Raw genomic sequence first — 55072 nt, 5'->3', positions numbered from 1 at the left:
CCGCCGCGCACACGAGCAGCCCTGAGCCCGAGGCGTAGTTGACCATGGTTTCCACCGGCACCGGCGGCCGCACCGCGCCGCGCACATCGGCCGCGTAACCGAAGAACAGCGGCAGCGGGCCCGGCTCCGGGAACCGGGTGCGGACGGCGGCCAAGGCCGCGCCGCTGACCACACTGTTCACCGAAACCCCCTGCTCGCGAGCCACTGCCACGAGGTGGGCGGTCGCCTCGGCGGTCAGCTCGATGCGCTGCATGGCGAATCGGCCCAGCGGGTCGGCGCCCGTGCCGTCGCCGTCGCGGGGCAGCATGCGCGGGGCGTCGCCGGGCCCCATCGTCGTCGCGCCCGCCCGCAGGTCGTCCAGCCACGCCTCCGCGTCGGCCGCCGTCACCACCTCGGCCAATCGGGTGTCCATCGCGGCGGGCAGACGCTGGTCCGGGTCCGCCTGCGGCACAACACCTCCGGTCACATGCGCGGTGTAGTGGCGCCACAGCCGATCCAGCAGCGCGAATCCCGATCTGCCGTCGGAGATGCCGTGATGGACGACGAGCACGATCTGCTGCCGCACCCCGGCTCGCAGCAGATACGCGCGGAACAGCCCGTCGCGCCAGTCCTGCGGCGTGTTGAGCAGTGCGAGGTACTCGGGCTCGTCGCCATCGAGCACATCGAAGCGGGGACGGAAACCGTCGTCACGAACGAGCCGGCCGTCCGCCACCCGGCTGCGCAACAGCGGGTGCGCGGCGGCGAGTTCGTCGAGAACACGGCGCAGGACCGCGAGGTCCAGCGTGCCGTAGACGGTGGTGCCGAGGAACAGCGGCATGCCCGCGGTGGGCACGGTGCCGAGCGTGGTGCCGGTGCCGAAGTAGGTGGATTCGAGGAAGGAAATCGGGCGCTGATCGGTCATAACGCCAACATACAATCGTTTCAAACACTTGTCACTGACGTTTGTTTGAAACTGATGTCACAAACAGGCGTATGCCCACCTTGCTATCGTGCCCGGGTGGGAACCCGAGAAGATCTGCTCGACGCGGCCAAGCGCTGCCTCGCCGAACGCGGCTACGCCCGCACCACCGTGCGCGATATCGTCGCCGCCTCCGGCACCAACCTGGCGGCCATCAACTACCACTTCGGCACCCGCGACAAGCTGCTGCAACAGGCGATGCTGGAGTCCAGCGCCGCCGCGGTGCAGCACATCCTGGACTCACTGCCCGCCGACGACCCGGCCGACCCCACCGCCCGGCTCGAGGACTTCTGGCAGCGCCTGATCACCTCGTTCGGCGAAGACCGCGCACTCTGGCAGGCCAACGCCGAATGCCTCAACCAGGCCCTGCACTCCCCCGAACTGCGCGCCGAGCTCGCCACCGCCCAGGAACTCGCCCGCACCGGCCTGTCCCAGTCCTTCGGCGCCGACAGCGATATCGGCGCGGTCCTGCAGACGATGATCGGCGGCCTGCTCCTGCAATGGCTGATCGACCCCGACCACGCCCCCACCCCCACCCAGCTCACCGCAGGCGTCCAGGCCCTGCTCCCCCGGACATGACGATGGGCGCACCGGATTCCGGTGCGCCCATCGTCTGGGGTTCTACTCCGCGGGTGCGACCTCCGCGGCCTCCGCGGCCAGGGTGCGGCGGCGCACGCGGCGGGCGGCGGCGACCATGTTGCGCAGCGAGGGCTCGAGCTGCCAGTAGTGGCGGGTCTTCAGGCCGCCGTCGGGGTTGGCCCAGAGCCGTTGCGGGGTCACCGCTTCGGCGGCCTGGGTGAGCAGTTCGTCGAGCTCGTCGATGTCGGGGATGCGGGCCGAACGGCTCTCGTAGACGCCGGGGCCGACGCCGTGGCTGAGGCCGTGGCCGGTCGCGGCGTCCTCGGTGAGGGCCTGCATCACCCATTCGATCGAGCGGGTGGCCACGATCGCGGTGACGTCGGCGTCGAGCTGCTCGATCGCGTCGACCACCTCGGTGCGGCCGGAGTAGCCGATGTGGGTGTGGATCTGGGTGTCGGCGCGCACGCCGGAGGTGGCCAGCTTGAAGGCGGCGACCGCCCAGCGCAGGTACTCCTCGCGGCCCTGCGGACGCGGCGGCAGCAGCTCGCGGATGGCGGGCTCGTCGACCTGGATGATCGCGATGCCCGCCTTCTCCAGGTCCACCACCTCGTCGCGGATGGCCAGGGCCACCTGGTCGGCCGTCTCGTAGAGCGGCTGATCCTGGCGCACGAACGAGCGGGCCAGCATCGTCACCGGGCCGGTGACCATGCCCTTGACCGGCTTGTCGGTCAGCGACTGGGCGTAGGTGGTCCAGTCGACCGACATCGGCGCCGGCCGCGACACGTCGCCGTAGACGATCGGCGGGCGCACGCAGCGCGAGCCGTACACCTGCACCCAGCCGAAGCGGGTGGTGGCGAAGCCGTCGAGCTGCTCGGCGAAGAACTGGATCATGTCGTTGCGCTCGTGCTCACCGTGCACGAACACGTCGAGGCCGATGTCCTCCTGGAGCCGGATCGTCGCCTCGATCTCGGCCTCGACCTGCTTGCGGTAGTCCTGCTCGGACAGCCTGCCCTGGGCCACCTCGTGGCGGGCCTGGCGCAGCTTGCCGCTCTGCGGGAACGAGCCGAGCGTGGTCGCGGGCACCACCGGCAGGTTCAGCCGTTCCTGCTGGGCGGCGCGGCGCTCGATGTAGGGCTCACGCTCACGCATCTCCGGGGTCACCGCGTACACGCGCTGGCGCACGGCGTGCTTCTGCTTGAAGTGCACCTCGGTCGGGCGCTTGCGCCAGTTGTCCGACGGGCCCTCGGTGAGCGCCTTGGCCAGCGAGACCACCTCACCCACCTTCTGCTTGGCGAAGGCGAGCCGGTCGGCGACATTGCCGTCGATGTCGTACTCGGCGAGCACGTCGTAGGGCACGTGCAGCAGCGTGGTTCCGGTCGACACGACCAGGTCGGGGCAGACCTCGGCGATCGAGTTCAGGTAGTTCAACGTGACGAAACGATCGGCACGCCAGACATTGGTGCCGCCGATGACACCGGCGTACAGCCGCTTGCGCTTGATCCCCGGGATCGCGGCCAGCTCCTCCGGCGTCATCCGGTAGGACGCCAGGTCGACGCCGATCGCCTCGACATTGCTCGCCGCCAGGATGCGCAGCGCCTCACCGAAATCGCCGTACTGGCCGGTGACCAGGATGCGCGGGCGCAGCGGGGCCTTGGCCAACCGCTGGTAGGCCTTGTCGAAGGCGGCCAGCTCGGCGGCCGAACGCTCGCCGGTGAAGCAGGGTTCGTCGAGCTGCACGCAGGTCGAGCCGCGCTTGGCGAGGATCTCGAACAGTTCCTCGTAGAACGGCAGCAGCTTGTCGAGCAGGCTCAGCGAGTCGAACTCGGTCTCGCCCGGCACGTGACCGGCCTTCGACAGCAGCAGCAGCGACACCGGGCCGAGCACGACCGGGCGCAGCTCGATCCCGCGCGCGATCGCCCGGTCCCACTCGTCGAGCAGGGCCTCGGGGTGCAGCGAGAACGTGGTGTCCGCGTCGAGTTCGGGCTGGCGGTAGTGGTAGTTGGTGCCGAAGAAACGCACCAGCTCCAGCGGCGGCAGGTCCGGGTTGCCGCGGGCCATCAGGAAGTAGAAGTCCAGGGGGTGCATGCCCTCCTGGTGCTCCTTGAACCGCGACGGCACGGCGCCGAACAGCAGCGCGTTGTCCAGGATGTGGTCGTAGAAGGAGAAGGTGTTGCCGGGGACCTGGGTCAGCCCGGTCGCGGCCAGCTCGTTGAACTGGCGCTCCTGGATGTCACGGCCTACCGCGAGCAGTTCCTCGCGCTCCAGCGATCCGCGCCAGTACGCCTCGAGCGCACGCTTGAGCTCGCGGTGCGGACCGATCCTCGGGTATCCGAGAACGCTCGACCCGAATCCATCGGTGACGTTGACCATGACCGGGATACTCCCTTTCGATCACCTGCGCGGTCACCCGGACGCTCGCCGGTCCCCGCGCATTGCTGCGCTCGACATATCGCCGGGCCGCGCTGGCGCGTCCGGCTACAGCAGCTTAGGCCGCGAGCGCGACCCTTCGCTGTTCCCCCTGCAAACACCCCCGAAATGGCCGAAGGCCACCGTCATCGGGTCGTTGGTGATGACGGTGGCCTCCGGGGAGCAAACCCCTACTTGCCGTACTGGTAGAAGCCGGCGCCGGTCTTCTTGCCCAGCAGGCCCGCCTCGACCATCCGCATCAGCAGCGGCGGAGCCGAGTACAGCGGCTCCTTGAACTCGGCGTACATCGAGTCCGCGATCGACTTCACGGTGTCCAGGCCGACCAGGTCGGTCAGCGCCAGCGGGCCCATCGGGTGGGCACAGCCGAGCACCATGGCCTTGTCGACGTCTTCCTTGGTGGCGAAGCCCGACTCGACCATCCGGATGGCCGAGAGCAGGTACGGCACCAGCAGCGCGTTGACGACGAAGCCGGAGCGGTCGGCCGAGCGGACGACCTGCTTGCCCAGGATGTCTGCGGCGAACTGCTCGGCGCGCTTGGCGACCGGCTCGCTGGTCTTGAGGGTGGTGACCAGCTCGACCAGCGGCAGCACCGGCACCGGGTTGAAGAAGTGCAGGCCGACCACGCGCTCGGGGTTCGCCGTGGCGACCGCGATCTTCATGATCGGGATGGAGGAGGTGTTGGAGGCGAGCACGGCGTCGGGGTCGGTGACGACCTTGTCCAGCTCGCTGAAGATGGCCGTCTTGACCTCTTCGTTCTCGACAACGGCTTCCACGACCAGCTGACGGTCGGCGAAGTCGCCGAGATCGGAGGTGAAGCGCAGCCGCCAGGCCGCCTGCTCCCGCTCGCGCTCGGTAATCTTGCCGCTGCTCACGCCACGGTCCAGCGAGCGCAGGATCCGAGCGCGGCCCGCAGCGGCGAGTTCGCGACTGGTCTCGTAGACGAGGACGTCGACGTGCGCGCGTGCGCACACTTCCGCGATGCCCGCGCCCATTTGTCCGGCGCCGATGATGCCGACGCGCTGAATCTTCTCGCTGCTCACGTCCCGCTCCTGCTGTGTGTCTGGCTCTGGGGTGGCTGGGGTGGTCATGACGACCAAGTTATAGGGATGCCCTCCCACGCCGGGGCTGTTCGGCGTGGGAGGGCGTACACCCCTACCGAGGTAGAGGAATGGTGTTGCTAGTCAAAGCAACCCCGGCGGATCAGTGGAACTGACCCTCTTCGGTGGAGCCCTTCAGGGCAGCCGTCGAGGTGTTCGGGTCCACGGTGGTGGCGATGGTGTCGAAGTAGCCGGCACCGACCTCACGCTGGTGCTTCACGGCGGTGAAGCCACGCTCGGCGGCAGCCTTGAACTCGCGCTCCTGCAGGTCGACGAACGAGGTCATGCCGTCGCGGGCGTAGCCGTACGCCAGGTCGAACATGCCGTAGTTCAGCGAGTGGAAGCCGGCCAGGGTGATGAACTGGAACTTGAAGCCCATCGCGCCGAGCTCACGCTGGAACTTCGCGATGGTCGCGTCGTCCAGGTGCGCCTTCCAGTTGAACGAAGGCGAGCAGTTGTAGGCCAGCAGCTGGTCCGGGAACTCGCTGCGGACGGCCTCGGCGAACTTGCGCGCGACCTCGAGGTCCGGCACGCCGGTCTCCATCCAGATGAGGTCGGAGTACGGGGCGTAGGCCTTGGCACGCGCGATGCAGGGCTCGATGCCGTTCTTCACACCGAAGAAGCCCTCGGCGGTACGGGTGCCGTCCAGGAACTCACGGTCGCGCTCGTCCACGTCGGTGGTGAGCAGGGTGGCGGCCTCGGCGTCGGTGCGGGCGATGATCACCGACGGCACGCCGGCGACGTCGGCGGCCAGGCGCGCGGAGGTCAGGGTGCGGATGTGCTGCTGGGTGGGGATCAGCACCTTGCCACCGAGGTGGCCGCACTTCTTCTCCGACGCCAGCTGGTCCTCCCAGTGGACACCGGCGGCACCAGCGGCGATCATCGCCTTCTGCAGCTCGTAGGCGTTCAGCGCGCCACCGAAGCCGGCCTCGGCGTCGGCCACGATCGGGGCCAGCCAGTTGGCGACCGAGTTGTCACCCTCGACCTTGGAGATCTCGTCGGCGCGCAGCAGCGCGTTGTTGATGCGACGGACCACCGACGGGACCGAGTTCGCCGGGTACAGCGACTGGTCGGGGTAGGTGTGGCCGGACAGGTTCGCGTCACCGGCGACCTGCCAACCCGACAGGTAGATGGCCTTCAGGCCGGCGCGGACCTGCTGCACGGCCTGGTTGCCGGTGAGGGCACCGAGGGAGTTGATGTAGTCCTCGTTGTTGACGAGGTCCCACAGGATCTCGGCACCACGACGGGCGAGGGTGTGCTCCTCGACGACGTTGCCCTGCAGGGCGACGACCTGCTCGGCGGTGTAGTTGCGGGTGATGCCCTTCCAACGGGGGTTGGTGTCCCAGTCGTTCTGGATCTCCGCAGCGGTCTTCGGGGTGCCGACAGTCGACATCTCTGACTCCACTTCCTCGGTGTGGTCGGTGCTCCTACGGTCCAGCCGTGAAACAACCGGCGGCTTAACGCTTTCGGTTGCGCGGCTCGTACTGCTGAAGCAATTTGCAGGCTTGCTAGGGCTAGCTAGGGCCTGAGGGGTGTACTTCCACACGATGGCACACCAGGAAATAGCCGTCTACCTGTTGCTTATGTGAATCTCAGCTAGGTTTGCCGCCGCGTTTGCTAACTTTGCGAAATTTGCGGGCTAATTGCAAGCACCCATCCTACCGACCGGTAGCGCTGACCAGGAGTTTTAGCATAACGCCCGTACTGTTAGCGCTGCCCGCCCGGGCACTGCCCGACACGCCCAACTCTCGCACCCTGTGACCTGTTTCACACACCACGCCGGGCAGGAATGGTGTGCGTGTCGTCACTGAATATCGCCCCACCCCGGAAGTAGGGGCAGCCGACGGCGTCCTGGACACTCGTCCGCGAAGACGAGAGGGTGACCCCATGAGGATTTCGAGGATCGCGGCGACGTCGAAGGTCGCGCTGGCGGTGGTCGCGGCGACGGCCGCGGTGAGTCTGGTGCCGACGGCGGCGAGCGCGCAGCCAGGACAGCGGGCCGGGAGTGTCGTCGGCGTCGAGACGCTGTCCGCCGCGGCGACGCTGCCCGGCGCGGCGCGGGCCGAGCGGCTGATCTACCGGTCGACGACGGCGGGCGACCAGCCGACCACCACCAGCGCGGCCGTGTACCTCCCGGCGGGCGCGGCGCCTGCGGGTGGGTGGCCGGTGATCGCGTGGGCGCACGGCACCGTCGGCCTCGGGGACGACTGCGCGTACAGCGTGGCCGGGCCCGCCGCGGTCGAGCGCGACCGGGCCTACCTCGGCACCTGGCTGAACCAGGGGTACGCGGTCGTGGCGGCCGATTACGCGGGCCTGGGTGGTCCGGGGGCGCATCCGTACCTGAACGGCGTGGTGGAGGCGCACAACGTGGTCGACGCGGTGCACGCGGCCACCGCGCAGTACCCGGCGCTGTCGAACAAGTGGGCCGTGGTCGGCCAGTCCCAGGGCGGCGGCGCCGCGGTGTTCACCGCCCGCTACGCCACCGAGTTCGGCGGTCCCGCCCTCGACTATCGCGGCGCGGTCGGCACCGGCGTGCCCGCCTACATCGAGGACGTCATCCAGCTGCTCGGCCCCGGCATGCCGCCGATGGCGCTCAGCGCGCACCTGTCGGCGTACGTGCTCTACATCCTCAACGGCCTGCGCACCACGTTCCCCGAGCTCGGCATCGACGGCCTGCTCACCGAGTCCGGCCGCGACTGGGTCGCGCGCGCCGAGACCGCCTGCATCGGCCCGCTCGGCGACGAGCTCGCCGCCGCGAAGCCCAGCCTCGGCAGCCTGTTCGCCCGTCCGATGTCGTCGATCCCCGACGTGCACGGCCTGCTCTCGCGCTACATGGGCCTGCCCGAATCCGGCTACGACCGACCCGTGTTCCTCGGCCAGGGCCTGCGCGACACCGACGTCGTCACCCCCGAGACCCTGCGCTTCGCCGCGGTCCTCACCGCGAACCGGCAGCCGGTCACCGTCCGCACCTACCCCACCGACCACGACGGCACGGTCAACGCCTCCCTCGTCGACTCCCTCCCGTTCGTCCGCGCCCTCTTCGCCTGAGCACGAGACCCGGCCCCGCCGTTCAGGGCCGGGCCTCGCCCAGCACCGCGCGCACGGCCGCGGCGTACGCGGCCGGGTGCGTGAGGTTGCCGTTGTGGCCGCCGGGGAATTCGACCAGCGGCGTGGCGCGCAGGTCGGCCAGTTCCCGTGCGCATTTGTGGTCGAACACGTGGTGTGCGGTGAGATGGCGCGGATCACTGCGCGAAGCATCGACATCGGCGACGATCGACGACTGTTGCGCCGTCAGACCGACTGTGTGACAACTTGCCGATGACGAGGTCAGTTTCGAGCTCCCGCAACTGCGCGCACCCCGTGGGAAGCCCGTATCAACACCAGGGGATCAGCAACAACCCGCGCTACGAGCACGCCCTCGATGAGATTTGGCAATCGCGCTGTGGCCGTGCCGAATACAGACGCTCAGTCGCCAGACTTGGATCGCCAGTGGATGTATCGCTTCAAGATCGGTGCACTTGCTCGTCACCAGATCGACACCACGCTACGCCCAGATAGGGTCGGGCTGCATGAGCCAGGGGGATAGCCATGTACAGCGGAAACATCGATAAAGACCTCAATTCGAGCGATCCAGACGTTCGGGTCGAAGCCCTAATAGAGTTGATCAAGCGCGATGATCGAACCTATGCGAGAACTGTAATCGACCTTTTCTCCGAACCGGACGAAGCCGTGCGGAGCGAAGCAGTGCGTGCCGCAGGGTATCTCGGACGGGACACCCCGGATACCGTTGGTCCATATTTGGTTACCATGCTGTCCGATTCAGATGAGATGGTTCGCAGCCAGGCGGCGGACGCCCTGGGCCTTGTAGTCTTTCCTCCTGCCGCCGCGCCACTCAGTGAACGTCTGAAATCCGACCCATCCTGGATCGTGCGGGCAGCAGCCGCGGAATCTCTCGGAAACTATGGCGGCGGGGGTTTGATCGAGTTGATGAACCGGGCCCTCGACGACACGGAATATCTCGCCGTTCAGCGATACGCGATCGAATCTTTGGGAAAATCGAACGGGTATCTCCCCCGCGCCGAGATGGAACGCCTGGTCACGGAGCTCGGCAACGATCCAGAACTCGGCGTTCAAGTGCGCGTAGCCGCGTACCGATTCGGCATCGAAGAACAGCTCGAGTCCTTGAAACTTTTGGCCCCCGTGATCGACGAGCCCCAAACAGATTTCCTCATGAATGACTTCTGGGATATGCTCGGCTCTCCGCGCCCACCAAGCCTATTCAACGATACTAAAACTATCAGTCAGATTCTCGATATCGTGGTCGTGCGCTGGCCGGTCTGGACGTCTAGGGCCGAGGAGATTCGCCGCGTGGTGCGGAGAAGTTCACCGCCTAACGGTGATTGAAGTTCGCAAACCTCTTCGCGTGACCACGAGCCCCAGCCCCAACCTTCAAGAATGGGAACGGGCCTCGGCCAGCACCGCACGCACAACGGCGGCATACGCGGCCGGGTGGGTGAGGTTCCCGTTGTGGCCACCGGGGAATTCGACCAGCGGCGTGGCGCGTAGGTCGGCCAGTTCGCGTGCGCATTTGTGGTCGAACACGTGGTGCGCGGTGGTGCGCCCGGTCGCGGGGACGATGCGCGCCGGCGAGTCGCGGAGCGCGGCGACGTCGATGTGGTCGGCCCGGGCGGCGGTGAAGTCGTGGTCGAGGAAGTACTCGAAGTTGCGCGCGCGGTCGGCGTCGATCGGTGCCAACCGCACGCCCGGTTCGATCTCCTGGTTCGCCGGATCGATGCCGAGCGTGCGCACCATCGGCGCCAGTGCCGCTCGCCAGCCCTGCTCGCGGAAGACCTCCTGACATTCGGCCAGCTCCGCGAGGTGATGCGCGCGCTCGGTCGCGGCGAGCAGCCACGGACTCACCGGCTCGTGGGCGATCAGTGTGCTCAGCTGTCCCGGATGACTGACCGCCAGGTGCAGGCCGATCGACGCGCCCATGCTGCACCCGAGCATCGCCACCGGCGCGTCGGTGAGCGCGGCCAGCAGCCGGTGCGCGTCGTCGGCGTGGGTGGCGATCGATGCGCCTGGCGTGCCGTGGATCCGGCTGCGTGAGAGCCCGCGCCGGTCGTAGGTGATGACGGTGAAGTCCGCTTCCAGCTCCCGCACCAGCGCTTCGCTGCGCCGCGCGTCCCCCTCACCGCTTTGCGAGATCAGCAGCGCCGGTCCGCGACCGCGCACCTCGTAGTACAGCTCGGCGCCGGGAACCGGCAGCGTGTCGGCGTGAATCATGCTCATGCCGTCCACCGTAATTCATCAAATTTGATTCATCAATGGTGATTCATCAACTGTGATGTACCTTGGCGGCATGGATGGAGTCGAACTGTTCCTGCTCGGGCGGACGCTGATGAAGATCGGCGAGGAGGCCCTACCCACCGAGGGACTCGGCGGCGGGCACCGGCCGGTACTCGTCGTCACCAGCGACATCGTCGCCCATCCGGACAGCACCGTCGGCGAGATCGCGCGCCGCACCGGACTCCCGCAGAGCGCGGTGTCCACGGCCGTGGCCCGGCTCGAGGAAGCCGGCTCGATCACCACCGACACCGATCCGCGCGACCGCCGCCGCACCGTCATCCGCCCGGCCGACCGGATCTCCGCCCGGGTCGCCCAGATCCGCGCCTCCACCATCGACGCCGCCGTCACCGCGGCGCTCCCCACCGACGACCCGGCCGCGACCGCCGAGGTGCTGAACGCCCTCGACATCCTTGCCCGGCACCTGCGCCCGAGAGCCACCACAGCGCAATAGAAACGGCACGCCCCGAGTTCGCTACTGCGGCGAAATGGAACCGGCATGCCCCCGAGTTCGCTACTGCGGCGCGACAAAGAACGGCCGCGCCCCCGAATTCGAGAGCGCGGCCGGACTTCTCACACCATCGGCGGATGAACCTTGCGCCAGTGCTCGGCGATATCGATCCGCCGGGCGACCCAGACCCCGTCGTGCGCCTGCACGTGATCGAGGAACCGTTCCAGCGCCGCGGTCCGGGCCGGGCGGCCCGCGAGGCGGCAGTGCAATCCGATCGACAGCATCTTCGGACTGCCCTCGGCCCCTTCGCGATACAGCACATCGAACGCGTCGCGCAGGTGCGCGAAGAACTCGTCGCCATTGGCGAAGCCGGCCGGGGAGGCGTAGCGCATGTCGTTGGTGTCGAGGGTGTACGGGACGACCAGGTGGTTCTGGCCGCGCACCTCGGTCCAGTACGGCAGATCGTCGGCGTAGGAGTCGGAGTCGTAGACGAAACCGCCGTGCTCGACCACCAGTTCCCTGGTGCTCGGCGAATCGCGCCCGGTGTACCAGCCCAGCGGTGCCGCGCCGGTCAGCTCGGTGAGCACGCGCACCGCCTCGGCCATGTCGGCACGCTCGATATCGCGATCGATGAGCTGGTAGGACTTCCATTGCAGCCCGTGACAGGCGATCTCGTGGCCGAGCTCCCGGAAGGCCGCCACCGCTTCGGGATTGCGCTGCATGGCCCGCGCCACGGCGAAGACGGTCAGCGGCAGCCCGCGCCGCTCGAAGGCGCGCAGCACCCGCCACAGCCCGGCGCGGGAACCGTACTCGTAGAGCGATTCCATGCTCATGTGCCGGTTCGGGAACGCCTCGGCCGGGGTCATCTCGGAGAGGAACGTCTCCGAGTGCGGTGACCCGTCGAGGACGTTGTTCTCCCCGCCCTCTTCGTAATTCAGCACGAACTGCACGGCCACCCGCGCGCCGTCCGGCCACTGCGGGTCCGGCGGATTCGGCCCGTAGCCGACGAAATCCCGGATATCACTCATGCGCCCAGCTCCCCGAAGAGCCGCAGCCGCGCGAGCCCGCCGTCGGGATAGATGTCGAGGCGAACCTCTTCCACCGAGGCGGCGGCCGGGGCGAGCGCGAAGCGGTGCCTGGTATCGGGCAGCAGGTCGGTGCGCGGCAGCAGTTCGACCTGGGTGCCGTCGTTGGTGAAGCCGGTGAGCGCGGCGGCACCGGGGCTGTTGCCGAGGAAGCAGGAGGTATCGATCTCGGCGAGCCGGATAGCGCCGGGGCCCGCCAATCTGATGCGCACCCAGTCGTTTCCGTCGTCGCGGCGCCGTGCGGTTTCCCAGCCGTCGCCCATGACCCTGGCCAGGCCGGGGTAGAGCAGCTGGTTCGGTGAGCTGTAGAAGCGGTTGGAGCAGTCCAGGACCAGCGCGCCGTTCTCCAGCGCGGCCAGGTCGAGCGGACCGAGACCGAGCAGCGCCGGATCCGGCCTGCCCTCGCCGTGCACGCGCAGCCGGGCGACGCCGCCGTCCGGGTGCATGGTGAGTTTCACGTGGGTCCAGCGATTCTCGTCGACGACGGCGAAGGGGTTGCGGCTGTCGCCACCGACCTTGACCCGGTCGAGCAGGGTGACCCAGTCGGTGCGGGCGGCGATCTCCTCGGCGGGCGGATAGCCCTCGATCGCCAGCGCCGACAGCGAGACCTCGGGCGGGTAATTGCCCTTGAACCAGGCGGTGTCCACCACGACACCGCGGATCACGCCCGGCACGCCGAGCCGCACGATGGCGCTGTCGTCGCCGGGCCTGCCCCGGTGCCGCCGGGTCTCCCAGCCGTCGTAGACCTGCCCCTTGTGCCCGAACGTGGCGGGCTGGTACTCCGACGGACCCGGGTTGACCAGGTTCTCCTTCTCCGCGAAGAACTCGTCGTTCGCCCAGATCACCGAACCACCGAGCGATCGAACCGCCAGGTCGGGGAGCAGCGTGAAATCGTCGCCGCCGAGGTGTGTGGTCACCGTTGCCTCCTATGCCTCAGGTGCTGCGGGCTCACGCCCGCCATGGGGGTACTGCCTGTGCGTATCGCCGCGCTCGAATCAGCGTCGCGCCGCGGCCATCCGGTCGCGACATCGACCGAGCCGCATGGCGTTGGCCTGCCGATGCCCAGGCACTCCCCGGTGTGTCATCGCGGGTCCGGTGCCGAGTAGGTGCGCGCGGCCAGCGCCTCAAGCACCGGGACGGTGAGTTCGGTGGCCCGCGTGGCGAGTTCGTCGGCGGTGACCGCGCCGCAGCGCAGGCCGCGCAGCACGGTGGTGGCGAGCGCTTCGGCGGTGGCCGGCTCGTCGAGCACCCCGCCGGAGCGCCGGTCCAGGTAGGCCTGCAAGCGGGGGACGGCGACGTCGGTGGCAGTGCGGAAGAAGTCGTAGGTGGCCAGCCAACGCGTGATCAGGTGTCCGGGATGCATGTCCCAGCCCTGGTAGTAGCCGCGCCGCAGGGCCCGCTCGACCAGGCGGTGGTGATTGCGGAAGGCGCCTTCGGGGTCGGCGTCCGGCACGATCTGGGTGGACCCGTCGCAGATCCATACCCCGGTCTGGGCGGCCGCGACCTGCATCACGGCCTTGGCGTGGTCGGCCGCCGGATGGTCGAGAGCCTGATCGGTGGCGGCGATGCCGCAGGCGGCGGTGTAGTCGTAGGTGCCGAAATGCAGTGCGCTGCATCGTCCGTCGGCGAGGGTGATCATCCGGGAGATCGGCGCGCTGCCGTCGGGCGCGATGATCGCCTGGGGGCTCTCGATCTGGAGTTCGAAGCGCAACGTCCGCTCGGGCAGCCCGTGCACCGCCTCGATCCCGGCGCACAGGTCGACGATCGCCGAGACCTGTTCGGCCGCCCTGATCTTCGGAACGGTGAACACGAACCCGGGCGCCACCCCACCTGCCGCGTCGAGCACGAGTTCGAGGGTGCGCAGGGCCCGCCTGCGTTCGCCTGCGGCCAGGCCCTTGGTCCGGACGCCGAACGAGGTGGGAGCGCCGGGCCGACCGGCCCAGCTCGCCAGCGCCTTGCCCGCGGCGGTGGCGGCCGCGTCCTCCTCCGCGTCGGCGCGGAAGCCGTAGCCGTCCTCGAAGTCGATCCGCAGGTCCTGCACCGGCTGCTCGGTCAGCCTGCGACGCACCGCCGACAACGCGTCGGTGACATCGAGGCCGACGAGGAAATCGGCGTGCCGGTGCAGCAGTTCGAGCGCGGCAGCGCCCCACTCGGCCGGGGTGTCGGCGGTGGCGCGGTCGGCGCCCACGTAGGCGGTGTGCACCGGCTGGATCCGGTCGCCCGCGCCCGGGTAGCGCGTCCGCAGACCTGCGTCGACGGCGTCGAGGGTGGCGTCGATGCGGGCGCGGATATGTTCGGGTAGCTGGGAGTTCACCCGGCGGCTCCTTCCTTGATGATCCGCCACACTCGGTCGGCGGTCATCGGTAGTCGGTCCGGTCGGGCGCCGACGGCGTCGCGGATCGCGTTCGCCAGTGCGGGCGCGACCGGGTTGTAGGGGGACTCACTCATCGATTTGGCACCCAGCGGGCCCAACTCGTCACTGGTTTCGGCGAAATACACCTCGGTGCGGGGCAGATCGGCGAACTGCGGAATGTGATAGTGCCGCAGTGTCCGGGTGGTCACCACGCCCGCGTCGGTACGCATGTCCTCGTAGAGCGCGGTGCCCAGCGCCTGGGCGACGCCACCCTCCACCTGGCCGCGCAACTGCACCGGGTTGACCACCGTGCCCGCGTCCGCCACCTGGATCGATTGCAGAATCCGCACCTCACCGGTGCTCGGCCGGACCGCCACCCGGAACGCGTGCACATTGAAACTCACCGAGCGTGGCGTCCCCGCGTGCGTGCCGTGCGCGACCAGCTCGCCGTCGGGGAGCAGTTGTTCGGCGGTCATGAGGTCGGTGCCGCACCGCACTCCGCCCGCCTCCAGCACACAGTCGCGTTCCGGGTGCCCGCTGACCTTCGCGGCCCTGGCCAGCAGCATCGCGCGCAGCTCCAGGGCGGCCGCGTAGGCGGCCTTGCCCGCGACCATCGTGCCGGTGGACCCGAACGCGCCGGTGTCGTGCCCGACGACATCGGTGTCGGACTGCCGGATCCGGATCCGGTCGGCGGTGGTGGCCAGCGCGGTCGCGGCCAGCTGCGCGTGCACCGTGGTGGTGCCGTTGCCGAATTCGGCGGTGCCGACGCCGATCTCGTAGGTCCCGTCGGCCAGCAGGCGCGCGGTGGCGTCGGCGTGGTGGCCGCGCGGTGGCACGGTGGCGATCATCGCCACCGCCATGCCCTCGCCGATCCGCCACTCCGGCGCAGGCGCGGCGACGCCGTTGCCCCGGCGCAGGGCCCGCTGGGCGGTGTCGAGGCATTGGTCGAGGCCGTAGCTGCCGAAGGTCAGGTCGCCCTCGTCGACCTCGGCGCCGGTGAACCGGTCACCGGGCACGACCACATTGCGGCGGCGGAATTCGAAGGGGTCGATGCCGAGTTCGCGGGCGAGTTCGTCGATGGCCGACTCCACGCCGAAGATCACCTGGCCGAGCCCGTAGCCGCGGAACGCGCCGGAGGGAATGTTGTTGGTGTACACCGCCTGTGCGTCGACCCGCTTGTTCGGGCAGCGGTACACCGCCACGGATTCGCCGACGGCGTGGAACATCACGCCCGCGCTGTGATTGCCGTAGGCGCCCGCGTCGGTGAGCACGTCGACCGCGAGCGCGGTCAGCAGGCCCGCCGCGTCGGCGGCAGCGGTGACCGCGACCCGCATCGGATGACGGCAGGTGGCGGAGGTGAATTCGTCGGTTCTGGTGAACTCGTACTGCACGGGATGCCCGGTCCGCAGCACCGCCAGCGCGATCAGGTCCTCGGCCAGCATCTCCTGCTTGGCCCCGAAGCCGCCGCCGACCCTGGCCGCGAACACCCGCACCTTGTCCCGGTCCAGCCCGAACACATGGCACAGTTCATCGCGCACCAGGAACGGGACCTGGGTGCTCGTCCGGATGACCAGCCTGCCCGCGTCGTCCAGCCAGCCGATCCCGCCGTGCGTCTCCAGATGCACGTGCTGCACGCGCGGCGAATGCCACACCCCGCTGACCACTTTCGCGGCCCGCTCGATCCCCGCCTCGAAATCTCCGACCCCACCGTGGATCTCGGCCACCAGGTTGCGTTCCGGGTCGGCGATGCGCGCCGACTCCGGTTTGTCGGCGTGGAGCTTCGGCGCGTCCGCGGCGAGTGCGGCCGCTGGCTCGAAAACAGCGGGGAGCACCTCGTAGTCGACCCGCAGTGCCCGTACTCCGGCGCGCGCGGCGTCGAGCGTCTCCCCCACCACCGCGGCCACCCGCTGGCCCGCGAACCGCACCGTGCGATCGAGAACGAAGGTGTCGCCGGGATCGTCCTCCCGCAGTTCGTGCCGGGCCGTCGAGAAGGCCGTGGTCGGCGCGTCCGCGTGTGTCAGCACCAGCCGGACACCCGGAACAGCCTGCGCCGCAGCGGTATCGATGGCCACGATGCGCGCGTGCGGATGCGGACTGGCCAGCACCGCCAGGTGCCACGGCGCGACGGGCGGCATCCGCTCACCCGCCCCTGGCACCACATCCAGTGTGAACGCCTCCGCGCCACGCACGATCCGCGCACCCGCCGGTGCCCGCACGCCGTCGCCCATCTGCCCCGGACCGTGCCTACCCCGCATTGCCGCCTCGACCGCCTCCACCGCGGAACCGCTGAACTCCGGGCCCTCCGCCGCCGACACGGCGGTGACCTCGGCCTCCCCCAGCCCCGACCGCCCGGCGGACGCCGCGAGCGCGGAGCCGACACCCTGATCGCCAGGAGCCGGAGCGTCCACCGCCGACCTGCGGGGTTCGGGGGTGGACGTAGTTGTGCACAATGCTGCACAGGATCCCGTCAGCGCGTCGCCGATGGCGCGGTATCCCGTGCAGCGGCACAGGTTTCCCTTGAGCAACTCGGCCCGTTCGGCATCGATGACGGCGGAGTGATCGGCCGGTGCCGCGGAGTCGCCATCGCCGGTCCGACCGGCCGCCAGACCCGTCGCCGTCACCACCATTCCCGCAGTGCAGAAACCACACTGGAACCCGGCGTGCTCGACGAAGTTGCGCTGCACCGCGTTCGGTCCGTCGTCGGCCAACCCGGCGGCGGTGGTGACGCTGCGACCGTCGACACGGTGGGCCGGGATCAGGCAGGAATGCACGGCCGTGCCGTCGAGCAGGACCGAGCAGGCGCCGCAATCGCCGGAGTCGCATCCCTTCTTGACCGCGAGTTCGCCCTGGTCGCGCAGCAGGGTGCGCAGGCATTGCCCGGGCCGCGCGGTCGCCTCGACCGCGCGTCCGTCGATCTCCAGTCTCATGAACCACCTCCTGGTGCCGTGGTCAGCACGAGCCGGCCGCGCAGGCCGCCCTCGGCGAGCCGGGTGTGGGCGCGCGCCGCGTGTTCCAGCGGCAGCGTGTCGGCCACGCGCAAGGTGAGGTCGTAGGCGGCGAGGGTGGCCAGGGCGGCACCGTCGGCGCTGATCCAGGTGTGGTGAACGCGGATGCCGCGCAACGGGATCGGGTCGGCGCCACCGACGACGGTGACGAAGGAGCCACGATTGCGCACGGCGGCCAGCGCCCTGGTGCTCAGGCCCGCGGTGTCCAGCACGGCGTCGACCAGGGCTCCCGTCCTGGTCACCGCGTCCACGGGATTCACCGCCGCCGCTGCTACCCGGATCCGGACCTGCCCCGGTCCCGGCACAGGGACGGGAACGTCGACGAGTTCGAGTGCTTCCGGTCCGCCGAAACTGTGGACGACCACTGCGCGCATGATGCTGTCTCTCTCTTCCGTAGGTACTTGTCGAACCTAGGGAGAGCTACTCTCTATCGGGAAGTACGCACCGCGAAGTGCGTACCGCACGCGAGGGAGAGCGATGACCACACGCACCGCCGCCGAGCGCCGCGCCGAGGCGGGCGCGGCCTACAACGCCTACGTGGCCGCGTGCCCGGCCCGGCAGCTGCTGGACCGGATCGGCGACAAGTGGGTCAGCCTGGCGATCAACGCGCTGGCCGACGGTCCACTGCGCTACAGCGAGGTCAACCAGCGACTGGCCGGGGTGAGCCAGAAGATGCTCACCCAGACCCTGCGCAATCTCGAACGCGACGGTCTGCTCACCCGCACCGTGCTGCCCGAGGTGCCGGTCCGGGTGGACTACCGGCTGACCCCGCTCGGCCTGGAACTGCTGCCGGTCATGCGGACCATCAAGGGCTGGGCCGAGCAGCACATGGATCAGGTGCTGGTCGCCCGCGCCGCCTACGACGCGCGGTCCTGAGGTCACGCCGTCCCCCTGAGTTCGGCGGCCACCTCGGCGGCCAGCAGCCCGGTGACGTGCGCGCGCCAGTCCGGCGCGCCGTGTGGGTCGTCGAACCACACCTCCGGTTCCAGCTCGGTCAGCGCGACCGCGAGATCGAATTCGGTGGGGACCGTGTCGAAGTCGAGCACCACCGGCCGCACCGTCGACGCGGTGACAGTGATCGCGCACCGACCGTCGGCCTCGCGCCTGCCCATCACCACCGCGCCCGAGCGCCCGAGCGGGGCCAGCGCGATCTTGCGAAAGCTGGTGCGCGCCAGCAGACTCGCGGTCGGCACCAGGAAGGACCGCACGACCGCTCCGGCGGCCAGGATGTTCTCCCCCGGCCCGGTCACGAAGTCGCGCAGCGGAATCCGCCGTTCACCACCGCCGCGCGGCCAGATGACGGCGGTCGCGTCGAGTGCCACCAGCGCGCCGAGGACCGCACCGGCGGGCAGCGACAGGCAGACGTTCCCGCCGACGGTCGCGGTGCGCCAGATCTTGTGCGAGGCGAGCAGCGCCCGGCAGGACTGCGCGAACAGCGCCGTCCCCGGCCACCCCGGTCGCAGCACGTCCGACCCCAGTTCCCGGCCGGGATGCGCGCCGGCGAATTCGGCCAGCGTGCAGGTCGCGGCGATCTCGAGCCCGTCGCAGCGCTCCAGCAGCGGCGCCCAGCCGAGCGTGGTGATGTCGACGAGCCGATCGAGCCGATCGTGCGGTTCGGAGAACAGGAAGGTGCCGCCCGCCAGCACCGCACTACCGGCGCCGACCTGTGCCAGGTCGGCGCGGTCACGGGCGAGAACCACCTCTCGAACAGTGTCCAGATCCACGTTCACCTCGCTTACCTCACCGGCCACAGTAGGGGCCGGGAGTTGCCACGATGTTGCGCGAAACCCGCGCCGGATTGCGGCGCGGTTAACCCGGTGTACGTCATCCAGTGTGCGCCGAACTCGGCGTAATCGCAGTTCAGCGCACCGACCGGGGGAACGGCCAGATCTTCGGCCCGCCCGTTCGCGCTCACGCACCGGCCAGCAGCGTCGCCTGCGCCTGGGCGACATCGGCACCGACCGCCGCCTCGTCCACCGTGGTGACGACACCGTTGCGCACCACTTCACGCCCGTTCACCAGCAGCGCCGCCAGCGGCGGCGCCGACCCGAGGACCAGCGCGACGACCGGATCCTCGATCCCCGCGTGCGCGGGCGTGTCCAGCCGCCACAGCGCCAGATCGGCCAGCTTGCCCGGCTCGATCGACCCGATCTCCGCGGCCCGGCCGAGCACCCGCGCACCGCCCATGGTCGCCAGCTCCAGCGCGGCCCGCACGGTCATCGCGCGCGGCCCGCCGACGGCCCGCGCGTACAGCAGCGCGTTGCGCGGTTCCTCGATCATCGAGCTCGACTCGTTGCTGGCCGCGCCATCCACACCGAGACCGACCGGCACGCCGGCGGCCACCAGATCCGCGGTCCGCGCGATGCCCGCGCCGAGCCTGCCGTTGGAGGTCGGGCAGTGCGCGACGCCGGTCCCGGTGCGCGCCATCGCGGCGATCGCCGGATCGTCGAGGTGCACGGCGTGGGCGTACCAGACGTCGTCACCGAGCCAGCCGAGCTGTTCCATGTACTGCGCCGGGGTGCACCCGAATGTCGACTGGCAGAAGTCCTGCTCGTCGATGGTCTCGGCCAGGTGGGTGTGCAGCCGTACCCCCGCCGACCTGGCCAGCGCCGCGGATTCCCGCATCAGATCGGCGGTCACCGAGAACGGCGAGCACGGCGCGAGCGCGATCCGCACCATCGCGTCGGCGGACGGGTCGTGCCACCGCTCGATTGCCGCGCTGCTCGTCGCGAGGATGTCGTCGATCGACTCGACCACGTCGTCGGGCGGCAGCCCGCCCTTGCTCTGGCCCAGATCCATCGACCCGCGCGCCGGATGGAACCGCAGCCCGACCGTCGCGGCCGCGCCGATCTCGGCGGCGAGCAGGTCACCGCCGCCGCGCGGGAAGACATAGTGATGATCCGACGACGTGGTGCAGCCGCTGCGCGCCAGCGACACCAGCGCGCCGGTGGCGGCCACCCGCACCGACTTCTCGTCGATCCGCGACCACACCGGATACAGCGTGGTCAGCCATTCGAACAGGGTGTTGTCGGCGGCCAGCCCCCGGGTGATCCACTGGTACAGGTGGTGGTGGGTGTTGACCAGCCCCGGCGTGAGGACACACCCGCGTCCGTCGATCCGCGCCACCTCGGGCCCGAGCTCCGGCGGCGCACCCGCGCCGACCGCGTCGATCCGGTTGCCCCGCACCGTGACCCAGCCGTCGCGGTATTCGGTGCCCGCCGCGTCGACGGTCACCACCGCGCACCCGGCGATCAGCAGATCGGGCGCGCTCACGGCTGCCATGCGATCCCCTCCTCCGGTGCGTCCGCGCGCCGCAAGGTCGCGTGGATGGAGCCGTAGGGGCGGTCCGCCGCCCAGAACACCTCGCCGTTGTTCTCGACCCCGAAGCGGGCGAGGTCGTAGTCGAAGTGGTGCTTGTTCGGCGCCGACAACCGGATCTCGGCGAGCATCGGGAATCGTTCCAGCGCCGCGGTTCCCATCGCGTGCAGGGTCTGCTGGAGCGCCTTGGAATAGGTCGACGCGAACAGTTCGAGCAGCGTGGCCCGGATGCCGTCGTAGGTCTGGTCCCAGTCGAATCCGCTGGCCTCGGCGAAGCGCCACTGCACGATCAGCGAGGTGGCCAGCACCCGGTCGTGGGTGGGGGCCAGGGTCGTGTACTCGTCGGTGAGGAAGTCCGCGAACTCCGACCCGGTGGACTTGAGCACCACCAGGTCCTTGATCCCGCCGATCACCCAGGTTCGCTGGTCGGCGCCCTTGCCCGCCACCGTCACCGCGGCGGTGCGCACCTCCGGCCCCTGCCGCACCCAGGTGTGGTCGTGTTCCTTCCCGTCGATCGATACCCGCTGCCACGCATAGGACTCCACATCGATCCGCGCGCTCGACACGGGCTCCACGGTGTCGGTGAAATGCTTCGCCAGCGCGATCGCGTAGTCCTCGACGGTGTCGAGTCCCGGCCGCTTCGCGAAGACGAAGGCCATGTTCTTCTGGGTGTCGGTGGGCAGGACGTGACGCTGGTCACCGTCGGTGTAGGCCGCCGCGAAATCACCACGGAGGGTGGTCGAGACGTTCACATCGCGGATCTCGTGGCGCGCGTTCTCCTTGTAGAAGCGCACCACCCGGTTTTCGGCCTTGCCGTAGCGGTTGTCGACCAGCTCGATCGGACCACTCAGTGCCATCTGGTTGCTCAGCTCCCTCGGTAGGTGGAATAGGCGAACGGCGACAACAGCAGCGGCACATGCAGATGCGGCTGCTCACCCACCGTGAAAGCGACGCAGACCTCGGGATAGAAGGTCTCGACTCCCTGCGCCGCGAAATAGCTGCCGGTATCGAAGAACAGGCGGTAATCGCCCGGATTCAACCCGGCGGCAAGCTCTTTCACCCGGCCGTCGGCATCGGTCAGCGCCTCGGTGAGCCGCTGATCGCCGCGGGTCAGCCAGACGGCGACCCCCGCCGCGGGCACCCCGCGCACGGCGTCGAGCACGTGCGTGCTCAGCCCGGTCACGACGACGCCACCAGTCGGGCGAGCCGAAGCCGATTGATCTTTCCCAGTTCGGTGCGCATGACCTGCCTCTCGGTCGACGGATCGTTGTCCAGCCGCGCCCGCAGGACAGCGAGCAACTCCTCGCCGTCGCGCCCTGCCGCGCAGACCAGATAGATATGGCCGAACTTGGCCTCGTAGTCGCGGTTGCCCGCGGCCAGCGCGGCCTTGACGTCGGCACCGGCGACCCCGGCCTGCTCGCGGGCCGAGGCCGCCGAGGTCGGGCGATCCCCGATCCGCGGGTGACCGGCCAGCGCCGCGTCGAGCGCGGCGTCGTCGAGCGCGGCCGAGGCGGCATCGGCCGCCGTGAGCAGCGCGTCCGTGCTGGCATAGGGCCGCGCGGCGGCGATCGCCCGCGCCCAGCCCGGTGCGGAGCAACAGGCGAGCAAGGCCGCTTCGGCGGCCGCGGCGGAGAGCGCGTTGAACTCCGCCAGGCCGATCGATTCGCTCGTCATCGATCCAGCATCTCCCCATCACCGACCGCGGGCCACCGATGTGCGGTCGGTCACGTCGGCGTGTCGTCGTCCTTGCGCTCCCCTGCTGTAATCGAGCGGCAACATTGCGCAATTACCTTCACCGTCATGCCCCCGATCGACCCTCCCGTGCCGTCGGCGTGCACGGGTGTCGTCCTCGCGGCGGGCGCCGGCACCCGCTACGGCAAACCCAAGGCACTCGCCGAAGACGGCGCCTGGCTGCGCGCGGCGATCACCGCCCTGCGCGACGGCGGCTGCGCTCCGGTGATCGTTCTGCTCGGTGCCACCGGCCCCGATCCGGCCGCCGTGCACCTGCCGCCGGAGACCGAGTGGCGGTGGGTCGCGGACTGGGCCACCGGCCTCTCCGCGACCGTGCGCGCGGGTCTGCGCGCGGCCGCCGAGGCGGGCACCCGGTATGTGGCGTTCCTTCCCGTCGACACCCCCGATATCGGAGCCGATGTGGTCGCCCGGGTACTCGCCGCGGCCCGCGCGAGCGAGAGCGGACTGGCTCGTGGTGTGTTCTCCGACACACCTGGCCATCCCGCTGTGATCGAGAACAAGCACTGGGACGCCATTTCGGCGGAAGCCGTAGGTGATGCGGGAGCTGGTTCCTATTTGGGCGCCAGTCAGGATATGGTGTGCGTCACGTGCGACGACTTGGCGACAGGGAACGATCGCGATTTCCCGGTAGTCGGCGCACGGTGATCGGAGTTTTGAGATATGCGCGATATCGTCGATGACCTTCTGCGAGTGTGGCATTCGGGCCGTACCGGCGGCCTCGCCACCGTGGTCCGTACCATCGGCACGAACGCGCTGCCGATCGGGTCGGGAATGCTCGTCACCCCCAATGGCGGAGTCTTCGGATCCATTGCTTCCGGGCGCCTGGAGGAGACGGTCTACGAGGCGGCACTGGAAGCCGCGCAGACCGGCATCCGGCAACTACGCCGCTACAGCCTGATCACCGGAATGGAATCGGGATCCGACGACGGCGAACTGGTCGATATCTTCATCGAGCCGTTCTCCTGCCGCGATTTCCCGGAATTCCCCGCTATCGCCGCCGATATCCAGGCCCATCGCCGGGTCACCGTGTTCACCGTGGTGTGGAACCAGGATCCCGATGTCATCGGTCAGCATCTGGTCACCGATCGCAAGCACGCCACCGAGCTCGTCGCCCTGCCCGAGTCGGACCTGTTCGTCGCCTCCTACTGCCCGCCGCCGCGCCTGATCATCTTCGGCGCCAACGCCTACGCCGCCACCCTGGCCGCCCAGGCCAGGATGATCGGCTACCGGGTCAGCATCTGCGACTCGCGGCCCGAGTTCGCCGACCCGGCCTCGTTCCCCGGCGCCGAGGTCGTCGTGGACTGGCCACACCGCTACCTGAACACCCTCTCGGCCGCGGGCGAGATCGACAGCAGCACCGGCATCGTGGTGCTGGCCAACGAGCCCCGCTTCGAGATCCCGCTGCTCACCGTCGCCTTACGACTACCCGAGCTGGGCTACCTCGCCGCGCTCGGCTCGCCCGCCGACCAGGCCCGTCGCCTCGACGACCTGCGCGCGGGCGGCTTCGACGAGCCCACCCTGGCCCGCCTGCACGTGCCCGCCGGCCTCGAATCGGGCCCGCGCACGCCGGCCGAGACCGCCGTGTTCGTCACCGCCGACTTCCTCGCCTCGCGCGCGGGCCTGCGCCTGGCGGCCCGCCGCGACTACGGGTCGGCGGCGGTCGGCCTGGCGATCTAGGACTACTTCAACCCGGGGTTCTCCGCGTAGACCTCGCGCAGGATCGACAGGTCGAACAGCTGCTCGGCCTTGATGTCGATCTTCGCCGTGCGCAGCGCGGCGATGTTCTGCTCGATCAGCGCGTCGGTCATCGACAGCAGACCGTCGGTCTTGGTCGAGGCCGAGACGACCAGGTCGTTCTGCGCGATGGCCTCCTTGGTCTGCTCGCCCAGCTCGAGCTTCTGGTCCTTGCCGTACACCTCGACGGCCAGCCGGGCCGACTCGGCGGGATCGGCGACCGCGTCGCGCCAGCCCTTGATCTCGGCGATCAGGAACGCCTTCAGCTTGTCGCGCTCGTTGTCGATGGTGTCCTGGGTGACCGTCAGCGTCTCGGCGACCAGTGGCAGGCCGAAATCGGCGAACAGGAAGTGGTCGTTGGCGAAGCCCTTGGCGGCCAGGGTGATCGGCTCGTTGGTCACGTAGCTGACCCAGCCGTCGACCTCGCCGTTGGCCAGCGGGGTCGGGTCGAACTGCGCGGGCACCACCGTCACCTCGCCCGGCTTGATGCCGTTGGCGGCCAGCAGGGCGCTGAAGATCAGCTGGTTGGTGTCCTGCACGCCGATCTTGCGGCCCTTCATGTCCGCGGGCGACTTGATCGGCTTGCCCGCCGAACTGACGATCGCGAACGGATTCTTCTGATAGGTCGCGCCGACGATCTTGGCGGGCAGTCCCTCCAGGATCGCGGGCGCGGTGGTCTGCGGCGCGGACAGCCCGATCCATACCTTCCCGGTGTCGAGTCCGGCCTCCACCGAGGTACTCGCCGCGCCACCCGCGATGAGGTCTACCGCACCGAATCCCGCATCCTTGAAATATCCCTTCGAATCGGCGAAATACTCACCCGCGAATTCGATGTTCTTCAGCCACGACAACTGCACCGCGACCTTGCCGTATTTCGAGCCGTCGGCGCTCGAACCGTTCGACGAACTCCCCGAACTGCTTCCGCACGCGGCCAGCAGTCCGGCCCCGCCGAGCGCGGCCCCGGTCAGCGCGGAATAGCGGAGAAAGGAACGACGGTCGATACTGTTCATGCGCCGAATGTAGTTTCGGTGCGTTTCGTTCTCTTTGCGTCTGCGTTCCGCCGCTATTCTTTCCCGATCAGGCCCGCCCGGCGCTCGGGCCGAACCGCGCGAGCACCAGATTCTCGACGACGCCGACGATCGCGTAGAGCAGCACCGACACCACCGTCACCACCACGATCGAGGCCCACAGCCGGTTGTACTGGAACATCGGAATGGCGCGCACCAGACTGGCGCCCAAACCCGTTCCGCTGCCGAGCCATTCACCGAGCAATGCGCCGATCAGCGCGCCCGGCACCGAGACCCGGGCCGCGGCGAACACCGAGGGCAGCGCGGCGGGAACGGCGACCATCCGCAGCCGGGTCCACCGCGAGCCGCCGTAGGCGGTCACCAATTCCATGGCCTGCCTCGGCGCTTGGCTCAGCCCGGTCATGATCATCACCAGCGCCGGGAAGAACACCACGATCGCGGCCAGTACCGCGACACCCACCGTGCCGCGACCGAAGACCAGCACCACGATCGGGCTCAGCGCCACCAGCGGCACCGAGCGCAGCAGCATCGCCACCGGCATGAACGTCTGCCGCACAGCCGAATACAGCACGAACAGCGCGGCCACCCCCAGGGCGCCGAGCATGCCGACGGTGAAGCCGATCGCGGCGTCGCGCAGGGTGATCGCGAGGTCGTCGAGAATCGCCTGGCGGGCCGTTTCGGCACCCGGCGCGGTCACCAGGTAGCGCCAGATGTCCGACGGCGTCTTGCCGACCCGCGGCCCGATCTGCGGGAACGCCCGCAGGAACAGCGACCAGATGACCAGCAGCAGGATCAGCGAGGTCGCCAGCGGCAGCAGGAATCGCCCGATCCGGCGCAGCACGGTGGTCGTCATCGCCGCTCCTCCGTACTCGCCGTCCACGGCGTGATCAGTCGCGCGGCCACCGCGACGAGCAGATAGCCCAGCCCGGCCAGCGCGGCGGCGGCCAGCGCCATGCCCCAGGTGCGCGGCACGTTGTAGGCGGTCTGGGCGGCCGTCAGCGCGACGCCGATCCCGCTGTCGACACCGCCCAGGTATTCGCCGATGATCGCGCCGAGCACCGCTGACGGCGCGGCGATCTTCAAGGCGGCGAACGTATTCGGCAGCGCCGCGATCGCCCGCACCCGGTACAGCCGCTGCCAGCGACCGCCGCCGTAGGCGCGCACCAGATCCAGGCTCGCCGGGTCGGCCGAGCGCAGGCCGGTGACCGCGCCGACCATGGTGGTGAAGAAGCAGTACATGGCGGCCAGGAACACCGTCGGGGTGCGGCCGCCGAAGACCACCAGGATGATCGGGCCCAGCGCCACCAGTGGCGTGCAGTAGCTCAGGATGGCCAGCTGGGTGGCCAGCGGCTCGATCCGGGGGATCAGCATGATCAGGGCGGCGAGCCCGATCGCGAGCGCGTTGCCCCACAGGAAGCCCTGGAGCGCGCCCGCAGCCGTCACCCGGAAGTTCGGGCCGTACAGGCCCCAGCCGTCCGACCACATGGTCGACAGCACCCGCCAGGGCGTCGGCACCGTGCCACCGGCCACGCCAGCGGCCGCCAGCACCCACCACAGCGCGATCAGGGCGGCGACGCCCAACGCGCCCGCCATCCGGTGACCACGGAATCCCCCTCCGAGCCGCGCGCGAATCGCGCGCACCGGCGGCTGCCCGCCCGTTGCCGCCACCGGCGGCCCCGACCCCGCGAGTGCCTCACTCATGCCACACCACCGCGGCCGAACAGCAGCTCGGACAGGTAATCGCAGAGCTTGTGGAATTCCGGGGTCCGCATCATCTCGGGCGTCCGGGGGCGCGGCAGGTCGATCTCGACCAATTCGAGCACCCGGCCGGGACGCGGGCTCATCACCGCGACCACATCGGAGAGGAATACCGCTTCCCCGATGCCGTGGGTGACCATCAGCGTGGTCGCGGGCTTCTCGGTCCAGATGCGCAGCAGTTCCAGGTTCAGCCGCTGCCTGGTCATGTCGTCGAGGGCGCCGAACGGTTCGTCGAGCAGCAGCACCGACGGCTGCACCACCAGTGCCCGCGCGATCGAAACCCGTTGGCGCATACCACCGGACAACTGCGCGGGCTTGGCCTTCTCGAAACCCTCCAGGCCGACCAGCGCGATCAGCTCGGCGATCCGCTCCGGTTCGGCGGGCAGCCCGGCGACCTGCAGCGGCAACCGGATGTTCGACTCGACGCTGCGCCAGGGCAGCAGCGCGGAATCCTGGAACGCGATCCCGAGCTGATGGCCGCCGCGCAGCCGCTCGGGCGTCAGCCCGTTGATCGTGGCGGTGCCCGCGGTGGGTTCGTCGAGACCGGCCAGAATTCGCAAAACGGTCGATTTGCCGCATCCGGACGGGCCGAGCAAGGAGAGGAATGCGCCGTTCGCGGTCCGCAGATCGACCGAGTCCAGCGCGCGCACGGTATCGCGACCCACCCGGAACGACTTGCTCAACCCGCTGATCTCGATCCCGGCCGACGCGCCGCCGGGGATTTCCTTACCCATGGCCGTCACCATAAGAGCGGCTGGTTGCGGCGGTATTTCCGATTCGCGGGCAGTATTGCGCGGTCGTTAACCGTGCTCGAGGTCACGGCGAATTGTGAACCAGTAACGATTCTGTCCCGCCGGAGGACATAGAGTGTCGGAGGATCTGACAGCCCCGCAGCCGTCGAGCGCGCATCGTTCGGCCAAGGGGGGAAGCACTGCGATGACGGAGCCGACACGGCCCGTGGACTGGAACCGACTGTTCGATGAAGCTCTCTGCTGTACGTACCGTGGCCGCCTTGCGCACCACCGCCGTAGCTCTGACCGCCGCGCTGTCGGTGGCCGTGATCGCGGGCGGCGGCGCCGCCTCGGCCGAACCCGAGAAGCCCTCTGCCGTGTCGTCGATCGTCAAGGACGGGCGCACCTGGCACCTGAAGGTGTACTCGGCGGCCATGAAGAAGGACATCACCGTCGACGTGCAGCGGCCGGTCGACGAGTCCAAGCCCGCCCCCAACCTCTACCTCCTCAACGGCCTCGACGCCGGTGAGGGCACCGCCAGCTGGGCCGCGCAGACCAACGCGCTCGGCTTCCTGGCCGACAAGCAGGTCAATGTCATCCAGCCGGTCGGCGGCCGCGGCAGCTACTACGCCGACTGGCAGAAGGAAGACGCCCGCCTCGGCCTGAACAAGTGGAACACCTTCTTCACCCAGGAGCTGCCGCCGCTGCTCGACAGCACCCTCAACTCGACCGGCCTCAACTCGCTGGCCGGCCTGTCCACCTCCGGCACCTCGGTGCTGCAGCTGGCCGAGGCCAAGCCGGGCCTGTTCAAGTCCGTCGCCGCCTACTCCGGCTGCGCGCAGATCGCCGACCCGATGGGCAGGCAGTTCGTCAAGTTCTCCGTGGAGACCTGGGCCGGTGGCGACACCGAGAACATGTACGGCCCGGACAACGACCCGGCCTGGGTCGCCAACGACCCGGTCCTCAACGCGGAGAAGCTGCGCGGCACCAACCTCTACATCTCCAGCGGTAGCGGCCTGCCGGTGATGGAGGACGTGCGCTACTACACCGAGGGCAACGGCCCGATGGGCGTGGTCAACCTCGGCCTCGGCGTCGCGATCGAAGCCGCGACCAACGCGTGCACGCAGAACCTGAAGACCAAGCTGGACTCGCTGGGCATCCCGGCCACCTACATGTTCAACCCGGTCGGCACCCACTACTGGCCGTACTGGGAGCAGGCGCTGCACGAGTCGTGGCCGATGCTGGCCCAGGGCATGGGTATCTGATTCTCCCGTAGAACCGAAAAGGGAGGCGTCCGATCGGGCGCCTCCCTTTTTCGTCTGCTCAGGTCGTTCGGATGCTCAGGTCGGCAGTGCCGAAGGCCGGACCGAGAGCCCGGACCGGATGAAATAGGCGATCTCGTCGCAGATCTCGTCGACCGAGATCGCGTCACCGGGAACGGTGGCGTGCACCATCTCCTGCGCCAGCGAATTCACCGCGCCGATCAACGCGAGCGTGAACAGGTGCACACTGCGCGATTCCGCTTCCCCGCGCGCGGCGGCCCGCTGGGCCTCCCTGGTGAGCAGGCCGGAGACCGATCGCCGCTGCGCGCGCCGCCACTCCTCCACCGCCGGGCTCACCCCGACCACCTCGACGTAGAAGACCCTGGCCGCGCGCCGATCCCGGCAGGTCACGGCGAGAAAAGCCCGGAAGCTCTCCACCACGCGCACCACCAGCGGCTGCTCGCTGGTGTGCTCCAGCGCCTCGTCGACCCGGTGCAGCGCGGCGGTGTTGAGCCGGTCGACCAGGGCGATCAGCAGCGCCTCGCGGCTGCCGATGTCCTCGTAGAAACTGCGGGTCGACACATTCGCCGTCGCGCACAGGCGCTCGATCGAGGTCGACGAATAACCCTGGGTACCGAATAGTTCCAGTGCTGCATCGGTCAACCGGTTTCGCCGCATGGCTACTCGCTGCTGGCGCGACAATCCACCGTAACTACGACCACTATCGGTTTCATCCACACGCCGAACCACCCGTGCATGCTAGCGCGCACCCGGCGGGCATCCGGGCGAATCGGAAATTGGTGCTGCCACGAATTCCGCTGGCACAGCGGAATTGTCGCGCCGGTAACTCAGTCCTGTTCCGGCGCCGGTTCACCCTCGTCCAGCGGTTCGGCCAACGGCCAGCCACCGGCGGCCAGATGCGAGGCCACGCGCGAGACGTCGTCCGGCGCGGGCTGCTGCTTGGCGAAATCGGCGATCGCCGCCGCGATCTCGGCCTCGCTGATCGATTCCCGGTTCGGATTGGCCTCGATCAGCTTCTCGCCGATGACGACCACCTCGTAGTCGGTGAGGTGCCGGTGCAGAACCGCGAACAGTGCGACATAGTCCGATTGCGGGATGCCCTGCGGATATCCGGCGCGCAGCCAGCCGAGCACCCGCGAGAGCAGGTTGCGCCGAACGGCGGGCGTGGGAGTCGGATCTGTCATCGCGTCCTCGCTCATGCTGTTTCCTTTCCGCATGCTCGGGCGCCCTGCGTGGTTACGCGGGCTGCCTCCTCCGGGCGCTGACCGCTCATGCGGCCCCGAACAGATGGATGCCGAACTGATGGGCGATGAAGGCCTTGGCGGTGAACAGGATTCCGGTGATCACCACCATGACGATGACGACCACGCAGATCAGCGCACCGGCCAGCGCCGGGTAGTTGCGGCGGACGCGACCGTCGGCGTCGACCGTCTCCGCCTGGGCCCACCACCGCACGGCGAAGGCGAAGACCGCGGGCACGCCGGCGCCGAAGACCAGCGCGGCCAGCACCACTTCCCACAGTGAACTCAGATTCGTGATCACGGATTGCACGATCGCTCCTTTACCCGGCGTGGTGCTGTTCGACCGACGACGGCGTCGCCGCGGGCGGCACACCCTCGGGCCACTCGTTGACATTGTGGGTGCCGACCGGGTCGCGGCGCGACCGCAGATAGATGCCGAGCGCACCGCCGATCAGGATCGCGAACACCACCAGCACGCCGGGCAGGCCACCGATGAGGTGCGCGATGGCCCAGCAGATCGCGCCGACGATGCCCGCCATCGGCAGCGTCAGCAGCCAGGCGACGGCCATCCGGCCCATCACCCGCCAGCGCACCTCGGCGCCCTTGCCGATGCCGGTGCCGAGGATCGAGCCGGTCGCGGTCTGCGTCGTCGACAGCGGCAGGCCGAAATGCGCCGAGGTGAGGATGATCGCCGCCGAGGTGGACTCGGCGGCCATTCCCTGCGGCGACTCGATCTCGACCAGGCCCTTGCCCAGGGTCCGGATGATCCGCCAGCCGCCGAGGTAGGTGCCGAGGGCGATCGCCACCGCGCAGGCCGCCATCACCCACAGCGGCATGTGGTCGTCCTTGTCGAGCGTGCCGTAGGCCACCAGCGCCAGGAAGATGATGCCCATCGTCTTCTGCGCGTCGTTGGTGCCGTGGGCCAGCGAGACCAGCGACGCCGACCCGATCTGGCCCCAGCGGAAGCCCTCGTTCGCCTTGTCCTCGTCGACGCCACGGGTGATCCGGTACACCAGGAAGGTGGCGATGGCCGCGACCAGCGCGGCGATCACCGGGGCCAGGATCGCGGGCAGCACGATCTTGATCAGCACGCCCTCCGAGCCCGACGCCCAGATCACGCCGTTCCAGCCGAGCGCGGCGATCGTGGAGCCGATCAGGCCGCCGAACAGCGCGTGCGAGGAACTCGACGGCAGCCCGAGCAGCCAGGTCAGCAGGTTCCACAGAATGCCGCCGACCAAGCCGGCGAAGACGATGACGAGCAGGTCCTGCCCGCCCACGTCGTTCAGCTGCACGATGCCCTTGGCCACAGTCGCCGCCACCGATACCGACAGGAAGGCGCCGATCAGATTCAGCACGCCGGAGAGCGCCACCGCCACGCGCGGCTTCAGCGCCCCGGTGGCGATCGAGGTCGCCATGGCATTGGCCGTGTCGTGGAATCCGTTGGTGAAGTCGAATGCGAGAGCTGTGACGATGACGATCAACAGGACCATTAGTTCGGCGCTCACCCGAACAGTGTGTCGTATGCCGATACCGGATTGCCAAACTGTTGCAGGTAAGTCCCCGACGGGTCAGCTCACGACCCCCAGCGCGCGCACCGCGTCGATGGTGTCGGCCTGCTCGGGCTCCTTGTCCGGCCGGTAGCGCAGCACCCTGGCGAAGCGCAGGGCGACACCGCCCGGGTACCTGGTACTGGCCTGGACACCGTCGAGCGCGATCTCGACGACGAGCCGCGGGCGCAGGAACACGGCGTGCCCGTCGGTGTGGGTCTGGTGCCGGGGGAACTCCGCGGTCTGCCAGCGCAGCAGCTCGTCGGTGAGGCCCTTGAACGTCTTGCCGACCATCACCGGCTCGCCCGTCTCCGGGTCGCGCGCGGCCAGGTGCAGATTCGACAGGAACCCGGTGCGCCTGCCGTAGCCCCACTCCGCGCCGATCACCAGCAGGTCGAGGGTGTGCGCCGGTTTGATCTTCTGCCAGGCCTTGCCGCGCCTGCCCGCCGCGTACGGCGCGTCCAGCGCCTTGACCATCACGCCCTCGTTGCCGACGGCCAGCGCGTCGTCGTAGTACTCGGCGGCCGCCTCGGCGTCGGGGGCGACCAGCGCCGGGATGACGTGCTCGCCCGCCACCCCGGCCAGCGCGGCGCGGCGGGCCCGCAGCGGTTCGTCGATCAGGTCGACGCCGTCGAGGTGCAGGCAGTCGAAGAAGTAGGGGTGCAGCAGCAGGTCCCTGGCGTCCTCGCCGACGGTCGCGAACCGGCTCATCGTCTCCTGGAACGGGCGCGGCCTGCCCGCGTCGGTCAGCGCGAGGGTCTCCCCGTCCAGGACCACGCTCGCGCAGTCGAGGCCGGCCACCAGCTCGACCAGCTCGGGCACGCTCGCGGTGATGTCGCGCAGCGTGCGGGTGAAGACCCACACGCGCTCGCCGTCGCGGTGCACCTGGATCCGGGCGCCGTCGAGCTTGTGCTCGACGCTCACCTGCGGGCCGAGTTCGGCCAGCGCCTCGTCCAGCGAGCCGCCCGGTGACGCGAGCATCGGCGCGACCGGCCTGCCGACCTCGAGCCGGAACGCGGTGAGCGCCGCCTCGCCGCCGGTGACCGCGGCGACGGCGGTCGCGGGCAGCTGACCGGACAGCATGTGCGCGCGCCGCACCACCTCGACCGGGATGCCGGTGGCCAGCGCGAGCGCATCGACGACGACCGCGGTGAGCGCGCCCTGGCGCAGTTCCCCGGTGAGCAGCCGGATCAGGAAGGACTGTTCGTCCTCGGTCGCGGCGGTGAACAGGGCCGTGAGCAGTTCCCGCCTGCGCAGCGTCGAGCCGGTGCCGCTGAGCCCGGTGAGTTCGGTGAAGACGCCGTCGACCTCGCCGACGGTCAGCCGCGGCTCGCCACTCGGCGGTGTCTCCAGGCCCGCCACCGTGCGCCACCCCGCGCCGATCCGGCCCTGCACCAGGTCACCGGAGAGCCAGGCGACGACGGTCCCGATCTCCGCCGGGCCCGCGGCGGCGAAGAGCTCGGCCAGCGCGGCGATCTTCGCCTTGCGCGACCTGGTTGCCCGCACGGCCGCCGAGGCCGCGACGACATCGCTGACAAGCACCCGACGACGGTAGCGCGACGGTGTGACACATCGCTCAGCCCACGCTGTTAAGAATCCATTGGCAAGGTTGCGAAACCGCCCATAAACTGGACATATGGCCAAGACCTATGTCGGTGCGCGGCTGCGCCAGCTGCGGACCGAGCGCGGGCTGAGCCAGGTCTCGCTGGCCCAGAAGCTGGAGATCTCGGCCAGCTATCTCAACCAGATCGAGCACGACGTGCGGCCGCTGACGGTGCCCGTGCTCAAGCGGATCAACGAGGTCTTCGGCGTCGATCCGGCCTTCTTTTCCGCCCACGACGACACCCGGCTCATCGCCGAGTTGCAGGAAGTCGTGATGGACGCCGAACTCGGCATCGAGGCCGACACCCAGGAGATCGCCGACATGGTCTCGGCGCATCCGAGCATGGCGCGCGCCCTGGTCGCCATGCACAACCGGTACCGCAACACCAGCGCCCAGCTGGCCGCCGCCACCGAGGACCGGTTCTCCGACGGTTCCGGCAGCGCCGCGATCAGCAAGCCGCACGAGGAAGTGCGCGACTACTTCTACCAGCGCCAGAACTACATCGACGAACTCGACACCGCGGCCGAGGACCTCACCGCGCGCATCCGGTTCCACGGCGGCGAGGTGAGCACCGAGATCGTCCGGCTGCTGCGCGCGCACGGCGTGCGGATCGTCGAGCGGATCGACCTCGGCGAGGGCGTGCTGCACCACTACGACCCCGAGACCAAGCAGCTCGAGATCTCCCCGCACCTGTCCGGCGGGCAGCGCACCTTCAAGCTCGCCGCCGAACTGGCCTATCTCGAGTGCGGGCCGCTGCTCGACAAGCTGGTCGAGGAGGGCAATTTCGCCTCCGAGGCCTCGCGCAAGCTGGCCATGCTCGGCCTGGCCAACTACTTCGCCGCGGCGACGGTGTTGCCCTACACCCACTTCCACGAGGTGGCCGAGGACTTCCGCTACGACATCGAGCGCCTGTCGGCCTTCTTCTCGCAGAGTTACGAGACCATCTGCCACCGGCTCTCGACGCTCCAGCGGCCGAGCCTGCGCGGCGTTCCGTTCTCGTTCGTCCGCGTCGACCGCGCGGGCAATATGTCGAAACGCCAGTCCGCCACCGGTTTCCACTTCTCCGCCAGCGGCGGCACCTGCCCGCTCTGGAACGTCTACGAGACCTTCGCCTACCCCGGCAAGATCATGACCCAGATCGCCCAGATGCCCGACGGCCGCAAATACCTCTGGGTCGCCCGCACCGTCGAACGCCGCGCCACCCGCTACGGCCAGCCGAGCAAGACCTTCGCCATCGGCCTCGGCTGCGAACTCCGCCACGCGGGCCGCGTCGTCTACGCCGACGGCATCGACCTCGGCGAAGCCACCGCCACCCCGATCGGCGCCGGCTGCCGCGTCTGCGTCCGCTCCAACTGCCCCCAGCGCGCCTTCCCCCCACTAGGCAAGGCCCTCGACATCAGCGAACACCGCAGCTCGGTCTCCCCCTACCTGATCAAGTAGGTCAGAAGGCTTCCTCCGGGATGGACATGATGTCGTTGTCGAGGGTGGCGAGGATGTTCTTGGTGGCGGTGAGTTCGGGGAGGACGTTCTTGGCGAAGAAGCTCGCCGCGGCCACTTTGCCCTGGTAGAAGGGGCGGTCTTTGGGAGCGGCGTCGGCGGCGAGGGCCGCGGCGGCGATGTCGGCCTGGACGAGCAGGCGCCAGGCGATGAGCAGGTCGCCGACCGACATCAGGAAGCGGACCGAGCCGAGGCCGACCTTGTAGAGCTCGGTGGGGTCGGTCTGGCCCGCCATGGCGTAGCCGGTGAGGGTGGACGCCATCGCGCCGATGTCGGCCTGGGCGGTGCGCAACAGGGCGCGCTCGGTGGCGAAGCGGCCGGTGTCGCTGTCCAGGTAGGCGGTGATCTGCGCGTTCAGGTGCGCCAGCGCGGCGCCGCGATCGCGAATGATCTTGCGGAAGAAGAAGTCCTGGGCCTGGATCGCGGTGGTGCCCTCGTAGAGCGAGTCGATCTTGGCGTCGCGGATGTACTGCTCGATCGGGTAGTCCTGCAGATAGCCGGAGCCACCGAAGGTCTGCAGCGACTCGGTGAGCAACTGGTACGCCCGCTCCGAGCCGACGCCCTTGACGATCGGCAGCAGCAGATCGTCCACCCGGTGCGCCAGCTCCGCGTCTGCGCCGGAGACGAGCTGTGCCACGTCCTCGTTCTGATGCGCGGCGGTATACAGATACACCGCGCGCAACCCTTCGGCGTACGCCTTCTGCATGGCCAGCGACCGCCGCACATCGGGGTGATGGGTGATGGTGACGCGCGGCGCCGCCTTGTCCGCCATCTGCGTCAGATCCGCGCCCTGCACCCGCGTCTTGGCGTACTCCAGCGCGTTCAGGTACCCCGTCGACAACGTCCCGGACGACTTCACGCCCACCGTCATCCGCGCGTTCTCGATCACCTTGAACATCTGCGCGATGCCGTTGTGCACGTCGCCGACGAGCCAGCCCTTGGCAGGCACCGCGGTGCCACCGAAGGTGACCTCACAGGTCGGCGAGGACTTGATCCCCATCTTGTGCTCGACCCCGGTCACGTACACGCCGTTGCGGTCACCGAGCTCGAATGTCTCAGGATCGAAGAGGAACTTCGGCACGTAGAACAGCGACAACCCCTTGGTGCCGGGACCGGCGCCCTCCGGCCGGGCGAGCACCAGGTGGAAGACGTTCTCCGCGATCTCACCCACGTCACCACCGGAGATGAACCGCTTCACGCCCTCGATGTGCCACGATCCGTCGGGCTGCGGCACGGCCTTGGTCCGGCCCGCGCCGACGTCGGACCCGGCATCGGGCTCGGTGAGCACCATGGTGCCCTGCCACCCGCGCTCGAATCCGCCACGCGCCCAGCGCTTCTGCTCCTCGGTGCCGACCTCGTAGAGCACCGAGCCCATCAGCGGGCCCATATTGAAGAAGCTGGCCGCCGGATTGGCGCAGATGACGAGCTCGTTGATCGCCCACATCAGCACGTTCGGGGCGGCGGTGCCGTCCATGCCCTCCGGCATGCCGAGGCGGAACCACCCCGCCTCCTGCACCGCGGCCACCGTCTTGCGTAACGGTTCGGGCACGGAGATGTCGAAGGTGTCCGGATGGAAGACCACGGGGTGCCGGTCGGCGTCGGCGAACGAGTCCGCGATCGGCCCCTCGGCCAGCCGTTCGACCTCGGCGAGAATCTGGCGCACCGTCTCGGAATCCAGGTCGCCGTAGGCGCCGGTATCCAGGAGCTTGTCGAGGTTGAGCACCTCGAACAGATTGAACTCGATGTCCCGCACGTTCGCCTTGTAGTGCCCCACGTGGCGCCTCCTCGACTGACCACACACGGCCCGAGTGCCGCGTGCTCCGGCTGTTCGACGTCGTACGAATTCGAAGCGTGCCGCACCGTGGCGTCCCTACGCAACCGTAGGCGCGCAGCCGCCCGCATCCGCCGCCGAGCAATTGTTCACATGGATGAAACAGACGAAACGGACACGTGACCGAGAGATATTCCGGTGCAACAAGTTCCCTCTACTGTTCCGCTCACGAATACAGCCGCTGTATACAACTCGGTGTACATCCAGTCACCGGGGCAGACCGCGGTGGTGTTCGTTGTGGCGCGTGTGGCGCCGCCGTTACACCTGATGAGGAGAACCGCCCCATGTATCGATCCCGTTTGGCCAAGGCACTCGCGGTGCCCGCCGCGGTGGCCGTCACCGGCCTGTTGCTCACCGGTTGCGGTGCCCGTGACGACGCGTCGTCCGGCTCGACCGCCGCCTCGTGCGTCGACACCACCAAGGACACCATCAAGGTCGGCTCGCTGCACTCGCTGTCCGGCACCATGGCCATTTCCGAAGTCACCGTTGCCAATTCGACCAAGCTGGCGATCGACCAGATCAACGCCGCGGGCGGTGTGCTCGGCAAGAAGATCGAGATCGTCCTCGAAGACGGCGCCTCCGATCCGAAGACCTTCGCCGAGAAGGCGGAGAAGCTGATCAGCTCCGACTGTGTCGCCGCGGTGTTCGGCGGCTGGACCTCGTCGAGCCGCAAGGCCATGAAGCCCAAGTTCGAGAGCCTGAACTCGCTGCTCTACTACCCCGTGCAGTACGAGGGCCTGGAAGACAGCAAGAACATCTTCTACACCGGCGCCACCACCAACCAGCAGATCATCCCCGCGCTGGACTACCTGAAGCAGAAGGGCATCAAGTCCCTCTACCTGGTCGGCTCGGACTACGTCTTCCCGCAGACCGCCAACCGCGAGATCAAGGCCTACGCCGCGGCCAACGGCATCGAGATCAAGGGCGAGGACTACACCCCGCTCGGCTCGACCGACTTCTCCACCATCGTCAACAAGGTCCGTAATGCCAAGGCGGGCGCGGTCTTCAACACCCTCAACGGTGACTCCAACGTCGCCTTCTTCCGCGAGTACACCAACGCGGGCCTGAAGGCCGCCGAGATGCCGGTGGTCTCGGTGTCGATCGCCGAGGAAGAGGTCGCCGGCATCGGCGCGCAGAACATCGCGGGCCAGCTGACCGCCTGGAACTACTACCAGACCGTCGACACCCCGGTGAATAAGAAGTTCGTCGCCGACTACAAGGCCGCCTTCGGCGCCGACAAGCCCACCTCGGACCCGATGGAAGCCGCCTACGCCTCGGTCTTCCTGTGGAAGAACACCGTCGAGAAGGCCAAGTCCTTCGCCGTGGCCGACGTGCAGGCCGCCGCCGACGGCGTCAGCTTCGAAGCCCCCGAGGGCACCGTCACCATCGACGGCTCCAACCACCACATCACCAAGACCGCCCGGATCGGCGAGATCCGCCCGGACGGCCTGATCTACACGGTGTGGGACTCCGGCAAGGCGATCACCCCGGACCCGTACCTGAAGTCCTACGACTGGGCCAAGGGCCTCAAGTAAGTAGCCCGACAGGTGTGGGACGCGCCGTCCGCGGCGCGTCCCACACCGCCCCATTTCCAAGGAGTCCGCTGCAATGGACGTGCTGATCGGCCAGCTCTTCACGGGGTTGAGCCTGGGATCGATTCTTCTGCTCGCCGCCCTCGGTCTGTCGCTGACCTTCGGTCAGATGGGCGTCATCAACATGGCGCACGGCGAATTCATCATGGCCGGCTGTTACACCACCTACGTTGTGCAGCAGGTCTTCTCGTCGGCGGGCGTCTCGCTGGTCGTCTCGTTGTTCATGGGCTTCCTGATCGGCGGCCTACTCGGCGCCGCCCTGGAAATGGGCCTGATCCGCTACATGTACGACCGTCCGCTGGACACGCTGCTGGTCACCTTCGGTGTCGGCCTCGTGCTGCAACAGGCCGCGCGCGACATCTTCGGCGCGCCCGCCAAGAACGTGCTGGTGCCCGAATGGCTCAGCGGCGGTATCACCATCGCGGGCGCGGTGGTGCCCAAGACCCGCATCTTCATCCTGGTGCTGGCGATCGTCGCGGTGACCGCGCTGGCCGCCGTGCTCAAGACCACCCCGATGGGTCGCCGCATTCGCGCCGTCGTGCAGAACCGCGGCCTGGCCGAAACCTCGGGTATCTCTTCGCGATTCACCGATATCAGCACGTTCTTCATCGGGTCCGGCCTGGCCGGTGTCGCCGGTGTGGCGCTGACCCTGATCGGCTCGACCAGCCCGACCATCGGCCAGAGCTATCTGATCGACGCGTTCCTGGTGGTCGTGATCGGTGGCCTCGGCCAGATCAAGGGCACGGTGATCGCGGCGTTCGCGCTCGGCCTGCTCAACTCCTTCATCGAATACTCGACCACCGCGTCCATCGCGAAGGTCATCGTGTTCGTCCTGATCGTCATCTTCCTGCAGGTCCGCCCGCAGGGCCTGTTCACCGTGCGGACGAGGAGCCTGGCATGACCGCACTCAAGGACCGTCTCAGCGCCTACCCCCGGCTGACCCCGCTCGCCGGTTTCGCCGTCGCCGCCTTCATCCTGTTCGCGGTGGCACCGGCGGTGCTCAGCGACTTCCGGCTGAACCTGCTCGCCAAGTTCCTCTGCTTCGCCATCGTGGCGGCGGGCATCGGATTGGCGTGGGGCCGTGGCGGAATGCTCACCCTCGGCCAGGGCGTGTTCTTCGGCATCGGCGCCTACATCATGGCCATGCACATGCAGCTGGCCGACGCCGCTCGCCTCGGCAACGACGTCCCGGAGTTCATGGAGATCTCCGGCATCAGCGAACTGCCGGGGTTCTGGCAGCCGTTCACCTCGGCGCCGGTGGCCATCCTCGCCATCCTGGTGCTGCCCGCGCTGGTGGCGGCCGTGCTCGGCTACGGCGTGTTCAAGCGCCGGGTGCGCGGCGCGTACTTCGCCATCCTGAGCCAGGCGCTGGCCGCGGCGCTGGCCATCCTGCTCACCGGGCAGCAGGCCATCGGCGGCTTCACCGGCCTGTCGGACTTCCGGTCCTTCTTCGGGTTCCGGCTCTCCGACCCGGCCAACCGCCAGATGCTGTTCTTCATCGCCGCGGGCACGCTGCTGCTGGTCGTCGCGCTGATCCGCCAGCTCAACCGCAGCCGCTACGGCGAACTGCTGGTCGCGGTGCGCGACGCGGAGGAGCGGGTGCGCTTCCTCGGCTACGACCCGGCCAACATCAAGATCGTCGCCTACGTGGTGGCGGCGTTCCTGGCCGGGATCGCGGGTGCGCTGTTCACCCCGATCGTCGGCATCATCTCCCCCGCCGACATCGGTGTCGTCCCGTCCATCGCCTTCCTCATCGGGGTCGCGATCGGTGGCCGCACCACGCTGCTCGGCCCGGTCCTCGGCGCGATCGGCGTCGCCTGGGCGCAAACCTCGCTCTCGGAGTCGTTCCCGTCGGGGTGGACCTACCTGCAGGGCGTGCTGTTCATCGTGGTCGTCGGGTTCATCCCCGCCGGACTGGCCGGACTGTGGCCGCTGTTCAAGGGCTGGTGGCAGAGCCGGAAACCGGAACCCACACCCGCACCGGCGCCGGCCGAACCCGCCGTCGTCACCGAGGAGAAGGTGGAAGCGCGATGACCACACACGAGCCCAAAGCGGGCGGCAACGCGGGCATGGACAGCGACTACCTCGAAATCCGTGGCCTCTCGGTGAGTTTCGACGGATTCAAGGCGGTCACCGATGTCGATCTGACGGTGCTGCAGGGCGACCTGCGGTTCCTGATCGGTCCCAACGGCGCGGGCAAGACCACGCTCATCGACGCGATCACCGGCCTGGTGCCCGCCACCGGCTCAGCGCAGAAGTCGGGCACCGAGCTGCTCGGCAAGAAGGTGCACCAGATCGCGCGGCTCGGCATCGGCAGGACCTTCCAGACCGCGAGCGTGTTCGAGCAGCTCAGCGTGCTGCAGAACCTGGATATCGCAGCGGGAGCGGGCCGTTCGGCGCTGTCGCTGCTGCGGGCGCGCAAGTCGGTACTGCCGAGCATCGAAGAGGCCCTGGAGACAACGGGTCTCACCGCGCTGCGGGACAAGCCCGCCGGGGTGCTGGCACACGGGCAGAAGCAGTGGCTCGAGATCGGCATGCTGCTGGTGCAGAACGCCTCGGTGCTGCTGCTCGACGAACCCGTCGCGGGCATGAGCGCCGAGGAGCGCGAGGAGACCGGAAATCTGTTGCGCCGCATCGGCGGTGACCGCGTGGTCGTCGTCGTCGAGCACGACATGGACTTCATGCGCTCCTTCGCCACCTCGGTCACCGTCCTCGCGGGCGGCAAGGTGCTCAGCGAGGGCAGTGTCGAAGAGGTGCAGGCCGATCCGAAGGTGCAGGAGGTCTACCTCGGCACCGCGGCACTGGCCGGGGACGCGACGAACAAGGAGTCGGCCGATGCTTGAACTACACGACATCCACTCGGGCTACGGGCGCACCGAGGTGATCCACGGCGTCAGCCTGACCGTCCCGGACGACAGCGTGGTCGCCATCATGGGCCACAACGGCGCGGGCAAGACGACGCTGCTGCGCACCGCGGTCGGCCTGCTGCCGACCAAATCGGGCACGATCACCTTCGACGGCGACAAGATCACCAAGCTGTCCCCGTCGCAGCGGGTCAAGCGCGGCATCGCCTACGTGCCGCAGGGGCAGCAGAGTTTTCCCCAGCTGACCACCGCCGAGAATCTCCAGGTCGTCGCCGACGGGCGCAAGCGCGGCAAGGCGCTGATCGAGGAATCGCTGGAACTGTTCCCCGCCCTGCGTGAGCTGCTGACCCGCAAGGCCGGGCTGCTCTCCGGCGGTCAGCGCCAGCAGCTGGCCATCGCCCGCGCCCTGATCACCGAGCCCAAGCTGCTCATCCTCGACGAGCCGACCGAGGGCATCCAGCCCTCGGTGGTGGCCGAGATCGAGCGCACCATCATCGATCTCACCCAGCGCGGTGGCCTCAGCGTGCTGCTGGTGGAGCAGCACATCGGCTTCGCGCTGCAGGCCGCGCAGCACTACTACGTGCTGCATTCGGGGCATCTCGGCTCGTCGGGCGAGGGCGGTGCCGGTGCGGAATCCGCGGTCCGCGCGGCGATGGCGATCTGACCGCAGGCCATGAACCGCAGGGGGCGGGTGTCTCTGGCCGAGCGCGTCTACCTGGCGCTGCGCGACGACCTCGCCACCGGGACCGTCCCGCCGACCGAACGACTACGCGCCGAACGGCTGGCCCAGCGGTACGGCGTCTCGCGCACTCCGGTGCGCGAGGCGCTGGCCCGGCTCCAGGCCGACGGGCTGATCCAGCGCCACCAGGACGGGCTCTATCTGTACCGGCCGCGCCTTGCCGAGCTGGACGAGCTCTACGAGCTACGAATAGTGCTGGAGGCCCGTGGTTTCCAGCGCATCGATGCCGCCGACTCGGTTCAGCCGCACAGTCCCGCCTCGCACGATCTGCCCGCCGTGCGCGCGGAACTGGAACGCTGGCGCGAGTACCGGGACACCCCACCGGAACCGGGGCCGGAGCTGGTGGCGGCCGACGAGCGATTCCACACCGAACTACTGCGGGCAGCGGGCAATTCGGCCCTCGCCGACGCGCTCACCGCGGTCTATGTGCGGGTGCGCCCGGTCCGCACCATGGACGTGCCGACCGCCGAGCGGGTCGCGGCGATGACGGCCGAGCACATCACCATCGCCGAACAGGTCCTGGCCGGCGCGGGCGAGGCGGCCCTGCACACCCTCACCGCGCACATCGATTCCTCCCGCGCGCATGTCCGGGTGCGCGCCGAGCAGGCGATCGCCTTCACCAAACTCGGTCGCGCCGTGCGGGATTGAGCGCTCAGCAGCCGTTCTGGAACGGCCAGCACTCGACCGGCCGCTGACTGGCCGGCGTCGAGGACGGCGCCCTGGTCGTGCTCTGCGAGGTGTCCGAGCTGGGGCGCGGCTGCGGCGAGTCCCGCAGCAGGGCCTGGCCGACCACCAGGAACACCACGAACACCCCGAGCACGGCCACGGCGAACAGGATCAGCCCGACCAGCTTCCCGCGCTCGGCAGGCTGGGCGGGCGGCGGCGGCTGGATCGGTTCGGTGAACCTGCGCGGCTGCGGCGGGAGCGGCGTCGGCGCGGGGCGGCTGCCCGCGAAACCGTCGGCGGCCAGCTCGGCGCGCGGCGGTGTCAGGGTGCCGACGCCCAGCGCGGTGCAGGTGGTGAGCACCCGGTCGATGGTCCAGGCCGGGGGCCCGGCGGAGAAGCCCTCGAGGTAGACCCGCAACTCGTGCGCGTCGACGGTATTGGCGACCAGCACGTCCAGCCCCGGTCGCAGCGCCGTGCGCGCGGGCCGCACCACCACGCCCCGGTACGGCACCATCACCACCGCGCCGCTGACATGCCTGCTGTCCTGCAGCGCCTGCTCGAGCGCGACGCGCACGGCGTGGATCCCGTGTTCGAGCCGGTCGGTGAGGCCGCCCGAGGGGTCGGCGTCCAGGTCGAGCGGGCTGTCGCTGATCGTCCACTCGCCCGCCGCCGAGACCGCGAGCAGGCCGCTCTGCCGCCGCCGGAAGCCCTTCACCTCGATGACCGTGATCCCCCGTGGCGTCACGACCACCGCGCCGAGCCTGCGATCGCCCACCCGGCAATCCACCAGCGCGAGCCCCGTGCTCGGATAGGCGCGCAGGCAATCCACGAACTCCCGCTCGGCGCCGGTGAGCTCCGCATCCGGCCTGATCCGAACCAGCATTCCGATGTTCCCCTACCAGTGCTGCGACCTCACACCGCCGCTGCGCGCTGCGGTACCCACCGATCATGACGCGCAACTGTTGCGAAAACCACTGGAAACCAAAGAAAACCGGCACGACTACCGCAGTCGCCGTCAGGATCCCGTACCGGCGAGTACGCTGCGAACCGGCCGGGCGAGCACGAGCAGACAGGTGGAGATGTGATGGATCCAGCGCCCCTACCACGGGTTTCCCCGGGACGGTTCGCCGAACTCGGACCGATCAACTGGGTTGTCTGGCAAGTGCTTTCCCGCGCGTCGGGCACCGACGACGCGCACCTGTTCAGCACGCTCGGGCGCACCGGCGGGCTGTTCCGCGGCTGGCTGCACTTTTCCGGCAAGCTCATGCCGGGCGGGCGGCTGCCGCGCGCCGAGGCGGAGCTGGTCATCCTGCGGGTCGCGCATCTGCGCGCCTGCGACTACGAGACCGACCATCATCGCCGCCTCGGGCGCAGGGCCGGGCTGACGGCCGTGGAGATCGACCGGGTCGCCGCCGGACCGGACACGGAGGGCTGGACGCCGCGGCAGCGGGCGCTGCTCACGGTCGTCGACCAGCTGGTGACCGGCCGCGATGTCGACGACGCCGCGTGGGCCGGGCTCGCCGCGCACTACGACGAGCGGCTGCTCATCGAGATCGTGCTGCTGATCAACCAGTACGAGGGCCTGGCCGCCACCATCACCACGCTGCGGATCGACCGCGACAGCTTCTGACCATGTGACGCAGGTCATACAGCGGAACCGGCGGCCTCCTCGCCATCGTTAACCCATGCAGATCACCGGCTCCGCCATCTCGCTCAATGTCGCCGACCCGCAGGCCTCGGCGACGTTCCTGATCGACCACCTCGGCTTCACCGAGCAGATGGCCGCCGACGGGTTCGTCTCGCTCCAGCGACCCGATGCCGGGATGAACGTCATCTACCTGCGCACCGGCCTGAGCACGTTCAAGCCGGCGCGCATCGCGGGCAGCGCGGGCGACGGCACGCTGGTGGTGTTCGTCGTCGACGACATCGACGCCGAATACGAGCGCCTGCGCACCGCGGGCGTCCCGATCGAGACGCCCATCGAGACCGAGGAGTGGGGCGAGCGCTACTTCCAGCTGACCGACCCGAACGGGATCGTCATCCAGCTGGTGCAGTGGGTGTGATCAGCGGCGCGCCACGCGCAGCGCGGCCACGATCATCGGGATCTGCAGCGGCAGCCGCGCCAGCACGCCTGCCTTGAACAGGCCGGGCGCCTTCGGGTTGCCCACCACGTCGACGGCCATCTGGATGTTCGCCGGGAAGACGCCGATGAACAGCGCCGCGGCCAGCCAGCCGCCGAGGCGACGGGTGCGCGGCACCGCGAGCGCCGTCGCCACGCCGAGCTCGGCGACCCCGGAACCGTAGGTGTAGGCCCGCGGGTTGCCGGGCAGCTGCGGCGGCACGATGCCGTCGAAGGGCTTCGGCGCAACGAAGTGCAGGACGCCCATCACGAACAGCAGCCCGCTCAGGTAGGAGTGCGTGCGTCGACGGGGAGTTTCGGTAGCCACACCCGAACTCTGCCACACGGCTCCCCGTCGGCCCACCCCCGGAAATCAGCCGAGGACGGCGCGGAACGCCTCGGCGGGCGGGGTCACCGGGCGGCCGAGGAGCTTGGCCAGATCACCGGTGCGGACCTCGAGCAGGCCGTCGGCGATGCCCGAGTCGGCGTCGGCCAGCGCCGCCGCCACCGGCTCGGGCAGGCCCGCCTGGCCGAGGACGGTCGCGTAGTCGGCTTCGGCGAGATTCTCGTAGCGCACCGGGGAGCCGGAGACCTCGGTGAGCACGGCGGCGATGTCGGCACCGCTCAGGGCCTCGTCACCGCCGAGCTCGTAGACGCGGCCCTCGTGGCCGTCGGTGGTGAGCACGACCGCCGCGGCTTGCGCGTAGTCGGCGCGCGGAGCGCCGGAGACCTTGCCCGCGCCCGAGGCGCCGGCCAGCACCCCGGTCTGCGTGGCGTGCGCGGCGCCCGCCGCGTAGTTCTCCCAGTACCAGCTGTTGCGCAGCAGGACGGTCGGGATCGACGCGGTGGCGAGTACTTCCTCCGTGCCGCGGTGCTCCTGCGCGAGGATCATCCGATTGCCGTCCGCGACGGGAATGCTGGTGTAGGCGAGCAGCCGGACACCGGCGCGCTCGGCGGCCCGGAGGACATTGGTGTGCTGGGCGACCCTGGCACCGAATTCGTTGCCGGAGACCAGCAGCACCCGGTCGACGCCGGCCAGCGCGGCGTCGAGCGCGGCGGGGTCGTCGTAGCTCGCCTGCCGGACCTGCGCGCCACGTTCGGCCAGGTCGGCGACCTTGGCGGGATCGCGCACGATCGCCACCGGCTGTTCGCCCGCCGCCAGCAGGGCCTCCACGACGAGCCTGCCCAGCTGTCCACTCGCTCCGGTCACCGCGACAGTCATGATCTACCTCCAGGGTTGGTTCCGATTTTCTAGTACTAACTATTAGTAAGCACTATGCATTCCGCAAGCACTCTGGTCAAGAGCGGTACGATCGGCGGTATGAGCACGCAGCCCTCGTCGACCGACGACGATCAGGCGCTGGAAGCCGACGTCTTCGCGCGCAACTGCCAGTCGCGGCCGGTGCTCCAGAACGTCGCCAGCCGATGGGGTGTGCTGGCCCTGGTGGCGCTACGCGAAGGCCCCTACCGGTTCAGCGCGCTGCGCAGACGGGTCGACGGCGTGAGCGAGCGGATGCTGTCGCAGACCCTGCAGGGGCTCGAACGCGACGGGATGGTGCATCGCGAGGTACTCGAGGCCATCCCGCCCCGCGTGGAGTACACGCTCACCGAGCTCGGCGCGCAGGTGGCCGAACGCCTGGAGTCGCTGATCGTGGTCCTGGAGACCAACATGGACACCGTCCGCGCGGCCCAGGCGAACTATCACCGTTCCGCCGCTCCGCGCGGCTAGGCGGGCGCTCGCCGCAGCAGGTCGGACACGGTGGTGAAGTCGTAGCCGCGCGCCCGCAGGCCGGACACGATCTCCGGGAGCGCGGCGGCGGATTCGCGGCCGTGCATGACGTGCAGCAGCACGATCGAGCCGGGTTTCGTCTGCGCCAGGGTGTCGTCGACGATGGCGGCGCGGGTGGCGCCGCCCGCGGAATCGGGTTCGACATCCCAGGTGACCGTGGTGCGGTCGTGCTCGGCGAGATAGCTCGGCAGCGCCCAGAGCTTCTTGCCGTAGGGCGGGCGGAAGGTGATCGGGCCCTGGTAGCCGGTGCGGCGGATCTCGGCGTCGGTGCGCTCGATCTCCGCGCGCACCGTGTCACCGGAGATCAGCACCATACGGCGGTGCGAGTACGAGTGGTTGCCGATCTCGTGGCCCGCCGCCGCGATCGCGGCACCGTAGTCGGGATGGGCGGCCAGGTCGTCGCCGATCAGGTAGAAGGTCGCCGGGACCCGCAATTCGGCGAGCGTGCGCAGGATCTCGGGGGTGCGTTCGGTCGGCCCGTCGTCGAACGTCAGCGCGACCAGCTTCTCGTCGGTGTCGACGCGATCGACCAAGCGGCCGGTCAGCTGGTAGGTCCGCGAATTCATGAGCACGTACAGCCCGGCGACGATCACCAGCAGCAGCGCGACCGCCGCGGCCCCACCGATCAACCACTTACGCATTGCTGTTCCGCCTCTCCGCGTATTCAGGCCAGACTAAGGCGCGAGGGGCGTGAGCGTTGGCGGGCGGCGGCGGTTCACCGGGTCGGGTCAGCCCGTGCCCGGTGAGTTACCCATGTTCGTTCGTTCGGACGTTGCTCAGTCGATGACCTGGGTGATGTCGCCGGGGTTCAGGTAGTCGAAGAAGCGGTGGGCACCGTCCTCGGTCATCCGCACACAACCGTGCGACTTCGAATTGACCGGGCCGACATGGAATGCCATGTCACCGTTGAAGAAGGTGGCCCAGCGCATCGGCGCGTTGTGCATCGTGCTCCAGTGGAATTCCCGCTTGAAGGAAATCCGGGTGACGGCGGGCGGAGTTTCGTATCCGGCCATCCCGTGCGAAATCGGCGTCGGGCCGAAGATCACCCGGCCGTTGTCGACCAGCCACGCCTCGTTCGTCGACAGCCGCATGCACGCCCTGGCCTCGACCACCGGGCACGGGGAGGCCGTCGGGAGGATGGCGGGAACGCCGGGAACGTCGGGGCCACCGGGGAAAAGCGGTTCGGCCATCGCGGGTGCCATGGTTCCGAATCCGGCCACCGCCACCAATGCCGCAACACGAGCTACCCAACCGAGAATGCGCATACGAGTCCGTTGCCTCTCAACCGTGCCCGCCACCCGCGAGCCGCCGGGCGAGGGGACCATCTCATGGAACACAAACATGTCGAACACGAGCGTGGAACTATCACCAGAGGTGCCCTCGCATCATCGGCCACAGAACGCGATTCACCAAATCAACGCCCGTAATTTTGACCGAAAAGAAATACACGGAATTCGTGTCGCCGACACGAACGAGGGGCGGTCGCCCGGCGACCGCCCCTCGTGTCCTCGACAGATCAGAAGTTGATCATGTGGCCCGCGAGGCCGTGGATCGCTTCCTGCAACGCTTCGCTGAGCGTCGGGTGGGTGTGCACGTTGCGCGCGAGCTCGTTGACCGTGAGGTCCCACTTCTGGGCCAGGGTCAGCTCGGGCAGCAGCTCCGAGACGTCGGGGCCGATGAGGTGGCCGCCGATGAGCTCGCCGTGGGTCTTGTCGGCGATCAGCTTCACGAAGCCGGTCGGGTCGGCCAGACCGTGCGCCTTGCCGTTGGCGGTGAACGGGAAGGTCGCGACCTTCACGTCGTAGCCCTCGTCGCGGGCCTGCTCCTCGGTGAGACCGAAGCTGGCGACCTGCGGCTGGCAGAAGGTGGCGCGCGGCATCATCCGGTAGTCGCCCAGGGTCAGCGTCTCGGCACCGGCGATGGTCTCGGCAGCGACCACACCCTGCGCCTCGGCGACGTGCGCGAGCTGCAGCTTGGCGGTGACGTCACCGATCGCGTAGATGCCGGGCACATTGGTGCGCATGTACTCGTCGATCTCGATGGCGCCACGGTTGGTGAGGGCGACACCGGTGGTCTCCAGGCCGTAGCCGTCGACGCGGGGCGCGAAGCCGACGGCCTGCAGCACCTTGTCGACGGTGACGGTCTCGACCGCGCCGGACTTGTTGTCCTTGATCTGGACGGTGACCTTGGAGCCGTCGTCGTCGATCGTCTGCACGGCGGCACCGGTGGTGATGGTGATGCCGAGCTTCTTGTACTGCTTGGTGATCTCCTTGGAGACGTCCTCGTCCTCGTTGGGCAGCGCGCGGTCGAGGAACTCCACGATCCGCACGTCCACGCCGTAGTTCTTCAGGACGTAGGCGAACTCCATGCCGATCGCGCCCGCGCCGACGATCAGGATCGAGCCGGGCAGGTCGCGGGTGAGGATCTGCTCCTCGTAGGTCACCACGTTGGCCGAGAGCTGGGTGCCCGGCAGCAGCTTGGTGGTGGTGCCGGTGGCGATGATGACGTTGTCGAACGTGATCGTCTCGACGCCGCCCTTGGTGAGGGCCACATCCAGCGAGTTCGGGCCGGTGAAGGTACCGAGGCCGTCGAACTCGTCGATCTTGTTCTTCTTCATCAGGAAGTGCACGCCTTTGACGCGCCCGTCCGCCACCTTGCGGCTGCGGTCGAACGCCGCGCCGAAATCGAAGCTGACCTCACCGGAGATGCCGAAGGTCTTGGCTTCCTTGTGGAAGATATGGGCCAGTTCGGCGTTGCGCAGCAGTGCCTTGGACGGGATGCAGCCCACGTTCAGGCACACGCCACCCCAGTATTTCTGCTCGACAATCGCTGTTCGCAGGCCGAGTTGAGCGGCACGGATCGCGGCGACGTATCCGCCGGGACCAGCGCCGAGAACGACGACATCGTAGTGGGAAGTCACGACCCCGAGCCTAACTCTGTTCCGGGGAGTTCACCCACCCGTCCCCCACTTCGGTGAGGTGCGCGCGAGCGGGCGCTACGGGCCGCCGAGCACCTTGCGCAGAGTGACGGCCACGGCCTCGAGTTCGGCGGCGCTCACGTTGGCACCGAGCCGACGTTCGATGCCGGCCAGATAGTGCGGCGCGGCCTCCCGGAACCGCTGCCTGCCGAGGTCGGAGATGGCGACGAGCGCGGACCGGCCGTCGTCGGGGTTGGACTCGCGGCGCAGCAGGCCGTTCGCCTCCAGTTCCGCGACGAGGCGGCTGACCCTGGTCCGGCTGAGGACGACCTTCTCGCCGAGGTCGCTCATCCGCATCGGTCCGGCCGCGTCGAGTTCCAGGAGGACGTCGTACCAGGTCAGCGGCAGTCCGGTGGCCCTGCGGAGTTCGGCGTCGAGCTCGGGGACGAAGGCCGCGTGCACCTGGAGCAGCGCGGCCCACGCGGCGACCGCGGCACGACGGGACGGCTGATCGGTGGGCACCGGACCAGCTTAGCCACTTGCGTGCGTGCGCACACAACTAGTAGCGTGTGCACGCACATAAATTTCCTCCGAACGACCGAGGTGGACCCATGACCGCACTCATCACCCGCGACGAACTGGCCGCGGAGATCGCGGCGAACACCGTGACCGTGCTCGACGCGCTGCCGCCGGACTACTACGCCAAGGCACACCTGCCCGGCGCCCTCAACCTGGTCGAGGACGACGTCGCCGACCGCGCTCCCGACCTCCTCCCCGACCGCGACGCGGCGATCGTGACCTACTGCTCGAACGCGGCGTGCGGCAACAGCCAGGTCGTCGCGAGCAAGCTGGAGGCCCTCGGCTACACCAATGTCCGCAAGTACCGCGAGGGCATCCAGGACTGGTCCGAGGCGGGCCTGACGGTCGAAACGTCGGCCTGACCCCTCGGCGTTCGCCCGGTCACCGTGGCCGGGCGAACGCGCACCGGCCCCTTCGCGTCGGCACAGTAGGGTCGCAGAGGTGAGTGGTGTTGCGGCGGAGGGGATCGGTAGCCGCCTCGACGGCACGGTGTCCACCCACCTCCTCCGGCTGCTCCTGCGTGCCGCGCGGGCCGCGGGCGTCGCCGAGGACCAGCTGGCGCGCGTTCCCGGCACCGACGAGGTGATCCTGAGCGGCGAGCTCAACCGGATCCCGATGACCTCGCTGCTGCGCCTGTGGGAACTGATCGCGCAGGCGCGACCCGGCGCCGGGTCGGGGGCGGCGATCGCCGCCGCCGCCCCGCTCGGCTCCCTCAACACCTGGGACTACCTGGTGACCACCGGTGCGACACTGGCGGATTCGCTGCGCGCCGCCCAGCCGTATCACCGCCTGGTCACCGCGGCCACCGAGGGTTTCGACCTCACCGGCGACGGCGATCTCACCATCGGCTACCGGACCTCGGCGGGCGATCCGGCGGTGGCCGCGGTGGTCAACGAGTACGTCCTCGCCTACTACCTGCGCCGCGCGGGCGAAGCGCTCGGGCGACCGCTCGTGCCGACCCGGGTCAGCTTCGGCCACGCCGCACCGGCCGACCGCACCGGCCTGATCGCCGTATTCGGTACCGCCGACATCGAATTCGACGCGGAGTCGGACGCGATCACCTTCCACGCCGACGACGCCACCGCCCCGCTCGCGCGCGCCGACCCGATGCTGTCGGACCTGATGCGCAGCCACGCCGACCTGGTCCTGACCTCCGCCCGCCCGATCGCGGGCCCACTCGACGCCTTCCGCATCGCCCTGGGCGCGGCCCTGGACGCGGGCGACCCGGCCCTGCCCCGGGTCGCGAAAAGCCTCGCCATGAGCCAGCGCACCCTGCAACGCCATCTCGCCGAGCACGGCACGTCCTGGCGCGACGAACTCGACCTGCTGCGCTACGAGCGCGCGCGAGCTCTGCTCGACCAGGGCCACAGCACCTCGACCGTCGCGCAGCGCCTGGCCTTCACCGACGACCGCGCCCTCCGCAAGGCCTTCCACCGCTGGACCGGCGCCTCGCCGACGACGAGCCGCTAGTCGGGATCGCCGGGCCGCAAGGTCTTTCCGATCTCGTCGGCGAGCAGGAAACTCGCCAGGCCGTGGCCGTGCTTCTCCCGGCGCACGAGCGAGATGATGTTCACGTCGAAGGCGTCGCGGACATGCCGGAAGGCCAGCCGACCGTCCCGCAGTTCCTCGGCGACGTCGAATTCGCTGAGAAAGGCGATGGCCTCGCCGGACATCGCGAGCCGTTTCATCGTCTCGATCGAATTGGTGTGGAACGCGGGCTGGATATCGAGACCGGCGTTGGCGAAGGCCTCGGCGACGATGCCGTGGATCACCATCGAGCGGTCGGCGAAGATCAGCGGAAACGGCGTGCACTGCGCGAGCGGAATCGTTTCCATCGGGGCCAGTGGATGCTGCGGCGAGACGACGACGCCCAGCCGCGTGTTCATCTGCCAGCAGACCTCGAGCTGCGACGACGGCGGGATGTTGAAGCCGAGGCCGAGGTCGGCCTCGCTGTTCTCGATCGCCTGCACGATGTCGAGGGTCGACATGGTGCGGATCGAGATCCGGATCTGCGGATGCCTGGCACGAAAGGTCGTGGCCGCGGTGGCGACAACGCTGCTGGCCAGGCCGGTCATGGTGGCGATCACGACCTCACCGCTGCCGAGGGCGCGCAGATCACGGATGTCGGCCACGGTCTCGCGATACTGCCGCAGCGTCTGCCGGATGTGCACGAGCAGCGCCTCCCCCGCCGGGGTCAGGCGCATGCCGCGCGGCAGCCGTTCGAACAGCGGCTGGTCGAGTTCGGCCTCCAGCAGCAGGATCTGCCGATTGATCGCCGAGGGCGCGACATGCAGCCGGGCACCGGCCGCGCGGATGGACCCGAGCCGCGCCACCTCGTCGATGTACTGCAGCAATCGTGAATGGAGCACCGCTCACCTCCCGGAATTAGTGTACGAAAATTTAGTACACGTCGTGCGAAAACGAATGCTTGTGGGCAACGGTACCGATCGCGTCCAATCGATACACGCACCCGACAGTGCGGGAATATCGAGGTGAGGACCGCTATGCCCCAGCAGAATTCGACGACCGACGCACCCTCGGCGACCGAGGTTTCCACCCAGGACGATCACGTCCGCAGTATCTTCGCCATCCTGGAAGGCGAGCAGGAAGCCGACCTGCTGCTGCGCAATCTGCACATTCTCGATGTGCACAGCGAAACCGTGTACCCCGGCACACTTCTCGTCCACGGCGGACGCATCATCGCGCTCAGCCCGGACGAATCGATCGTGCGTTTTCGCGAATCCTTCGACGGCGAGGGGCTTTACGCGATTCCCGGCCTGATCGACGCGCATCTGCACTTCGAATCCCAGCTCGCGCATCCGGCGGCTTTCGGGGAGGCGATCGTGCCGAGCGGCACGACGACGGTCTTCGGCGAGACCCTCGATTTCGCCAGCGCCGCAGGCGAGGAGGCCGTCGAGGCCGCGCGGGCACTGTTCGCCGATCACGACAAACTCCCCTACCGCCTCTATGCCTTCGCTCCGGGAAAGAAGACCTCGCCCGAGGTGACCGAGGCGATGCTGGCGATGGATCCGGTGATCGGTCTCGGCGAACTGGCCCACCTGTCCTATATGACCGGCAATGCCGACGATTTCCGCAAATCCGCGCTCGGCCGCGCGAATGCCGGATTCGTGAACTGCCACTGGGGTGTCACGTCGCTGTCGGACATGCTGCTCAATTACATGCCGGCGATCGGCGTCGACAACAACCACGACGTGTGGAATGAAGCCGATATCGAGAAGAGCATCCGCTACGGCCTCAACACGCAGATCAAGTTCGGCGTCGGTAGTCCCGAGGTCATTCGAACGATGTTGCGCGCCATCGTGAAACGTCGCTGGCCCGCCGAGAACTTCCAGCTCTGCGCCGACAATATCTCCGTGGACCGGGTCCTGCGACAAGGCCATATCGACTGGGTCGTCTCGCTGGCCGTGGAGATGGGGATGCCGCCGATCAAGGCGATCAAGATGGGCACGCTCTATGCCGCGCGCTCATTCCACAAGGACCGTGATCTCGGCTCGCTGAGCCCGGGCCGATTCGCCGACATCGTGCTCACCGACAGCCTGTCCAAGATCAACCCGCGCTACGTCTTCAAGGGCGGCAAGCTGGTGGCCGCGGACCGGCGGCTGCTGGAGCCCGTCGGCATCGACTACTCGGTCCTGGCCAAGCGGCCCCGCCCCGGACTCGGCGACCTGCGGCCCGAACTGCTCGAGCTCACGCCGATCGAGATCTCGGCCGACGGCACCCTGGCGAAGGTGCTGCTCTTCGACGTCTACGGGCGCGGGCATCGCAAATTCGCGCAGGAGGTGTGGGTTCCGTACCGCGACGGCGCGGTCGTCCCCGAACACGACGGGGCGCGGCTCAACCGGATCTCGATCGTGCAGCGCTACGCCGACGGCCCGCGGCACATCGTGAACGGCCTGTTCCAGGGCGTGTCGATCGATCGCGGCGCGGTCTCCACGTTCTGGCCTGCGCCGTCGGCCTACTTCGTGGTGGCCGGCGCCGACAGCGCCGAGATGTGCGACAACCTGCACCGGCTGGACGGTCTCGTCGGCGGCTGCGTCGTCACCGAGGACCGCGAGGTGAGGGCCATGCTGCCGCTGGACTTCTACGGGGTCATGGCCGATATGGACCTCGCCGAACTCGTCGAAGCGACCAGGTCGATCGACGACGCGCTGCTGAAGCTCGGCCATCACAACGAAGGTGAACCGGTCGTCAACAAGCTGCTGACGCTGTTCATCTCGCTCGACCGCTTCGGCTTCATGAAATAGCCTCGGCTACCAGAGCAAGGGATCCACCGCTATGCAGCACGACAACAACGCGGCAGTCATCGACAACGGAAACAAGGTGCGCCGCTGGATCACCTACGTCGCCGGCATCTACATCCTCACCCTCGGCCTCAGCCTGGCCATCAGGGCCGGGATCGGCATCTCCCCGCAGAGCAGCCTCACCCGCACGATGACGCTGGTGTTCACCCCGCTGAGCCAGGGCAACTACAACCTCATCCTCGAGATCATCATGCTCGGCCTGACCTTCCTGGTCAGACCGAAGGCCTTCAAGGCGAGCTACCTGCTCTCGATGATCCCGGCGCTGGTGCTGGCCCTCCTGCTCGATCTCAACCTGTGGCTCACCGACTGGATCCACCTCGAGCCGTACGTGGCCAACCTGGTCCTGCTGGTCTTCGCCGACGCGATGCTCGCCCTCGGCCTGTTCCTGATGATCCGCGCGAACCTCATCCTGATGCCGATCGACCTGTTCGTGAACACGATCCAGCAGAAGACCGGGCGCAAGTGGGGCAACATCAAGACCGTGTTCGACTGCACGCTGCTGGCGATCTCGGCGTTGATCGGCCTGGCTTTCCTCGGCGCACCGCATTTCATTCGCGAGGGCACGATCATCAACGCGATTCTCGTCGGACAGTACGTGAAGGGGTACTTCTTCCTGGTCGAGAAGTTCTCGGCGCGCAAGCGCCCGGCCGTGCCGGTGCCCGTCGCCGACTAGCCGACCCCGTCACCGCCCGGTCCTGTCGTGAACGGACCGGGCGGTGGCGTCCGCGGACCTGGGAGCGCGGGCACGGCCGCCATAACGTAGTCGGCACCGGAGAAAAACACCGGCTGACCTCGAAAGAAGGCTCGATCATGTCGAACTCGACCAGCGCCGCGCTGCCCACCACCACCCGGGAGATCCAC

At 68.9% G+C, this 55072-nt stretch carries 57 protein-coding genes (2 of these 57 only partly in view); 23 read left to right on the top strand and 34 right to left on the bottom strand.

From position 1 onward, the window contains the following. On the bottom strand, positions 1-901 hold the 5' portion of the coding sequence (locus AB0H54_RS03435) for a hypothetical protein (RefSeq protein WP_357342468.1). Its footprint begins 377 nt before the window's first position; the window shows 901 of its 1278 coding nt (coding positions 1-901); the start codon lies at positions 899-901; its stop codon lies off the left edge, out of view. A 96-nt stretch (positions 902-997) separates the two neighbouring features. Here AB0H54_RS03435 and AB0H54_RS03430 point away from each other — a divergent pair, with 96 nt between their 5' ends. Then, entirely contained in the window at positions 998-1537 is a 540-nt protein-coding gene (locus AB0H54_RS03430; protein WP_357342466.1) for a TetR/AcrR family transcriptional regulator, read from the top strand. Positions 1538-1579: 42 nt separating this feature from the next. Here AB0H54_RS03430 and metE read toward each other — a convergent pair whose 3' ends face one another. The 3 genes from metE to aceA form a co-directional block, all read right to left on the bottom strand. After that, entirely contained in the window at positions 1580-3907 is a 2328-nt protein-coding gene (gene metE / locus AB0H54_RS03425) for a 5-methyltetrahydropteroyltriglutamate--homocysteine S-methyltransferase (protein WP_357342464.1), read from the bottom strand. Between the two features lie 227 nt (positions 3908-4134). Next, complete coding sequence (locus AB0H54_RS03420; RefSeq protein WP_218722035.1) at positions 4135-5004, bottom strand: 3-hydroxybutyryl-CoA dehydrogenase; 870 nt, start codon at positions 5002-5004, stop codon at positions 4135-4137. A gap of 160 nt (positions 5005-5164) precedes the next feature. Beyond that, complete coding sequence (aceA, locus tag AB0H54_RS03415) at positions 5165-6454, bottom strand: isocitrate lyase (protein ID WP_355274148.1); 1290 nt, start codon at positions 6452-6454, stop codon at positions 5165-5167. 494 nt (positions 6455-6948) lie between these two features. On the opposite strand from aceA, the gene AB0H54_RS03410 reads away from it, so the two are divergent. After that, positions 6949-8109: a lipase family protein gene (locus AB0H54_RS03410; protein WP_357342462.1), complete on the top strand. Its 1161-nt coding sequence runs from the start codon at positions 6949-6951 to the stop codon at positions 8107-8109. Positions 8110-8131: 22 nt separating this feature from the next. Here the strand turns inward: AB0H54_RS03410 and AB0H54_RS03405 are convergent, their stop codons facing one another. Continuing rightward, entirely contained in the window at positions 8132-8278 is a 147-nt protein-coding gene (locus AB0H54_RS03405) for a hypothetical protein (RefSeq protein WP_357342460.1), read from the bottom strand. A 371-nt stretch (positions 8279-8649) separates the two neighbouring features. On the opposite strand from AB0H54_RS03405, the gene AB0H54_RS03400 reads away from it, so the two are divergent. Beyond that, a complete protein-coding gene (locus AB0H54_RS03400; protein ID WP_357342458.1) occupies positions 8650-9465 on the top strand; it encodes a HEAT repeat domain-containing protein in 816 nt (271 codons plus the stop codon). A 45-nt stretch (positions 9466-9510) separates the two neighbouring features. On the opposite strand, the gene AB0H54_RS03395 is transcribed toward AB0H54_RS03400, so the two are convergent. Beyond that, complete coding sequence (locus AB0H54_RS03395; RefSeq protein WP_357342457.1) at positions 9511-10353, bottom strand: alpha/beta fold hydrolase; 843 nt, start codon at positions 10351-10353, stop codon at positions 9511-9513. Between the two features lie 70 nt (positions 10354-10423). Between AB0H54_RS03395 and AB0H54_RS03390 the strand changes: the two genes are divergently transcribed. Further along, on the top strand, positions 10424-10861 hold the full coding sequence (locus AB0H54_RS03390) for a helix-turn-helix domain-containing protein (protein ID WP_357342456.1): 438 nt from the start codon (positions 10424-10426) through the stop codon (positions 10859-10861). A 119-nt stretch (positions 10862-10980) separates the two neighbouring features. Here the strand turns inward: AB0H54_RS03390 and puuE are convergent, their stop codons facing one another. From puuE to AB0H54_RS03365, 5 genes are all read right to left on the bottom strand, one after another. Beyond that, positions 10981-11886 carry an allantoinase PuuE gene (gene puuE / locus AB0H54_RS03385; protein ID WP_357342454.1) on the bottom strand — a complete coding sequence of 302 codons (906 nt, stop codon included), beginning with the start codon at positions 11884-11886 and terminating at the stop codon, positions 10981-10983. Then, positions 11883-12860, bottom strand: a complete 978-nt coding sequence (gene alc / locus AB0H54_RS03380) for an allantoicase (RefSeq protein WP_355274174.1) — start codon at positions 12858-12860, stop codon at positions 11883-11885. The genes puuE and alc overlap by 4 nt, the downstream gene beginning before the upstream one ends. Before the next feature lie 164 nt (positions 12861-13024). Continuing rightward, positions 13025-14257, bottom strand: coding sequence for an aldolase/citrate lyase family protein (locus AB0H54_RS03375; protein ID WP_357342453.1), 1233 nt, complete (start codon positions 14255-14257; stop codon positions 13025-13027). Further along, on the bottom strand, positions 14254-17223 hold the full coding sequence (locus AB0H54_RS03370) for a molybdopterin cofactor-binding domain-containing protein (RefSeq protein ID WP_357342451.1): 2970 nt from the start codon (positions 17221-17223) through the stop codon (positions 14254-14256). Before AB0H54_RS03370 ends, AB0H54_RS03375 begins: the two co-directional genes overlap by 4 nt. Continuing rightward, entirely contained in the window at positions 17220-17675 is a 456-nt protein-coding gene (locus tag AB0H54_RS03365) for a zinc-binding dehydrogenase (protein ID WP_357342450.1), read from the bottom strand. The genes AB0H54_RS03370 and AB0H54_RS03365 overlap by 4 nt, the downstream gene beginning before the upstream one ends. A 103-nt stretch (positions 17676-17778) precedes the next feature. Here AB0H54_RS03365 and AB0H54_RS03360 point away from each other — a divergent pair, with 103 nt between their 5' ends. Beyond that, on the top strand, positions 17779-18177 hold the full coding sequence (locus AB0H54_RS03360) for a helix-turn-helix domain-containing protein (protein WP_357342449.1): 399 nt from the start codon (positions 17779-17781) through the stop codon (positions 18175-18177). Positions 18178-18179: 2 nt separating this feature from the next. Here the strand turns inward: AB0H54_RS03360 and AB0H54_RS03355 are convergent, their stop codons facing one another. The 5 genes from AB0H54_RS03355 to uraD form a co-directional block, all read right to left on the bottom strand. Then, entirely contained in the window at positions 18180-19001 is an 822-nt protein-coding gene (locus tag AB0H54_RS03355; RefSeq protein WP_355274187.1) for an FAD binding domain-containing protein, read from the bottom strand. Positions 19002-19212: 211 nt separating this feature from the next. Then, positions 19213-20583: an 8-oxoguanine deaminase gene (locus tag AB0H54_RS03350; protein ID WP_357342447.1), complete on the bottom strand. Its 1371-nt coding sequence runs from the start codon at positions 20581-20583 to the stop codon at positions 19213-19215. After that, positions 20571-21476 (bottom strand): factor-independent urate hydroxylase, encoded by a 906-nt coding sequence (pucL, locus tag AB0H54_RS03345; RefSeq protein ID WP_357342445.1) that lies wholly within the window; start codon positions 21474-21476, stop codon positions 20571-20573. The genes AB0H54_RS03350 and pucL overlap by 13 nt, the downstream gene beginning before the upstream one ends. 8 nt (positions 21477-21484) lie before the next feature. Then, positions 21485-21802, bottom strand: coding sequence for a hydroxyisourate hydrolase (gene uraH / locus AB0H54_RS03340; RefSeq protein ID WP_357342443.1), 318 nt, complete (start codon positions 21800-21802; stop codon positions 21485-21487). After that, the gene (gene uraD / locus AB0H54_RS03335; protein ID WP_357342441.1) at positions 21799-22293 is read right to left on the bottom strand and encodes a 2-oxo-4-hydroxy-4-carboxy-5-ureidoimidazoline decarboxylase; all 495 of its coding nucleotides are present in this window, start codon (positions 22291-22293) and stop codon (positions 21799-21801) included. The genes uraH and uraD overlap by 4 nt, the downstream gene beginning before the upstream one ends. A gap of 126 nt (positions 22294-22419) precedes the next feature. Between uraD and AB0H54_RS03330 the strand changes: the two genes are divergently transcribed. Together AB0H54_RS03330 and AB0H54_RS03325 are read left to right on the top strand one after the other, a co-directional pair. After that, on the top strand, positions 22420-23016 hold the full coding sequence (locus tag AB0H54_RS03330; RefSeq protein WP_357342440.1) for an NTP transferase domain-containing protein: 597 nt from the start codon (positions 22420-22422) through the stop codon (positions 23014-23016). 15 nt (positions 23017-23031) lie between these two features. Then, complete coding sequence (locus tag AB0H54_RS03325) at positions 23032-24048, top strand: XdhC family protein (protein ID WP_355274203.1); 1017 nt, start codon at positions 23032-23034, stop codon at positions 24046-24048. Between the two features lie 2 nt (positions 24049-24050). Here the strand turns inward: AB0H54_RS03325 and AB0H54_RS03320 are convergent, their stop codons facing one another. The 4 genes from AB0H54_RS03320 to AB0H54_RS03305 all read right to left on the bottom strand — a co-directional run bounded on the left by AB0H54_RS03320 (position 24051) and on the right by AB0H54_RS03305 (position 27625). Continuing rightward, positions 24051-25115 carry an ABC transporter substrate-binding protein gene (locus AB0H54_RS03320; RefSeq protein WP_357342438.1) on the bottom strand — a complete coding sequence of 355 codons (1065 nt, stop codon included), beginning with the start codon at positions 25113-25115 and terminating at the stop codon, positions 24051-24053. Positions 25116-25182: 67 nt separating this feature from the next. After that, complete coding sequence (locus AB0H54_RS03315) at positions 25183-25986, bottom strand: ABC transporter permease subunit (protein WP_357342436.1); 804 nt, start codon at positions 25984-25986, stop codon at positions 25183-25185. Next, the gene (locus tag AB0H54_RS03310; RefSeq protein WP_357344179.1) at positions 25983-26726 is read right to left on the bottom strand and encodes an ABC transporter permease subunit; all 744 of its coding nucleotides are present in this window, start codon (positions 26724-26726) and stop codon (positions 25983-25985) included. The genes AB0H54_RS03315 and AB0H54_RS03310 overlap by 4 nt, the downstream gene beginning before the upstream one ends. A 104-nt stretch (positions 26727-26830) precedes the next feature. Beyond that, positions 26831-27625: an ABC transporter ATP-binding protein gene (locus AB0H54_RS03305; RefSeq protein ID WP_355274212.1), complete on the bottom strand. Its 795-nt coding sequence runs from the start codon at positions 27623-27625 to the stop codon at positions 26831-26833. Positions 27626-27870: 245 nt separating this feature from the next. Between AB0H54_RS03305 and AB0H54_RS03300 the strand changes: the two genes are divergently transcribed. Further along, complete coding sequence (locus AB0H54_RS03300) at positions 27871-28887, top strand: alpha/beta hydrolase family protein (protein WP_355274214.1); 1017 nt, start codon at positions 27871-27873, stop codon at positions 28885-28887. A gap of 75 nt (positions 28888-28962) precedes the next feature. On the opposite strand, the gene AB0H54_RS03295 is transcribed toward AB0H54_RS03300, so the two are convergent. From AB0H54_RS03295 to AB0H54_RS03275, 5 genes are all read right to left on the bottom strand, one after another. Beyond that, positions 28963-29547 (bottom strand): TetR/AcrR family transcriptional regulator, encoded by a 585-nt coding sequence (locus AB0H54_RS03295; RefSeq protein WP_357342434.1) that lies wholly within the window; start codon positions 29545-29547, stop codon positions 28963-28965. 185 nt (positions 29548-29732) lie between these two features. Next, a complete protein-coding gene (locus tag AB0H54_RS03290; RefSeq protein WP_357342433.1) occupies positions 29733-30104 on the bottom strand; it encodes a DUF3349 domain-containing protein in 372 nt (123 codons plus the stop codon). A gap of 70 nt (positions 30105-30174) precedes the next feature. After that, positions 30175-30456, bottom strand: coding sequence for a hypothetical protein (locus AB0H54_RS03285; protein ID WP_357342431.1), 282 nt, complete (start codon positions 30454-30456; stop codon positions 30175-30177). A gap of 10 nt (positions 30457-30466) precedes the next feature. Then, positions 30467-31651, bottom strand: a complete 1185-nt coding sequence (locus AB0H54_RS03280; RefSeq protein WP_357342429.1) for an inorganic phosphate transporter — start codon at positions 31649-31651, stop codon at positions 30467-30469. Positions 31652-31714: 63 nt separating this feature from the next. Further along, positions 31715-33235 carry an ATP-dependent DNA ligase gene (locus tag AB0H54_RS03275; protein WP_357342427.1) on the bottom strand — a complete coding sequence of 507 codons (1521 nt, stop codon included), beginning with the start codon at positions 33233-33235 and terminating at the stop codon, positions 31715-31717. A 94-nt stretch (positions 33236-33329) separates the two neighbouring features. Between AB0H54_RS03275 and ramB the strand changes: the two genes are divergently transcribed. Beyond that, complete coding sequence (ramB, locus tag AB0H54_RS03270) at positions 33330-34736, top strand: acetate metabolism transcriptional regulator RamB (protein ID WP_355274231.1); 1407 nt, start codon at positions 33330-33332, stop codon at positions 34734-34736. Between the two features lies 1 nt (position 34737). On the opposite strand, the gene AB0H54_RS03265 is transcribed toward ramB, so the two are convergent. After that, the gene (locus AB0H54_RS03265) at positions 34738-36567 is read right to left on the bottom strand and encodes an acyl-CoA dehydrogenase (protein ID WP_357342425.1); all 1830 of its coding nucleotides are present in this window, start codon (positions 36565-36567) and stop codon (positions 34738-34740) included. A gap of 341 nt (positions 36568-36908) precedes the next feature. Between AB0H54_RS03265 and urtA the strand changes: the two genes are divergently transcribed. The 6 genes from urtA (at position 36909) to AB0H54_RS03235 (ending at position 42467) form a co-directional block, all read left to right on the top strand. Continuing rightward, a complete protein-coding gene (gene urtA / locus AB0H54_RS03260; protein WP_355274241.1) occupies positions 36909-38159 on the top strand; it encodes an urea ABC transporter substrate-binding protein in 1251 nt (416 codons plus the stop codon). A gap of 73 nt (positions 38160-38232) precedes the next feature. Next, positions 38233-39117, top strand: a complete 885-nt coding sequence (urtB, locus tag AB0H54_RS03255) for an urea ABC transporter permease subunit UrtB (RefSeq protein WP_357342424.1) — start codon at positions 38233-38235, stop codon at positions 39115-39117. Beyond that, positions 39114-40250 carry an urea ABC transporter permease subunit UrtC gene (urtC, locus tag AB0H54_RS03250; protein ID WP_357342422.1) on the top strand — a complete coding sequence of 379 codons (1137 nt, stop codon included), beginning with the start codon at positions 39114-39116 and terminating at the stop codon, positions 40248-40250. The genes urtB and urtC overlap by 4 nt, the downstream gene beginning before the upstream one ends. After that, positions 40247-41059 carry an urea ABC transporter ATP-binding protein UrtD gene (gene urtD / locus AB0H54_RS03245; protein ID WP_357342420.1) on the top strand — a complete coding sequence of 271 codons (813 nt, stop codon included), beginning with the start codon at positions 40247-40249 and terminating at the stop codon, positions 41057-41059. Before urtC ends, urtD begins: the two co-directional genes overlap by 4 nt. Further along, complete coding sequence (gene urtE / locus AB0H54_RS03240) at positions 41052-41744, top strand: urea ABC transporter ATP-binding subunit UrtE (protein ID WP_189025293.1); 693 nt, start codon at positions 41052-41054, stop codon at positions 41742-41744. The genes urtD and urtE overlap by 8 nt, the downstream gene beginning before the upstream one ends. Before the next feature lie 9 nt (positions 41745-41753). Continuing rightward, positions 41754-42467: a GntR family transcriptional regulator gene (locus tag AB0H54_RS03235; protein ID WP_357342418.1), complete on the top strand. Its 714-nt coding sequence runs from the start codon at positions 41754-41756 to the stop codon at positions 42465-42467. A 4-nt stretch (positions 42468-42471) separates the two neighbouring features. Here the strand turns inward: AB0H54_RS03235 and AB0H54_RS03230 are convergent, their stop codons facing one another. Beyond that, complete coding sequence (locus AB0H54_RS03230) at positions 42472-43368, bottom strand: nuclease-related domain-containing protein (protein ID WP_357342417.1); 897 nt, start codon at positions 43366-43368, stop codon at positions 42472-42474. 201 nt (positions 43369-43569) lie between these two features. On the opposite strand from AB0H54_RS03230, the gene AB0H54_RS03225 reads away from it, so the two are divergent. Together AB0H54_RS03225 and AB0H54_RS03220 are read left to right on the top strand one after the other, a co-directional pair. Then, positions 43570-44115, top strand: coding sequence for a carboxymuconolactone decarboxylase family protein (locus AB0H54_RS03225; protein ID WP_357342416.1), 546 nt, complete (start codon positions 43570-43572; stop codon positions 44113-44115). A 55-nt stretch (positions 44116-44170) separates the two neighbouring features. After that, positions 44171-44548 carry a VOC family protein gene (locus AB0H54_RS03220; protein WP_357342415.1) on the top strand — a complete coding sequence of 126 codons (378 nt, stop codon included), beginning with the start codon at positions 44171-44173 and terminating at the stop codon, positions 44546-44548. Here the strand turns inward: AB0H54_RS03220 and AB0H54_RS03215 are convergent, their stop codons facing one another. Then, positions 44549-44872 carry a hypothetical protein gene (locus tag AB0H54_RS03215; protein ID WP_357344177.1) on the bottom strand — a complete coding sequence of 108 codons (324 nt, stop codon included), beginning with the start codon at positions 44870-44872 and terminating at the stop codon, positions 44549-44551. Positions 44873-44977: 105 nt separating this feature from the next. Further along, positions 44978-45826 carry an SDR family oxidoreductase gene (locus AB0H54_RS03210; protein ID WP_357342413.1) on the bottom strand — a complete coding sequence of 283 codons (849 nt, stop codon included), beginning with the start codon at positions 45824-45826 and terminating at the stop codon, positions 44978-44980. A 99-nt stretch (positions 45827-45925) separates the two neighbouring features. On the opposite strand from AB0H54_RS03210, the gene AB0H54_RS03205 reads away from it, so the two are divergent. Then, on the top strand, positions 45926-46333 hold the full coding sequence (locus tag AB0H54_RS03205; protein ID WP_357342412.1) for a helix-turn-helix domain-containing protein: 408 nt from the start codon (positions 45926-45928) through the stop codon (positions 46331-46333). Here the strand turns inward: AB0H54_RS03205 and AB0H54_RS03200 are convergent. The 4 genes from AB0H54_RS03200 to AB0H54_RS03185 all read right to left on the bottom strand — a co-directional run bounded on the left by AB0H54_RS03200 (position 46330) and on the right by AB0H54_RS03185 (position 49832). After that, positions 46330-47034: a polysaccharide deacetylase family protein gene (locus AB0H54_RS03200; RefSeq protein ID WP_357342410.1), complete on the bottom strand. Its 705-nt coding sequence runs from the start codon at positions 47032-47034 to the stop codon at positions 46330-46332. The two genes, AB0H54_RS03205 and AB0H54_RS03200, sit on opposite strands and share 4 nt — an antisense overlap. A 135-nt stretch (positions 47035-47169) precedes the next feature. Further along, positions 47170-47736: a L,D-transpeptidase gene (locus AB0H54_RS03195; RefSeq protein ID WP_357344175.1), complete on the bottom strand. Its 567-nt coding sequence runs from the start codon at positions 47734-47736 to the stop codon at positions 47170-47172. 173 nt (positions 47737-47909) lie between these two features. Then, a complete protein-coding gene (lpdA, locus tag AB0H54_RS03190; protein WP_357342409.1) occupies positions 47910-49313 on the bottom strand; it encodes a dihydrolipoyl dehydrogenase in 1404 nt (467 codons plus the stop codon). A 75-nt stretch (positions 49314-49388) separates the two neighbouring features. Then, complete coding sequence (locus tag AB0H54_RS03185; RefSeq protein ID WP_355274277.1) at positions 49389-49832, bottom strand: MarR family transcriptional regulator; 444 nt, start codon at positions 49830-49832, stop codon at positions 49389-49391. Between the two features lie 89 nt (positions 49833-49921). Here AB0H54_RS03185 and AB0H54_RS03180 point away from each other — a divergent pair, with 89 nt between their 5' ends. Both AB0H54_RS03180 and AB0H54_RS03175 read left to right on the top strand, forming a co-directional pair. Continuing rightward, positions 49922-50251: a rhodanese-like domain-containing protein gene (locus AB0H54_RS03180; RefSeq protein ID WP_357342407.1), complete on the top strand. Its 330-nt coding sequence runs from the start codon at positions 49922-49924 to the stop codon at positions 50249-50251. A gap of 79 nt (positions 50252-50330) precedes the next feature. Continuing rightward, entirely contained in the window at positions 50331-51359 is a 1029-nt protein-coding gene (locus tag AB0H54_RS03175) for an AraC family transcriptional regulator ligand-binding domain-containing protein (RefSeq protein WP_357342406.1), read from the top strand. Here AB0H54_RS03175 and AB0H54_RS03170 read toward each other — a convergent pair. Continuing rightward, entirely contained in the window at positions 51356-52258 is a 903-nt protein-coding gene (locus AB0H54_RS03170) for a LysR family transcriptional regulator (protein ID WP_357342404.1), read from the bottom strand. The genes AB0H54_RS03175 and AB0H54_RS03170 overlap by 4 nt on opposite strands. Between AB0H54_RS03170 and AB0H54_RS03165 the strand changes: the two genes are divergently transcribed. The 3 genes from AB0H54_RS03165 to AB0H54_RS03155 all read left to right on the top strand — a co-directional run. Continuing rightward, on the top strand, positions 52250-54154 hold the full coding sequence (locus tag AB0H54_RS03165; RefSeq protein ID WP_357342402.1) for an adenine deaminase C-terminal domain-containing protein: 1905 nt from the start codon (positions 52250-52252) through the stop codon (positions 54152-54154). The two genes, AB0H54_RS03170 and AB0H54_RS03165, sit on opposite strands and share 9 nt — an antisense overlap. Positions 54155-54185: 31 nt before the next feature. Further along, positions 54186-54884 carry a DUF6198 family protein gene (locus AB0H54_RS03160; protein ID WP_357342401.1) on the top strand — a complete coding sequence of 233 codons (699 nt, stop codon included), beginning with the start codon at positions 54186-54188 and terminating at the stop codon, positions 54882-54884. Positions 54885-55021: 137 nt separating this feature from the next. Further along, positions 55022-55072: the 5' end (the start) of an NADP-dependent oxidoreductase gene (locus AB0H54_RS03155; protein ID WP_355274293.1), read on the top strand. Its footprint extends 978 nt past the window's final position; only the first 51 of its 1029 coding nucleotides appear in the window; the start codon lies at positions 55022-55024; the stop codon falls past the right edge of the window.

Source organism: Nocardia sp. NPDC050718 (assembly GCF_040654235.1).
Taxonomy (GTDB): domain Bacteria; phylum Actinomycetota; class Actinomycetes; order Mycobacteriales; family Mycobacteriaceae; genus Nocardia.
Note: the sequence above shows the minus strand (reverse complement) of the source record. Positions and strands in the feature narration are given on the sequence as shown.

What these genes read in the sequence shown, in the direction of transcription:
- AB0H54_RS03310 (WP_357344179.1), bottom strand. Translation starts at nt 26,726, where the DNA reads ATGGCGGGCGCGTTGGGCGTCGCCGCCCTGATCGCGCTGTGGTGGGTG.
- urtB (WP_357342424.1), top strand. Translation starts at nt 38,233, where the DNA reads ATGGACGTGCTGATCGGCCAGCTCTTCACGGGGTTGAGCCTGGGATCG.
- AB0H54_RS03205 (WP_357342412.1), top strand. Translation starts at nt 45,926, where the DNA reads ATGAGCACGCAGCCCTCGTCGACCGACGACGATCAGGCGCTGGAAGCC.
- AB0H54_RS03305 (WP_355274212.1), bottom strand. Translation starts at nt 27,625, where the DNA reads ATGGGTAAGGAAATCCCCGGCGGCGCGTCGGCCGGGATCGAGATCAGC.
- urtE (WP_189025293.1), top strand. Translation starts at nt 41,052, where the DNA reads ATGCTTGAACTACACGACATCCACTCGGGCTACGGGCGCACCGAGGTG.
- AB0H54_RS03225 (WP_357342416.1), top strand. Translation starts at nt 43,570, where the DNA reads ATGGATCCAGCGCCCCTACCACGGGTTTCCCCGGGACGGTTCGCCGAA.
- pucL (WP_357342445.1), bottom strand. Translation starts at nt 21,476, where the DNA reads ATGGCACTGAGTGGTCCGATCGAGCTGGTCGACAACCGCTACGGCAAG.
- puuE (WP_357342454.1), bottom strand. Translation starts at nt 11,886, where the DNA reads ATGAGTGATATCCGGGATTTCGTCGGCTACGGGCCGAATCCGCCGGAC.
- AB0H54_RS03400 (WP_357342458.1), top strand. Translation starts at nt 8,650, where the DNA reads ATGTACAGCGGAAACATCGATAAAGACCTCAATTCGAGCGATCCAGAC.
- AB0H54_RS03215 (WP_357344177.1), bottom strand. Translation starts at nt 44,872, where the DNA reads ATGGGCGTCCTGCACTTCGTTGCGCCGAAGCCCTTCGACGGCATCGTG.
- metE (WP_357342464.1), bottom strand. Translation starts at nt 3,907, where the DNA reads ATGGTCAACGTCACCGATGGATTCGGGTCGAGCGTTCTCGGATACCCG.
- AB0H54_RS03230 (WP_357342417.1), bottom strand. Translation starts at nt 43,368, where the DNA reads ATGCTGGTTCGGATCAGGCCGGATGCGGAGCTCACCGGCGCCGAGCGG.
- ramB (WP_355274231.1), top strand. Translation starts at nt 33,330, where the DNA reads ATGGCCAAGACCTATGTCGGTGCGCGGCTGCGCCAGCTGCGGACCGAG.
- AB0H54_RS03325 (WP_355274203.1), top strand. Translation starts at nt 23,032, where the DNA reads ATGCGCGATATCGTCGATGACCTTCTGCGAGTGTGGCATTCGGGCCGT.
- AB0H54_RS03315 (WP_357342436.1), bottom strand. Translation starts at nt 25,986, where the DNA reads ATGACGACCACCGTGCTGCGCCGGATCGGGCGATTCCTGCTGCCGCTG.
- AB0H54_RS03195 (WP_357344175.1), bottom strand. Translation starts at nt 47,736, where the DNA reads ATGTTTGTGTTCCATGAGATGGTCCCCTCGCCCGGCGGCTCGCGGGTG.
- urtD (WP_357342420.1), top strand. Translation starts at nt 40,247, where the DNA reads ATGACCACACACGAGCCCAAAGCGGGCGGCAACGCGGGCATGGACAGC.
- AB0H54_RS03210 (WP_357342413.1), bottom strand. Translation starts at nt 45,826, where the DNA reads ATGACTGTCGCGGTGACCGGAGCGAGTGGACAGCTGGGCAGGCTCGTC.
- AB0H54_RS03370 (WP_357342451.1), bottom strand. Translation starts at nt 17,223, where the DNA reads ATGAGACTGGAGATCGACGGACGCGCGGTCGAGGCGACCGCGCGGCCC.
- urtA (WP_355274241.1), top strand. Translation starts at nt 36,909, where the DNA reads ATGTATCGATCCCGTTTGGCCAAGGCACTCGCGGTGCCCGCCGCGGTG.
- AB0H54_RS03160 (WP_357342401.1), top strand. Translation starts at nt 54,186, where the DNA reads ATGCAGCACGACAACAACGCGGCAGTCATCGACAACGGAAACAAGGTG.
- AB0H54_RS03360 (WP_357342449.1), top strand. Translation starts at nt 17,779, where the DNA reads ATGACCACACGCACCGCCGCCGAGCGCCGCGCCGAGGCGGGCGCGGCC.
- urtC (WP_357342422.1), top strand. Translation starts at nt 39,114, where the DNA reads ATGACCGCACTCAAGGACCGTCTCAGCGCCTACCCCCGGCTGACCCCG.
- AB0H54_RS03180 (WP_357342407.1), top strand. Translation starts at nt 49,922, where the DNA reads ATGACCGCACTCATCACCCGCGACGAACTGGCCGCGGAGATCGCGGCG.
- AB0H54_RS03220 (WP_357342415.1), top strand. Translation starts at nt 44,171, where the DNA reads ATGCAGATCACCGGCTCCGCCATCTCGCTCAATGTCGCCGACCCGCAG.
- AB0H54_RS03300 (WP_355274214.1), top strand. Translation starts at nt 27,871, where the DNA reads ATGAAGCTCTCTGCTGTACGTACCGTGGCCGCCTTGCGCACCACCGCC.
- AB0H54_RS03390 (WP_357342456.1), top strand. Translation starts at nt 10,424, where the DNA reads ATGGATGGAGTCGAACTGTTCCTGCTCGGGCGGACGCTGATGAAGATC.
- AB0H54_RS03410 (WP_357342462.1), top strand. Translation starts at nt 6,949, where the DNA reads ATGAGGATTTCGAGGATCGCGGCGACGTCGAAGGTCGCGCTGGCGGTG.
- AB0H54_RS03330 (WP_357342440.1), top strand. Translation starts at nt 22,420, where the DNA reads ATGCCCCCGATCGACCCTCCCGTGCCGTCGGCGTGCACGGGTGTCGTC.
- AB0H54_RS03395 (WP_357342457.1), bottom strand. Translation starts at nt 10,353, where the DNA reads ATGAGCATGATTCACGCCGACACGCTGCCGGTTCCCGGCGCCGAGCTG.
- aceA (WP_355274148.1), bottom strand. Translation starts at nt 6,454, where the DNA reads ATGTCGACTGTCGGCACCCCGAAGACCGCTGCGGAGATCCAGAACGAC.
- uraD (WP_357342441.1), bottom strand. Translation starts at nt 22,293, where the DNA reads ATGACGAGCGAATCGATCGGCCTGGCGGAGTTCAACGCGCTCTCCGCC.
- AB0H54_RS03350 (WP_357342447.1), bottom strand. Translation starts at nt 20,583, where the DNA reads ATGGCAGCCGTGAGCGCGCCCGATCTGCTGATCGCCGGGTGCGCGGTG.
- AB0H54_RS03235 (WP_357342418.1), top strand. Translation starts at nt 41,754, where the DNA reads ATGAACCGCAGGGGGCGGGTGTCTCTGGCCGAGCGCGTCTACCTGGCG.
- AB0H54_RS03290 (WP_357342433.1), bottom strand. Translation starts at nt 30,104, where the DNA reads ATGAGCGAGGACGCGATGACAGATCCGACTCCCACGCCCGCCGTTCGG.
- AB0H54_RS03165 (WP_357342402.1), top strand. Translation starts at nt 52,250, where the DNA reads ATGGAGCACCGCTCACCTCCCGGAATTAGTGTACGAAAATTTAGTACA.
- AB0H54_RS03320 (WP_357342438.1), bottom strand. Translation starts at nt 25,115, where the DNA reads ATGAACAGTATCGACCGTCGTTCCTTTCTCCGCTATTCCGCGCTGACC.
- AB0H54_RS03200 (WP_357342410.1), bottom strand. Translation starts at nt 47,034, where the DNA reads ATGCGTAAGTGGTTGATCGGTGGGGCCGCGGCGGTCGCGCTGCTGCTG.
- AB0H54_RS03365 (WP_357342450.1), bottom strand. Translation starts at nt 17,675, where the DNA reads ATGCGCGCAGTGGTCGTCCACAGTTTCGGCGGACCGGAAGCACTCGAA.